This is a genomic window from Pseudomonas sp. NFPP12, from assembly GCF_900103205.1.
Classification (GTDB): Bacteria; Pseudomonadota; Gammaproteobacteria; order Pseudomonadales; family Pseudomonadaceae; genus Aquipseudomonas; species Aquipseudomonas protegens.
In genome coordinates this window covers 844370-900582 of the sequence record NZ_FMWW01000003.1, presented here as the reverse complement: position 1 = coordinate 900582, position 56213 = coordinate 844370, and the positions used below count along the sequence as shown (strand labels likewise).

General features: G+C 59.2%; 52 protein-coding genes and 1 other RNA gene (2 of these 53 running past the window's edge). 17 read left to right on the top strand and 36 right to left on the bottom strand.

Annotated elements, in window-relative coordinates:
• Window positions 1–384 carry the 3' portion of a lipopolysaccharide core heptose(II)-phosphate phosphatase PmrG gene (locus tag BLS75_RS16910; RefSeq protein ID WP_072451337.1) on the top strand. Its footprint begins 294 nt before the window's first position, so only the last 384 of its 678 coding nucleotides appear in the window; the start codon falls outside the window, past its left edge; its stop codon occupies window positions 382–384.
• Between the two features lie 50 nt (window positions 385–434).
• Here BLS75_RS16910 and BLS75_RS16905 read toward each other — a convergent pair whose 3' ends face one another.
• The 3 genes from BLS75_RS16905 to BLS75_RS16895 all read right to left on the bottom strand — a co-directional run bounded on the left by BLS75_RS16905 (window position 435) and on the right by BLS75_RS16895 (window position 2222).
• Window positions 435–1016: a DUF2589 domain-containing protein gene (locus BLS75_RS16905; RefSeq protein ID WP_053148965.1), complete on the bottom strand. Its 582-nt coding sequence runs from the start codon at window positions 1014–1016 to the stop codon at window positions 435–437.
• A gap of 80 nt (window positions 1017–1096) precedes the next feature.
• The gene (locus BLS75_RS16900) at window positions 1097–1756 is read right to left on the bottom strand and encodes a DUF2589 domain-containing protein (protein WP_072451336.1); all 660 of its coding nucleotides are present in this window, start codon (window positions 1754–1756) and stop codon (window positions 1097–1099) included.
• An 82-nt stretch (window positions 1757–1838) separates the two neighbouring features.
• Window positions 1839–2222 (bottom strand): hypothetical protein, encoded by a 384-nt coding sequence (locus BLS75_RS16895; RefSeq protein ID WP_011059146.1) that lies wholly within the window; start codon window positions 2220–2222, stop codon window positions 1839–1841.
• Between the two features lie 168 nt (window positions 2223–2390).
• Here BLS75_RS16895 and BLS75_RS16890 point away from each other — a divergent pair, with 168 nt between their 5' ends.
• Window positions 2391–2948, top strand: coding sequence for a pesticin C-terminus-like muramidase (locus BLS75_RS16890; protein WP_011059147.1), 558 nt, complete (start codon window positions 2391–2393; stop codon window positions 2946–2948).
• Between the two features lie 42 nt (window positions 2949–2990).
• Here the strand turns inward: BLS75_RS16890 and BLS75_RS16885 are convergent, their stop codons facing one another.
• From BLS75_RS16885 to BLS75_RS16865, 5 genes are all read right to left on the bottom strand, one after another.
• Window positions 2991–3449: a hypothetical protein gene (locus BLS75_RS16885; RefSeq protein ID WP_019092808.1), complete on the bottom strand. Its 459-nt coding sequence runs from the start codon at window positions 3447–3449 to the stop codon at window positions 2991–2993.
• Between the two features lie 85 nt (window positions 3450–3534).
• Complete coding sequence (locus tag BLS75_RS16880; protein ID WP_072451335.1) at window positions 3535–3732, bottom strand: hypothetical protein; 198 nt, start codon at window positions 3730–3732, stop codon at window positions 3535–3537.
• Between the two features lie 149 nt (window positions 3733–3881).
• A complete protein-coding gene (locus BLS75_RS16875; RefSeq protein WP_072451334.1) occupies window positions 3882–5348 on the bottom strand; it encodes an ArnT family glycosyltransferase in 1467 nt (488 codons plus the stop codon).
• A gap of 133 nt (window positions 5349–5481) precedes the next feature.
• Window positions 5482–5847: a hypothetical protein gene (locus tag BLS75_RS16870; protein ID WP_176876752.1), complete on the bottom strand. Its 366-nt coding sequence runs from the start codon at window positions 5845–5847 to the stop codon at window positions 5482–5484.
• A 19-nt stretch (window positions 5848–5866) separates the two neighbouring features.
• The gene (locus tag BLS75_RS16865) at window positions 5867–6220 is read right to left on the bottom strand and encodes a winged helix-turn-helix transcriptional regulator (RefSeq protein WP_072451333.1); all 354 of its coding nucleotides are present in this window, start codon (window positions 6218–6220) and stop codon (window positions 5867–5869) included.
• A gap of 106 nt (window positions 6221–6326) precedes the next feature.
• Between BLS75_RS16865 and BLS75_RS16860 the strand changes: the two genes are divergently transcribed.
• Window positions 6327–7361: a zinc-binding alcohol dehydrogenase family protein gene (locus tag BLS75_RS16860; RefSeq protein ID WP_072451332.1), complete on the top strand. Its 1035-nt coding sequence runs from the start codon at window positions 6327–6329 to the stop codon at window positions 7359–7361.
• Window positions 7362–7461: 100 nt separating this feature from the next.
• Here BLS75_RS16860 and BLS75_RS16855 read toward each other — a convergent pair whose 3' ends face one another.
• Together BLS75_RS16855 and BLS75_RS16850 are read right to left on the bottom strand one after the other, a co-directional pair.
• The gene (locus BLS75_RS16855) at window positions 7462–7980 is read right to left on the bottom strand and encodes a hypothetical protein (protein WP_072451331.1); all 519 of its coding nucleotides are present in this window, start codon (window positions 7978–7980) and stop codon (window positions 7462–7464) included.
• An 85-nt stretch (window positions 7981–8065) separates the two neighbouring features.
• Window positions 8066–8536, bottom strand: a complete 471-nt coding sequence (locus BLS75_RS16850; protein WP_072451330.1) for a hypothetical protein — start codon at window positions 8534–8536, stop codon at window positions 8066–8068.
• A gap of 365 nt (window positions 8537–8901) precedes the next feature.
• On the opposite strand from BLS75_RS16850, the gene BLS75_RS16845 reads away from it, so the two are divergent.
• Window positions 8902–9219, top strand: coding sequence for a hypothetical protein (locus BLS75_RS16845; RefSeq protein ID WP_011059155.1), 318 nt, complete (start codon window positions 8902–8904; stop codon window positions 9217–9219).
• A gap of 26 nt (window positions 9220–9245) precedes the next feature.
• Here BLS75_RS16845 and BLS75_RS16840 read toward each other — a convergent pair whose 3' ends face one another.
• On the bottom strand, window positions 9246–10028 hold the full coding sequence (locus BLS75_RS16840) for an AraC family transcriptional regulator (RefSeq protein ID WP_019092815.1): 783 nt from the start codon (window positions 10026–10028) through the stop codon (window positions 9246–9248).
• Between the two features lie 115 nt (window positions 10029–10143).
• Between BLS75_RS16840 and BLS75_RS16835 the strand changes: the two genes are divergently transcribed.
• The 3 genes from BLS75_RS16835 to BLS75_RS16825 all read left to right on the top strand — a co-directional run bounded on the left by BLS75_RS16835 (window position 10144) and on the right by BLS75_RS16825 (window position 13476).
• Entirely contained in the window at window positions 10144–11028 is an 885-nt protein-coding gene (locus BLS75_RS16835) for an EamA family transporter (protein ID WP_072451329.1), read from the top strand.
• 258 nt (window positions 11029–11286) lie between these two features.
• Window positions 11287–12927, top strand: coding sequence for an ArnT family glycosyltransferase (locus tag BLS75_RS16830; protein WP_072451328.1), 1641 nt, complete (start codon window positions 11287–11289; stop codon window positions 12925–12927).
• A 69-nt stretch (window positions 12928–12996) separates the two neighbouring features.
• Window positions 12997–13476 carry a GNAT family N-acetyltransferase gene (locus BLS75_RS16825; RefSeq protein WP_053148985.1) on the top strand — a complete coding sequence of 160 codons (480 nt, stop codon included), beginning with the start codon at window positions 12997–12999 and terminating at the stop codon, window positions 13474–13476.
• Between the two features lies 1 nt (window position 13477).
• Here BLS75_RS16825 and BLS75_RS16820 read toward each other — a convergent pair whose 3' ends face one another.
• From BLS75_RS16820 to BLS75_RS16795, 6 genes are all read right to left on the bottom strand, one after another.
• Entirely contained in the window at window positions 13478–13837 is a 360-nt protein-coding gene (locus BLS75_RS16820; protein WP_176876751.1) for a RidA family protein, read from the bottom strand.
• A gap of 43 nt (window positions 13838–13880) precedes the next feature.
• The gene (locus BLS75_RS16815) at window positions 13881–14534 is read right to left on the bottom strand and encodes a DUF3726 domain-containing protein (RefSeq protein ID WP_072451326.1); all 654 of its coding nucleotides are present in this window, start codon (window positions 14532–14534) and stop codon (window positions 13881–13883) included.
• On the bottom strand, window positions 14515–16209 hold the full coding sequence (locus BLS75_RS16810) for a hypothetical protein (protein ID WP_072451325.1): 1695 nt from the start codon (window positions 16207–16209) through the stop codon (window positions 14515–14517). The genes BLS75_RS16815 and BLS75_RS16810 overlap by 20 nt, the downstream gene beginning before the upstream one ends.
• Entirely contained in the window at window positions 16210–17769 is a 1560-nt protein-coding gene (locus BLS75_RS16805) for a BCCT family transporter (RefSeq protein WP_019092820.1), read from the bottom strand.
• Window positions 17770–17891: 122 nt separating this feature from the next.
• Window positions 17892–18941, bottom strand: a complete 1050-nt coding sequence (locus tag BLS75_RS16800; protein ID WP_019092821.1) for a membrane dipeptidase — start codon at window positions 18939–18941, stop codon at window positions 17892–17894.
• A complete protein-coding gene (locus BLS75_RS16795; RefSeq protein ID WP_072451324.1) occupies window positions 18938–20389 on the bottom strand; it encodes an aldehyde dehydrogenase family protein in 1452 nt (483 codons plus the stop codon). Before BLS75_RS16795 ends, BLS75_RS16800 begins: the two co-directional genes overlap by 4 nt.
• A 151-nt stretch (window positions 20390–20540) precedes the next feature.
• On the opposite strand from BLS75_RS16795, the gene BLS75_RS16790 reads away from it, so the two are divergent.
• Window positions 20541–21416 carry a LysR family transcriptional regulator gene (locus tag BLS75_RS16790; RefSeq protein WP_011059166.1) on the top strand — a complete coding sequence of 292 codons (876 nt, stop codon included), beginning with the start codon at window positions 20541–20543 and terminating at the stop codon, window positions 21414–21416.
• Window positions 21417–21494: 78 nt separating this feature from the next.
• Here BLS75_RS16790 and BLS75_RS16785 read toward each other — a convergent pair whose 3' ends face one another.
• The 3 genes from BLS75_RS16785 to BLS75_RS16775 all read right to left on the bottom strand — a co-directional run bounded on the left by BLS75_RS16785 (window position 21495) and on the right by BLS75_RS16775 (window position 24193).
• Complete coding sequence (locus BLS75_RS16785) at window positions 21495–22550, bottom strand: YkvI family membrane protein (protein WP_019092824.1); 1056 nt, start codon at window positions 22548–22550, stop codon at window positions 21495–21497.
• A 102-nt stretch (window positions 22551–22652) separates the two neighbouring features.
• Window positions 22653–23030, bottom strand: coding sequence for a RidA family protein (locus BLS75_RS16780; protein WP_015634090.1), 378 nt, complete (start codon window positions 23028–23030; stop codon window positions 22653–22655).
• A 26-nt stretch (window positions 23031–23056) separates the two neighbouring features.
• Entirely contained in the window at window positions 23057–24193 is a 1137-nt protein-coding gene (locus BLS75_RS16775) for an NAD(P)/FAD-dependent oxidoreductase (RefSeq protein WP_072451323.1), read from the bottom strand.
• Window positions 24194–24358: 165 nt separating this feature from the next.
• Between BLS75_RS16775 and BLS75_RS16770 the strand changes: the two genes are divergently transcribed.
• On the top strand, window positions 24359–24988 hold the full coding sequence (locus BLS75_RS16770) for a helix-turn-helix domain-containing protein (RefSeq protein ID WP_072451322.1): 630 nt from the start codon (window positions 24359–24361) through the stop codon (window positions 24986–24988).
• A gap of 169 nt (window positions 24989–25157) precedes the next feature.
• Here BLS75_RS16770 and BLS75_RS16765 read toward each other — a convergent pair whose 3' ends face one another.
• Both BLS75_RS16765 and BLS75_RS16760 read right to left on the bottom strand, forming a co-directional pair.
• Entirely contained in the window at window positions 25158–25595 is a 438-nt protein-coding gene (locus BLS75_RS16765) for a GNAT family N-acetyltransferase (protein ID WP_065364642.1), read from the bottom strand.
• A gap of 293 nt (window positions 25596–25888) precedes the next feature.
• The gene (locus tag BLS75_RS16760) at window positions 25889–26437 is read right to left on the bottom strand and encodes a GNAT family N-acetyltransferase (protein WP_011059171.1); all 549 of its coding nucleotides are present in this window, start codon (window positions 26435–26437) and stop codon (window positions 25889–25891) included.
• Window positions 26438–26593: 156 nt separating this feature from the next.
• Here BLS75_RS16760 and BLS75_RS16755 point away from each other — a divergent pair, with 156 nt between their 5' ends.
• Window positions 26594–27448 carry a helix-turn-helix domain-containing protein gene (locus tag BLS75_RS16755; RefSeq protein WP_072451321.1) on the top strand — a complete coding sequence of 285 codons (855 nt, stop codon included), beginning with the start codon at window positions 26594–26596 and terminating at the stop codon, window positions 27446–27448.
• A 1246-nt stretch (window positions 27449–28694) separates the two neighbouring features.
• On the opposite strand, the gene BLS75_RS16750 is transcribed toward BLS75_RS16755, so the two are convergent.
• Window positions 28695–29000, bottom strand: a complete 306-nt coding sequence (locus BLS75_RS16750; RefSeq protein ID WP_030128116.1) for a hypothetical protein — start codon at window positions 28998–29000, stop codon at window positions 28695–28697.
• Between the two features lie 1065 nt (window positions 29001–30065).
• Between BLS75_RS16750 and BLS75_RS16745 the strand changes: the two genes are divergently transcribed.
• Together BLS75_RS16745 and BLS75_RS16740 are read left to right on the top strand one after the other, a co-directional pair.
• Window positions 30066–31331 carry a DNA-methyltransferase gene (locus BLS75_RS16745; protein WP_072451320.1) on the top strand — a complete coding sequence of 422 codons (1266 nt, stop codon included), beginning with the start codon at window positions 30066–30068 and terminating at the stop codon, window positions 31329–31331.
• A 42-nt stretch (window positions 31332–31373) separates the two neighbouring features.
• Window positions 31374–33095 (top strand): DGQHR domain-containing protein, encoded by a 1722-nt coding sequence (locus BLS75_RS16740; RefSeq protein WP_143031432.1) that lies wholly within the window; start codon window positions 31374–31376, stop codon window positions 33093–33095.
• Between the two features lie 59 nt (window positions 33096–33154).
• On the opposite strand, the gene BLS75_RS16735 is transcribed toward BLS75_RS16740, so the two are convergent.
• The 5 genes from BLS75_RS16735 to BLS75_RS16715 all read right to left on the bottom strand — a co-directional run bounded on the left by BLS75_RS16735 (window position 33155) and on the right by BLS75_RS16715 (window position 40518).
• A complete protein-coding gene (locus BLS75_RS16735; RefSeq protein ID WP_072451318.1) occupies window positions 33155–33457 on the bottom strand; it encodes a hypothetical protein in 303 nt (100 codons plus the stop codon).
• 602 nt (window positions 33458–34059) lie between these two features.
• Window positions 34060–35961, bottom strand: a complete 1902-nt coding sequence (locus BLS75_RS16730; RefSeq protein ID WP_072451317.1) for a DEAD/DEAH box helicase — start codon at window positions 35959–35961, stop codon at window positions 34060–34062.
• A complete protein-coding gene (locus BLS75_RS16725; RefSeq protein ID WP_014719972.1) occupies window positions 35958–37307 on the bottom strand; it encodes a hypothetical protein in 1350 nt (449 codons plus the stop codon). The genes BLS75_RS16730 and BLS75_RS16725 overlap by 4 nt, the downstream gene beginning before the upstream one ends.
• Before the next feature lie 67 nt (window positions 37308–37374).
• Window positions 37375–39021: an acetate and sugar kinases/Hsc70/actin family protein gene (locus tag BLS75_RS16720; protein WP_083533715.1), complete on the bottom strand. Its 1647-nt coding sequence runs from the start codon at window positions 39019–39021 to the stop codon at window positions 37375–37377.
• 21 nt (window positions 39022–39042) lie between these two features.
• Entirely contained in the window at window positions 39043–40518 is a 1476-nt protein-coding gene (locus BLS75_RS16715) for a hypothetical protein (protein WP_072451316.1), read from the bottom strand.
• A 198-nt stretch (window positions 40519–40716) separates the two neighbouring features.
• On the opposite strand from BLS75_RS16715, the gene BLS75_RS16710 reads away from it, so the two are divergent.
• The 5 genes from BLS75_RS16710 (at window position 40717) to BLS75_RS32625 (ending at window position 46551) form a co-directional block, all read left to right on the top strand.
• Window positions 40717–42105 carry a hypothetical protein gene (locus BLS75_RS16710; RefSeq protein WP_176876750.1) on the top strand — a complete coding sequence of 463 codons (1389 nt, stop codon included), beginning with the start codon at window positions 40717–40719 and terminating at the stop codon, window positions 42103–42105.
• A gap of 1469 nt (window positions 42106–43574) precedes the next feature.
• A complete protein-coding gene (locus BLS75_RS16700; RefSeq protein ID WP_072451315.1) occupies window positions 43575–44975 on the top strand; it encodes a YfjI family protein in 1401 nt (466 codons plus the stop codon).
• Window positions 44968–45321: a hypothetical protein gene (locus tag BLS75_RS16695; RefSeq protein WP_072451314.1), complete on the top strand. Its 354-nt coding sequence runs from the start codon at window positions 44968–44970 to the stop codon at window positions 45319–45321. Before BLS75_RS16700 ends, BLS75_RS16695 begins: the two co-directional genes overlap by 8 nt.
• Entirely contained in the window at window positions 45305–46285 is a 981-nt protein-coding gene (locus BLS75_RS16690) for an integrase domain-containing protein (RefSeq protein ID WP_072451313.1), read from the top strand. The genes BLS75_RS16695 and BLS75_RS16690 overlap by 17 nt, the downstream gene beginning before the upstream one ends.
• A complete protein-coding gene (locus BLS75_RS32625; protein WP_072451312.1) occupies window positions 46282–46551 on the top strand; it encodes a hypothetical protein in 270 nt (89 codons plus the stop codon). Before BLS75_RS16690 ends, BLS75_RS32625 begins: the two co-directional genes overlap by 4 nt.
• 145 nt (window positions 46552–46696) lie before the next feature.
• Here the strand turns inward: BLS75_RS32625 and BLS75_RS16680 are convergent, their stop codons facing one another.
• From BLS75_RS16680 to BLS75_RS16645, 8 genes are all read right to left on the bottom strand, one after another.
• Window positions 46697–47953 (bottom strand): integrase domain-containing protein, encoded by a 1257-nt coding sequence (locus BLS75_RS16680; protein ID WP_072451311.1) that lies wholly within the window; start codon window positions 47951–47953, stop codon window positions 46697–46699.
• Window positions 47954–48140: 187 nt separating this feature from the next.
• Window positions 48141–48534, bottom strand: a transfer-messenger RNA (tmRNA) gene (gene ssrA / locus BLS75_RS16675).
• Between the two features lie 88 nt (window positions 48535–48622).
• Window positions 48623–48910, bottom strand: coding sequence for a hypothetical protein (locus BLS75_RS16670; RefSeq protein ID WP_015634102.1), 288 nt, complete (start codon window positions 48908–48910; stop codon window positions 48623–48625).
• A 210-nt stretch (window positions 48911–49120) separates the two neighbouring features.
• Window positions 49121–51931, bottom strand: coding sequence for an FAD-binding and (Fe-S)-binding domain-containing protein (locus tag BLS75_RS16665; RefSeq protein ID WP_072451310.1), 2811 nt, complete (start codon window positions 51929–51931; stop codon window positions 49121–49123).
• On the bottom strand, window positions 51928–52599 hold the full coding sequence (locus tag BLS75_RS16660; RefSeq protein WP_072451309.1) for a LutC/YkgG family protein: 672 nt from the start codon (window positions 52597–52599) through the stop codon (window positions 51928–51930). The genes BLS75_RS16665 and BLS75_RS16660 overlap by 4 nt, the downstream gene beginning before the upstream one ends.
• On the bottom strand, window positions 52599–54053 hold the full coding sequence (locus BLS75_RS16655) for a LutB/LldF family L-lactate oxidation iron-sulfur protein (protein WP_072451308.1): 1455 nt from the start codon (window positions 54051–54053) through the stop codon (window positions 52599–52601). Before BLS75_RS16655 ends, BLS75_RS16660 begins: the two co-directional genes overlap by 1 nt.
• The gene (locus BLS75_RS16650) at window positions 54050–54874 is read right to left on the bottom strand and encodes a (Fe-S)-binding protein (RefSeq protein ID WP_015634106.1); all 825 of its coding nucleotides are present in this window, start codon (window positions 54872–54874) and stop codon (window positions 54050–54052) included. Before BLS75_RS16650 ends, BLS75_RS16655 begins: the two co-directional genes overlap by 4 nt.
• A gap of 142 nt (window positions 54875–55016) precedes the next feature.
• A protein-coding gene (locus BLS75_RS16645; protein ID WP_072451307.1) for a lactate permease LctP family transporter crosses the window boundary here: on the bottom strand, window positions 55017–56213 show its 3' portion. Its footprint extends 498 nt past the window's final position; 1197 of the gene's 1695 nt are visible here — the last part of the coding sequence; its start codon lies off the right edge, out of view — the gene reads right to left on this strand; it ends in the stop codon at window positions 55017–55019.

The window sequence follows — 56213 nt, the reverse complement described above, 5'->3', positions numbered from 1 at the left end:
GCCCGAGAGGTGGCGGTGGGGCTCGGCGCGCAGTTCGAGCACCTGGGCCTGGAGCGTACCGATATCTACAACAGCCCGTTGACGCGTACCGCGCAGACCGCGAGCTACATGTTCAGCAAGGTCAGCAGTGGCGATGGCTGGCTGTTCAACTGCAAGAACTCCATGTTGCGCGATGTCATGGCGCACAAGGTCGCCGGGCGCAACCTGGTGCTGGTGACCCACAGCGAATGCATGGCGCAGATGGAACAGGACCTGAAACGGGCGACCCCGACCCTGGGGTACGGCGCTTCCCTGTTCGTCTCCACCGATACCCTCAATGGCGCGCCGAAGATGCTCGGCCTGATCGAGGCCAGTGACTGGCGCTCGGTGAACCTCAAGCCCTGACCGCAGGCGGCCGCTCCGTGTGGCTGGCCTTCAGGGGCATAGGAAGCGGCTCAAGGTGCCAGCAGGTCCGGCTCGGCCGGTGGTGTGCCAGCCGCTGGCGGGGTGGCTGCCGGGCCGTCGTTGATGCGCTGCGGGCTGATCAGGTTGGTGAACTCCTCGATCAGGCGCTGGATCGCTTCCGGCGGCTGGCAGTCGCGAAACTCCATGCTGATCTGTACCTCGTCCGGGTCGCGCTCCTGGCCGTCACGCTTGCCGCTGCCGAAGGTGACGAAAAACTTCTCGCTCTGCAGCTCGCCGTTCTCCAGGTCGTGGCTGGCCTTCTGCAGCTCGGTGGCCTGCATGCGCACCGACAGGTCGACAGTCATCTTGTGCAGGGCCAGGCCCTTGGGCGAGACCAGGGCAATCAGCGGCACATTGATGATGTGGTCTTCGTTGAGCGCCACCTCGACCATCTTGGCCTTCATCGGCGTGCCCAGGTCGTCGACGTTGTAGTCGAAGAACTGGTCGAACAACTTGATGTACTGCTGGGCGATCAGGTTGTGGGTGGCGGCTGCAGCCTGATGCATGCCGCGGGTGATATGGCTCAGGTCGCTGGCGGACATGGGCTCCTTGCTGCGAGAAAAAAACGCCATGGATCACGCTCCTTGTTCGGTGGCTGAAGTGCCCCGCCATGAAGGCGGGGCGGGTTACTGGGGCGAAGGCGCGATGTGGATCAACCGCCGGTGCCGGTTTTCTTCTCGTCCGCGGCATCGGGCATTTTCAGCGCGTTGGCGGTCGGCAGCTTGTCGGTGTCGGTCGGTTGAGTGCTAGGCAGCCGCACAGGCTTGGTGGCTGCGTCGGTGAGGAAGTCGATGACCCGCATCAGGGCTTCCGGTGGGTCCTGGCGGACGATCTTGGTGCTGATGGTGTAGCGGGCGCGGGTGTCGGTCTTGCGGGTCTGGGTCGATTTGTGGCTCGCCGCGCCCTTGACCGAAACACTGAACGGGCCCCAGCCCATCTTCGCCTCGAAACTGCCGGAGGCTTCGGTGCTGCTGGTGTCCTCGGCCATCTGGCTGATGGTCAGCTCGAACTCGATGGAGCCTTCCTCGATGGTGATGTTGGGGTGACTGATGGCCGCCAGCAACGGGATGCGCATCGACTTCTTCACGGTGCCCTTGTACACCCCCTGCTCATCCACCAGGGTTTCGTCATAGTCGAACTGCACCGAAACCGCCTGGCCGTTCTGAATGCACACGCCCATCAGGAAGTCCGCATAGGCTTTGCTCGCGGCGACCTGCGCCTGGATCATCGCCATCAGTGGACCGGTGATCATCTTGTCCAGGGGCAGGGCGGCGATCACGCCGCCAATCAGGCCCTTATCGATATCTGCCATGGTCTAGCTCCTTGTTCTTTGTTGCGCGAAATGCGCCCTTGCAGGTTAAGAAAGCCGTGAAGGCCGATTCAGCAGGAATCGATTACCGGTGAGTGTTGGCATCCAGGCGGCGGATGTTGCCGATCTGCCGCAGGCTCAGGCCGTACTTGTCCGCCAGCACACTGCGGGAAATACCGCCCAGGCTTTCCAGTTGAATGTGCTGGTTGCGGATCTGCCGGCAGAAGTGGTCGGCCTTGGGGATCTCCAGGGCCAGGCCGGCGAAACGCTCGATCAGCGCGTTGAGGGCGTCGGGCGGCAGGATCAAAGCCAGGGAGGTACGTTCGGCGTGCTTGGGGATGTACTTGGGGCGGCCGCCGTATTCACGGGTCAGGCGGTAGGCATTTTCCAGTCCGATGCAGTCGATGAGGGCCTGGAGCGAGTGAGGGAGCTGGCGAACATCGATGAGTACGAGGTCTTTCACGTCCATTTGGTACCTCCTTGGAATTATGGATAAGGCTGGTTTGATCCTAAGGAGGTGTCTCGTCCTCTGTTCAGTGGGAAATTTCCCCCCTATTAAGGGGAACTATTACATTCTGATGTTGTATCGGTCGCTGGTGGTGCACTGGATTTTCCTAAACTGGATGAGGAAAAATCCATGTCACGCTACGCGATTGATTTCAGCTTTATCGCCGCTCTGGAGGGAGCTGCCATTACCCGCGGTTATGTGCCCGATCCGGACAAGAGCAAGAGTGGCGTCACGGTGGGCACAGGCTTCGATCTGGGGCAACGGAACGTAGAGGACCTGCAGGCGCTCAATCTGCCGGCGGACCTGATCCGGCGACTGACCCCCTACCTGGGGTTGAAGGGGCTCAAGGCCAAGGCGTTTCTCGACGGCCAGCCCTTGAACATCAGCAGTGACGAGGCGCTTTTGGTGGACGAGGCATTCAAGGCGCCCTTCGTCGATCTTCTGGCAGCGAACTACACCCAGGCCAGCGGAGTGGACTTCGCCCAACTGCCGGCACCGATGCAGACCGTTATCGCCTCGGTGGCCTTTCAGTACGGCAACCTGGCCAGTCGCACACCGAACTTCTGGGCCCAGGTGGTGGCCCGCGACTGGAAGAGTGCCCTGGCCAACCTGCGCAACTTTGGCGACAGCTACGGCACTCGCCGGCGCAAGGAGGCTGATCTGCTGGGCTCGCAGCTAACCTCGTAAGTGCTCGCCGCCCAGGCTCAAGGCCTGGGCGGCTTGCCGGTTTCAAGGGCAGGGGTAGGTTTGCAGCAGGCTGGCGTTGCCCATGTGGCTGGTGTCGTCGGGTTGTGTGCCGCTGGGCAGCGAGCGCCAGTCCACCAACAGGCACATGGCCTTGAGGGAAATGCCCTTGGCTTGGCCGATGGGGTTGGAAAACTCATAGCGGTACAGCGCCTGGGTGGTGTTCTGCGGGGTTACGCTGCTGGCATTGATCAAGGTGCTGCGAGCCATGTCCGGCAGTTTGTCCTGGGTGATGGTGAAGCGCGGTTGTTCACCCTGTTGGGTGAATGCGCCCTGGTCCCGAGAGCGTTTCCACAGCTGCTGCCACTGGCTGTTGCCGGCGGCGGTGCTCAGGGTGGCGGCGTAGGCCTTGAGGGTGGCGGGTGGGAGATTGGTGGTTTCCAGGGCTTGGGCAGCGCTGGCCAGCAGGCTCAGGCCGAGGATCAGTGAACGCAGAATCAACATGGGAATATCTCCTTTTCCAGGCCGTAACGGCCCGACACGATCATAGGGAAGATCCCGGCAACTAGGGTATCGCCGGGGGCAAGGCTCAGCGGGCGTCGAGGTAGTCCCGACGCAGGCCTTCCTTGCTGCTCTTGGCGATCAGTTCCTTGGCCACGGTGTTCCCGATGGCGTTGTCGTTGATGTTTTCCACCCCAAGGATGTTTTGCGCCGCCAGTTGCTGGCGCAACCCGGCCTTCTGGGCAACGGCCCGGCTCAGGGGGCTACTGATAACGGTGATGCTCATGTCTGACTCCTTTTCGGGGAAAGCCCGTCGTTGGGCAGGAGTCATGGTTTCAAGGGCGGCGGGCGGGTATCAGCGGGAAAGGGTTCAAGGGGCATGGGGCGGCAGGGATGGGCAAACGGCACCTGATTCAGGTGCCGTTTTTTTTGCGTTCAGCCGGCCGGCGCCAGGTTGACGAAGTAGTAGGCCTGGCGGCCCACCATGAGGGTCTGCTGGATCTGCAGCGGCGGCTTGGGCGCCTCGGCGCCACCCAGTACCGCCATGTGCTGCGGCGACTCGCGCAAGAAGGCCAGCAGTTGCGCATCGTTCTGCAGGTCCTTGAGCAGGCTCTGGGTGTAGAACACGCTGGCGCCGGCGATGCGTTCGTTGGCCTGGTACAGCGCCAGCTGGTGCCCGCTATCCTGCAACGCCATGATCCGGTCGGTCACTGGAACGAACGACAGTTCGCGGTCGGCCCTGGGCGCGGCCCATTGGGCGTTGACCAGATAGCCGCCGATCACCAGGGCCATGAGCGCTATCAGCCACCCCCTGCGCTGGCGCCCCACGGCACTCCAGAAACCCGTGCCCGGGGCCCGCTTGGCCAGGCGCTGGTAGAGTACTGCGCCATATTCCGCCGCCAGCACCGCCGCGGCCGGGGTCAGGGACATCAGGTACACCGTGCGCTTGCTCGAAGCCAGGCACAGCAAGGCGAACTGCGCCAGCAGCCAGAGGCTGAAAAACAGCAGGTAGCGGTTCTGCACCAGGGTTTTACGGAAATGCCACAGGCCCAGGTAAACCAGGATGTTCCACGGCAGGAAGGCCTGGGGCAGCTTGGCCAGGTAGTAGTAGAAGGGCTCGTAGTGTCCGGCCTCCTCGAAGGAGCCGTCGAAGCGCCCGACGCTGTTGGTCCACAGCACTTCCCCCAGGGCCTGCAGGCCGCCGCGCTGGTAGAGCATGTACAGCCAGATCATCAGCGGCACGAGCCCCAGCAGGGTCAGCAGGCCCGGGCGCAGCCAGTGGCTGAAGGTGAAGCGCTTGTCGATCAGGCTGTCGGCCAGCAGGTAGGCGAAGATCACCACCCCGGGCATGGCCAGGCCGAGCACGCCCTTGCTCAGGGTGGCGATGGCGATCCCGCCGGCGAACGCCAGCCAGGAGAGCAGCGCCGGCTGCTGCGCGGCCTGGCGTCGATGGGCCTGGAAAAACGCCAGCAGGGCCAGGGTTACCCCGAGGCTGAGCAGGGCATCCTCGCCCACGCCGCGCACGTTGCTCCAGTAACTGGCCATGGTCGCCAGCATCAGCCCGGCCATGGCCGCCAGGGCTGCCGGCCGGCCAAAGCGGCGCAGCATGGCGTACAGCAGCATCACGCTGAACAGCCCGGCGAAGGCCGAGGCCAGGCGCACCGCCAGGGGCGTGCCGCCGAAGGCGCGGATGGCCCCGGCATCGAGCCACAGGCTCAGCGGCGGTTTTTCCAGGAATGGCGTGCCGAACAGGCGCGGTGTGACCCAGTCATCGTCCAGGTGCATTTCCATGGCGATCCCGGCCACCCGGGCTTCGGTGGAACCTTGCAACTGGTGGTTGCCCAGGGCGAAGAAGAACAGCAGGCAGGCCAGCAGAAACAGCAGCGGAGCGGGTCGTGACATGAGTTGTGCGCCGGCAGGTCGAGGGGCGCAGCCGGAAGGCCGCAGGCAAGCCCGAAAGTATACGTAGGCAAGTCTTAACGAATTGTGAACAAGTAGGGGGAAAGCGTGCGGATGTTCGCCGGCTGTGCGCGGGTCAGCCCATGGACTGCTGGTAGGCGGCCACGGCTTGCGGGAACAGCTGTTCGTAGAGGGGGTAGGCGATGCCCAGCACGGTGATCTCGATGGCATCGGCGCCACATTCGGCGGAGTAGTCCTGAATGCTCACGCCCAGGGCCGGCACGGGTTGGTCGAGGTGGTGCACCACCAGGTGCAGCCCGCTCTGGCTCGCTCCTGCCAGTGCGCGTACCTGCTGCTGGAGGCCGGCATAGGCCGGGGCGGCGATGAATTGGCCGAAGGCCACGCCCATGGGCGGGTCGGCCGACTCCAGGGCCGACCAGCCGAGCAGGGTCGAGCCCTGGTAAACCTTGAACCTTGCTGGAGCATCCGGGTGGGTGGGCATGGGGGGCTCTGGTGAGGGATCAGGTGAGGGCGCTTTCCTGCTGTTGCCGGCTGATTCGCCCGCGGCCCCAGGCCGACAGCGCCTCGATCACCGGCTGCAGCGATTGCCCCTCGTCGGTCAGGCGGTATTCCACCCGCGGCGGCACCTCGGCGTACACCGTGCGCGACACCAGGCCGGCGGCCTCCAGGTCCCGCAACTGCTTGGTCAAAAGACGTTGGGAGATCCCCGGCAGGCGCCGTTGCAGTTCGTTGAAACGCAGGAAGTCGTTGGCCAGCAACTGGTGCAGGACCACGCCTTTCCAGCGGCCGTCGATCAGGTCCAGGGTGACCTCCACCGGGCAGCCTGGAATGTCCTGATAGTGTTTGTTTTTCATTGCCTGACGACCCTTTTGCGTAGCTGGTACGCAAAAGTACCCTACTTGTGCGGGCAGGGCATGAGGGATTTAAGTGTGCGCTTTCAACCGCCAAGGAAGCTCTGCAATGAAGGCCATCGCCTACCTCAAAGGCTCGCACCTGTCTGACCCCCACGCGTTCTGCGAGGTGCAACTGGACCCGCCGCCACTGGAACCTCATGACCTGCTGGTGGCGGTCGAGGCGGTGTCGGTCAACCCTTTGGACACTAAGGTCCGCGCCGGCCAGGTGGCGGTGCCCGACGAGGTGCGCACCCTGGGCTGGGACGCCAGTGGCGTGGTCCGCGCGGTGGGTAGCGCGGTGACCCTGTTCGCCCCTGGGGATGCGGTGTTCTATGCCGGCACCTTCACCCGCGATGGCGCCAATGCCGAGCTGCACCGGGTGGACGAGCGCCTGGTGGGGCACAAGCCGGCCAGCCTGTCCTTCGCCCAGGCGGCCGCCATGCCGCTGACCTCGCTGACCGCCTGGCAATTGCTCTTCGAGCGCCTGGGCCGGGTGCCCGGCGACCTCGCTGAACAGGGCACGCTGCTGATTGTCGGCGGTGCCGGTGGCGTTGGCTCGGTGCTGATCCAACTGGCGCGCCGGCTGACCGCAATGACCGTCATCGCCACGGCTTCGCGGCCGGACAGCCGCCAGTGGTGCCTGGACCTGGGGGCCCATCAGGTGCTGGACCATTCCCGTTCGCTGGTGGAGCAACTGGTGGCCCTGGACCTGCCACCCGTGACCCATATTGCCGCCCTGACCCATACCCAGCGGCACTATGCCGAGCTGGCCCGGATCATCGTGCCCCATGGCCATATCGCGCTGATCGACGATCACGACTTCTTCGATGCGGTGCCGCTCAAGGCCAAGAGCGTGTCCCTGCACTGGGAGATGGTGTTCACCCGCGCCCTGTTTAAGACCCCGGACATGATCGAGCAGCACCACATCCTCAACCGGCTGGCGCAGTTGCTGGACCAGGGATTGATCCGCTGCACCCTGAATGAAGTCTTCAGCCCGTTCAACGCCGACAGCCTGCGCCGGGCCCATGAACGCGTGGAGCAGGGCGGCCTGCCGGGCAAAGTGGTAGTGGCCCGCGACGCCCAGGCCATCGCCTCCTTGTAGGCGCTGGCTGGGTGGGCGCTGATTGGGTGCTGGCTTGCCAGCGAAGGCGTCATCACCTCTGGCGCAGGGCCGCAGGGCCTCTTCGCCGGCGAGCCGGCTCCTATGGAAGTGGAGTGTCGGGGAGGGCTGATCGGCGCAGGTGGCGCCCGCTGCGCCACCAGAAGATGCCGCCGAGGAAGGCCCCAGAACAGCCGAACAGCGGCGCCACCGGCAGGTAGCGCGCCAGCCCTTCGGGCTCGGGTTCTTCATCCGGCGAGTCGGTGTAGAAGCTCGACGGGGCCAGGCTCATCACCAGCGGAATGGTCGGCATCGCCGCCAGTGCACCGCAGAACAGATAGATCAGCACATTGCGCCAGGCAAAGCGCTGGGCCAGCCAGAAGAACAGCACACAGGGCAGGACCGTGAAAATGCCGATCAGCACACCGCTCAACACCAGGGTCAGCAGGCCCACGAACAGCGTCTGGAGAATGATGTCCGTGTTCAACGCGCCGGCACTGGCCAGCATCCCCAGCATCAGCATCACGGCCACGAGCGTGGCCAGGGCCGTGACGCCGATGAAGTAGGCGGCGAACCAGTCTTCAGGCTGCACGGTACGAAGGGTTGGCGTTTTTGTGGGCATGGGAGCTATCGCTTCTTGAGGTGAGTGACAAGGCCGGGGCCGTGGGAGCTTTCTTTGCCGGCATGCCGGCTCCTGCAGGAAGTAGTCAGCGCAGATGACGCCCGCTGCGCCACCAGGACATCGCTCCCAGAAAGGCCCCGCAAGCGCCGAACAAGTGTGCCAACGGCGCATAGCGCTCAAGGATGTTGACGCCGTGCGGGAGGTTGAAAAAGCCGGGAGACAGGCTCACCACCATGGGAATGGCGGGCATCGCCGCCAGGGCTCCGCCCAACAGGTAGATCCACAGGTGGCGCCAGGTGAAACGCTGGGCCAGCCAGAAGAACAGGATGCAGGGCAGGGCGGCGACGGCGCCTATCACCGCCACGCTCACCAGCAGTGCCACCACGCTGAAAGACAGGACGTCGAGCAGATTGCTCCACGGGTCCCGGCTGCTGAACTGCACGACCAGGTTGACCAGCAATGTCAGGACCAGGGCCAGCGTCGCGACGCTGATGAAATAGGTAGCAACCCAATCAGAGGGCTCAACGGTGCGAAGGGATGTGGACGGCTGGGGCATGGTGGCAGTGGCTTCAGGCTGAGAATGACCGGAGCAAGGCTATCGGCAGCGAGGCTGTCTGTTTGTGGAGTTTGCGTGGTTTTTTCGCGGTCGACGCGCTCTGGTGGATGACGCCGGGGCAGAAAATCCCTTATACAGGCAGCGGCCCGTCGGTCGTGCACGGGCTCGGTTTGTACCCCCACCCAGAAGGAGATGGACATGTTCAAGTTCCTGGATATTACCGAGTTGCCTCGTACCCCTGCGCATCGAGATACAGGCTCCGTCAGCGGAGCGATCAATGCCTGGAAGCTGAAAAATCGGGCTCTCAATACGAAGGGGTTTGTTACATGTCCAAAGAATTACTCGGAGTTTCTGCTGTAGGGCTGATGGTGCTGGGCGAGTTCTGCGCCATCTACAGTGAAGTGGTGGTGGCGCGGCTGGCCCATTCCGGCAACACCTCCGGTGCCGAACTGGCGTTGCCGGTGCTGATCATGTGCCTGGGCGGTATCTGCCTGCTGGCGGCCTACTGGCTGGGTTACGTGGCGGTGGGCGACATCTGGATCATCACCGTGGTCTCGGTAACGTCGCTGCTGCTCCTGGAACCGCTGGTGATCTGGGCCCTGTTCCAGCAGGCGCCCGGGCGCGGTGCCTTGATCGGCTTCTGCCTCGGCGCGCTGGGGATGTTGTCCGCCGTGTTCCTCTAGCACGGCCTCGCTCCGGCTCGGGTCCTTCAGGCCCGGGCCCGGGCAAAGTAGCGGCTGGGCGTCTCGCCCAATACCTTGCGAAACACACCGCTGAACGCACTCGGGCTGCTGTAGCCCAGGTCGCTGGCGACCCGGGTCACGGCTTCGCCCTGGCCCAGGCGCACCACGGCCGCCAGCAGGCAGGCCTGCTGGCGCCACTCGACGAAGCTGATGCCGGTGTGCTGGCGGAACAGCCGGGTGAAGGTGCGGCGGCTCATGCCGGCGCGCTCGGCCATTTCATCGATCCCCAACTCCAGCGAAGGCTGCTCCAGCGCCTCGCGGCAGGCCCTGGCCAGCCGTGGCTCGCGGGGAAGCGGAGCATTGAGGGCAAGGGCCGGCATGGCCGCGACTTCATGCAGCAGCAGGTTCATCACCTGGCCCTGCACGCTGCCCACGGCGTAGCGCGGGGGAATGGCCGTGGCCCGCAGCAGCAACTGGCGCAGCAGCTCGGACACCTCCCGCACCTGGCATTGTTCCGGCAGGCCCAGGCGCTTGGCTGCCCGGGGCCGTACATAGGTGTTGAGCATGGTCACCGGCCCGCTCATGTGCATGGCGTGGGGCACGCCGGCCGGCACCCAGATGGCCCGCTGCGGCGGCACCACCCAGTTGCCCTGGTCGCTGAAGACGCTGATCACCCCCGTGGCCGCATAGGCGAACTGCCCGCGCCGGTGCTGGTGCTCGGCGAAGTACAGGCCGTCGGGGTAGTCGATGGCGGTGACCACCACATCCCGCGGGGTATTTTCGTAAGGATCGATATCGATGGGTTGCATGGCCCGAATCTACTGATAGTTGACCTGATACTGCAAGCGGGCCATGGCGCGCGGGGGCGATAGTTCGGCCCCGGCCGGGGAATGACCCGCGGCCGCCTGTCCTGGACCGCGCGACATGCAGAAAAAACACCTGTTCCTGGCCCTGCTGGTGACGGCCTTGTGGGGCCTGAACTTTCCCATCACCAAACTGGGCCTGGCCAGTATCGATCCGTTGCTGCTCACCGCCCTGCGTTTCACCCTGGCGGCGCTGCCCTGGGTGTTCCTGGTGCCGCGCCCGCCGGTGGCATTCGCCTGGCTGGCGGCCTACGGGCTGATTTTCGGCGTCGCCATGTGGGCGCTGATCAACCTGGGGATCGATCACGGCGTGGCGCCGGGCACGGCTGCACTGTTGATCCAGTTCAGTGCCTTTTTCTCCCTGGGCTGGGGCGTGCTGCTGTTCGGCGAGCGCCTGCGCCTGCAACAGGTGCTGGCCACGGCCATTGCCCTGTGGGGGCTGCTGCGGATCATTGGCGACAGCCCCGGGCATGCCACCAGCCTGGGTTATGCCCTGCTGCTGGTGAGTGCATTCAGCTGGAGCGTGGGCAACGTCATCATCAAGCGCTGCGGGGTGCGTGAGGTGTTCGCTTTCGTGGTCTGGGCCAGCCTGTTTGCGCCATTGCCGCTGCTGGCATTGACCTGGATAAGCCATGGTGCGGCGCCGTTTCTGCAACTGGCCGGGCAGGTGTCCGCCAGCGCGGCCTTGTCGCTGATGTTTCAGGTCTATGCTGCAACGCACTTTTGTTACTGGGGCTGGAACCTGTTGCTGCACGAGTATCCGGTCTCCCGGGTGGCGCCCTTGTCGCTGCTGATCCCGGTGTTCGGCATGGCCGGTTCGGTGTTGCTCCTGGGGCAGCGGCTCGGGGCCGAGGAGGGCATTTCCATGGGCCTGATCCTGCTGGCGCTGGCGGTGGGGCAATTTGACTGGCGCCGGTTTTTCACCCTGGGTCGCCGTTCCCTGTAGCCGCTGCCGCAGGCTGCGAACGCTTTGGGGGCACTGTCGCAGGAAGCGCAGGGACCCTGAGGCCATCAGCGGTTTGCCAGGAGATCGCCAGGCAAGGCCCTGCGGGCCTTTTCGCAGCCTCGCGGGCTCGGCAGCGGCTACAGTCGGCTGTGCGGAGCGGGTTTTTTATCCTTGTTCAGGCACCGTTCAGGGGCTGCGCGAGCAACATGTCCGGCCTTATGCCTCGCTTTGGGTGCGGCGCTTTCTGGTGGGGCGAAGATGGTTCGAGAAACGCGTTTGAGTAGTGAGGCCTGGGGTATTTACCTGGTGGCCCTGCTGCTGTTCACCTTTGGCATCTGGGACCAGCAGCCCCAGGGTTTCGACGGCCGTTGGGCGCTGTTCCTGCAGGAAATGTTCCGCCACGGCGCCAGCCTGTTCCCCACCACCTACGGCCAGCCATACCCGGACTACCCGGGCACTGCGACCTTCTTCAGCTACCTGTTCGCCCGGGCTTTCGACGCCCCCAACCACCTGGCCAATATCCTGCCCACCGCGCTGGCCTCTGCCGGGGTGCTGGCGCTGCTGTATCGCTTGCTGGCGCCTTCGGGGCGCACTTGGGCACTGCTCGCGGTGCTGCTCACGGCGCTGACCAGCCAGCTGTTGGACAAGTCCCGCTCGGTGTGCCTGGACCAGATGGTTTCCCTGCTGTGCCTGGGCACCTTCTACCTGCTGCACAGCGGCGAGCAACTGGGCTCCCGGCTGCGGTTGTGGGCGGTGCTGCCGCTGCTGGTGCTGGCCTTTGCCATTCGCGGGCCCCTGGGGCTGGTGGAAGTCTGCGGGGTGGCCTGCACCTACTGGCTGCTGGGGGACAGCCGCACCCGCGAGGCGCGCCTGACGCTGATCAAACGGGTGCTCGCCTATGGCGTCAGTGGCCTCCTGTTGCTGGCCGGCTGCTGGTGGCTGCTGATGCAACTGGCCTATCTCGCTGGTGGCGAAGATTTCGTCCGTCAGGTCTACAACATGCAGGTGGTCGGGCGCCTGGATGAAAGCGGCGAGCCGTTCTACTTCTACTTCCAGCTGGCGCTGTACCGTTACTTCCCGGTGGTGCCCCTGGCCCTGGCGACGCTCTGGGTATTGCGCCGGCAATGGTCGCAGCGCCATGTGAACCCGCAGCTGCGCCTGGTCCTGCGGCTGGGGGCCTGTGGCCTGATGATCCTGCTGGGCCTGTCGGTGCCGCACTTCAAGCGCGCCTATTACATTCTGCCCATGGTGCCGATGTTCGCTGCGGTGGCGGCCTACGGCCTGCTCACGGCCCGGGGCTGGCTGGGCAAGGTGCGCAGCGGCTACCTGTGGCTGGTGGGGCTGCTGCCGGGGCTGTGCATCCTGGTGCTGTTCGTCTTGCGCCACAGCTGGCACAAGCACGGTTACTGGCCGCCGGTGTCCCTGCCGCTGCTGATCGCGATCTTCGTCGTGTTGCAGCTGCTGGCGCTGTACGGCTGGCGCAGGACCCTGGGCAGTTTCGGGCGGCGCCTGGTGCTGCTCAGCGCCCTGGCGCTGGCGGCGCAATGGACGTTGCTGGTGGCGGTGGTGGACCCGGCCAAGGACCTGCAGTTCGACACCAGGACCTTCGTTTCCCAGGTGGAGCAGTTGCGCCAGTCCAGCCCCGGGCCGCTGGTGTTCTTCAACCTGGGCCAGGACACCTGGGCGGTGCGCTACATGATGAACCTGGCCCACGACGAACAGCCGCTGTTCGTCAGCGGCGACGACCCCGGGCACCTGGACTCGCTGCCCCATGACTCCTGGGTGATCATCGCGCGCAAGGACCGGGGGCTGCTGGATAACACCTCCCTGGAGAATCAGTTGCCGGTGTTCGAGGGGCGGCTCAACGACAACCCCTGCCTGGTGTTCCAGTTGCAATAAGTGCTTGGCAGGGCCTGGGACGGGCCGTATTTTGGCCACTGGCATCCGCGGGATAACCAGGGAGTGGTCATGCAATATCAGGTTCGTCCGGCCGTACCGGCCGATGCTCCACAGGTCAGCCAGGTGATCCTGGCGGCCTTGCTCGCCAGCAATGCCCAGGACTACCCCGCCAGTGTGATCGAGCGGGTCCAGGCCAGCTTCACCCCCGATGCAGTGCGCCAACTGATGCAGCGCCGGCAGATGTTTGTCGCCCTGGTGCACGGGGAATTGCGGGGCACCGCCAGCCTCGACGGGCGTGCGGTGCGTTCGGTGTTTGTCGACCCGGCCTACCACGGCCAGGGCCTGGGGCGGCAACTGATGGCCGCGGTCGAGCAGGCGGCGCTGGATTCGGGCCAGACCTCGCTGGTGGTGCCCTCGTCGGTCACCGCTGAAGGCTTTTATGCCCGCCTGGGCTTTGTCCGGGTACGCGAGCATTACGAGGGCGAGGAGCTGACGCTGATCATGGAGCGGGCCCTGGTGGCCACTGAGACCGGGCCAGGGCTGGGCTGATTCAGGCCGGTTGCGCAGCAATCACCAACACTTCGATGCGGTAGTGCGGCTTGGCCATGGGCGCCTGCACGCAAGCCCGCACCGGTGCCTGGACACCTTCGAGCCAGGCATCCCAGAGCAGGTTCATGGCCGGGTAGTCAGCCATGTCCTTGAGCCAGATCTGCGCGCTGAGCAGGTGGCCCTTGTCGGTGCCGGCCCTGGCCAGCAGGGCGTCGATCTGTTGCTGCACATCCTGCGTCTGGGCGCGGATGTCCCCTTCGGTCAATTGCGAAACCTGGCCTGCCAGGTACACGGTCCGGTTGTGGATCACGGCCTGGCTGAAGCGCGCGGTGGTGCCGATTCGCTGGATGGATGAGGTCATGTCGAGGTCCATTGGTTCGTCCATTGGTTCAAGGGTGGAAAGGTCAGTTGTTGTCGCTCAGGCCGGCCCCGGCGCCCAGCAGGCGCGAGGCTTCGGAGGCCGGCACGTAGGTGCGGGCGGCCAGGTGATCGAGCTCGTGCTGGGGGCTGTCGCCCAGGTCCGGAATGCTGCCCGCCAGAGGCTTGCCGAGGGTGCCGGCAGGATCGGTGCAAGTGCAGCGCACCTGGGCGGCTGTGGCGGCGCCCAGGTTCTGCGCACGTACCAGCCAGGCTTCGCCCGAGGGGGAAAACTTCAGGCAGCAGCCGTTCCAGGACAGCTCCAGCCACAGGCCGAGCTGGCGCGCGGTGGCGCTGGCAAAGGGCAGCAGCAGTTGCGGGTGCGCCACCTGCCGGAGCTCGATGCGGCCGTTGCTGCGCAGCAGGTAGGCGTGGTCGCTCAGGGTCGCCCCGGCAATCAGCGGGCACAGGGCATGCCCGGGCACCTGCCAGGGCTCGGCGCTGACATCCGGGGCCAGTTGCTGGTAGGCACAGCCGTCATTCTGTCGCAGTTGCGTGGCCAGCACGCCGGGCCCGTCGAGGCCGTGGGCGGAGAGCCAGCGCGCGGCCTTGCCGGCTTCCTCCGCCAGGCCCCAGGACAGCCCGGCACCGCGGGCGGCTTTCTTGCACAGGCTTTCGATTTCATTCAACGAGGCATGCACGGCGCTGCTCCTGGCTGTCGAGGTTGGGGTAGGACCAGTCGTCCGCGGCCATCTGCCCCAGCTCATGGGGGAAGGGCGCGTTCTGGTAGAGGGTGATGCGTACCCAACGATCCGAGCGCGGGTCGAAGTGGGTGGCGCCGAAGAACGACAGCTTGCAGCGCAGCAGGTCGATGGGCAGCAGCGCCTGGTCGATCAGGTTGTCCTGGATGTCGGCGTAGGGGAACGCTGGCGCCAGTTGCACCCGGCGCAGGCTGTGGCGATATTCCGGGTGCCGCAGCAGGAAGCTGGCGACGCTTTGCGCGTCGCTCCAGCCGGGCAGGGCGGCTTGCAACTGGGCGATGTCCCGGGCCACTGCCAGGGGCTGCTCCAGGTCTTGCCCGGGCTCGGCAAAGCGCTGGCCGATCCGCGGTTCGAGTTTTTCCTCGGAGACGTACCAGAACAGCGCGCGGCTGGCTTGGCTGGAAAAGTCGATGGCCGCGACCCAGGAATAATGCTCGTCGAGTATCTGCCGCAGGCGGCCGATGCTCATGCTGCCGTCGACGCTGAAGCTGGCCTGCTCATCGGCCTGCATACCGGCGCCCAGCTCATCCACCAGGTGGCCGTAGGGCTCCAGCAGCAGCGACACCAGGCATTCCTGCGCCTCCAGCGACAGAGCGCCTTCGGCCCAGCGATAGAGTTCGTCCCAGGGGGAATCCTGCTCCAGGATGCCGCTGGCGAGATGGTGCTCCAGGCGCTGCAGGTCACCTTGCAGTTGCAGGATGCGGCCGTGTTGCAGTTCGTGCTCGGAGTGCCAGTGGCCGATGCCGGCCTGGGCCCGGGTGAGAAACTCGACGAACCGCTGGCGCTCCGCAGCCGATGGCTGGCGCACGGCGCGCACCCGTTGCAGGGCGGTTTCACGGGCCTGTACCCAGTTGTTCAAGAGCACCGGATGGTTCAGCAGGAACGGCGCCATGCCCAGCCCCGTGGAGTTGCCGATGCCCAGGCGCCGGCGCAGTTGCGGCTCCAGGGGCACCGCCTGCCGGGGCGCCCGGGCCTGGGCCAGGTGCTCCACCAGGTCCAGGGTGAAGGCGCGGATCAGGAACACGGTGAGCATTTCCGCCTGGAACGGTGCCGCCAGCTCCGGCCGCTGGGCGATGCTTTCACGGTCGGCCGCGCCGAACTTGCCGCTGCCGTAGACCGCGGTGGTGCGCATCAGGTAGCCGACTTCATCGATGAACTCGCGCTGCGGCTGGCGGCCGGCAGCCAGGGCCTCGATCACATGGTCGAACAGCCGCACCGATCGGTTGGCCCGGGCCATGCACAGCTCGCGGGAGGAAATGCGCCCGGCTTCCTGCTTCGGCACATTGGCCTCCAGGCGGTCCAGGTCGGCGGCATCGGGGACGCCGTCGAACAGGGCGAAGGTGGCATCCCAGGCGGTGGCGATGACCCGGTCCGAGCGCAGTGCCGGGTCCAGGTCATGGGCGAAGGCCACCAGGCTGTAGCTGCGCTGCGGGCCGGTGGCGGTGTACACCGCGCGGCCCACGCCCTGGCTGTCGAGGGTCCACAGCGGGCGCTGGAACTGCCAGTTTTCAGCCTTGAGGCGGCGCAGTAACTGGCGCATGAACGACAGCCGGGACTGGTGGAAGGCCCCCAGGCGCGCCGCCTTCATGACGCTGGCGGGTGGTCGCAGGTTCATTCAGAGCACCCCCTGTTCACGGGCCATTTGCCGGGCAATGCGGATCGCGTCCCAGACCGCCGGGAGGATCAGCAGCGACACCGGCACCGCAGTGATCACGATGAACGACTGCAAGGCACTGATGCCGCCCTCACCGAGGGTGATCAGGGTCGCCCCCACCAGGCCCATGCCGGCGCCCCAGAACACCCGCAGCCAGGCCGGGGATTCGGCGTGGTTGCTGCTGATGGCCATGGCCACGGTATAGGACATGGAGCCGGCGCTGGTGACCACCGAGAAGAAACTGAGGAACAGGAACAGCGCCGAAATCAGGTTGGGCAGCGGCATCGACTGGGCCACCCCGAGCAGCAGCGCCTCAGGTTGCACGCCGTGGCTGATCACGCGGCCCGGCGACTGCAGTTCGATACCGATCCCGGTGCCACCCACCAGGGTGAACCAGAGCATGGTGATCAGCGGGGCGGCCACCGACATCAGGGTGATCACCTCACGGATGCTGCGCCCGCGGGAGACCTTGGCCACGTAGATACCCATCATCGGCGCGTAGCCGATGAACCAGCCCCAGTAGAATAGGGTCCAGCTGTTGAGCCAGGCGTTGTCATCGCGGTACAGGGCGGTCTGGAAGAAGCTGGTGACGTGCACCGCCAGGCTCTGGGCCAGGGTTTCGCTGAGGAACAGGGTGGGGCCGAAGATGAACAGGAACGCCGCCAGGCCCAGCATCAGCCACACGTGGACCTTGCTCACCAGCCGTAGGCCGCCCAGGCCCACCACACAGGACAGGGTGTAGATCACCGTCACCGAGAGAATCACCATGGCCTGGACCATGATGGTGTTCGGCACGCCCCACACCGAGTGCAGGACGAAGGCGATCTGCAGGCCGAGAAAACCCACCGGGCCGATGGTGCCGGCCACCACCGCGATGATCGCCGAGGCATCGGCGAACACGGCGATCGGGCCCTTCAGGGCACGCTCGCCCAGCAGCGGATAGAGCAGGGTGCGCGGCATCAGCGGCAGGTTCTTTTCGTGGTGCAGGTACATGTAGACCACGGTCAGCAGGCTGCCGAGCACCGCCCAGGCCATGAAGCCCCAGTGCAGGAACGACTGGGACAGTGCGGCCACGCCGGCGGCGTCGCTCTTGGCCACGGCGCCGAAGTACGGCGGTGGGGCGATGAAATGCATCATGGGTTCGGCAGCGGCCCAGAAGGCGCCGCCCCCGGCCAGCAGGGCACACATGATCATCGATACCCAGTTGAAGGTGCTGATGCTGGGCTTGTGCCCGACGCCGCCCAGGCGCACCCGGCCCAGGCGGGTGAAGCCGATGTACAGGCTGGCGCCGAAGGTCGCCAGCATCAGCACCTGCCAGTACAGGCCGAAGTAGTGGGTGCTCCAGGTGAAGGCGTGGCCGATCAGGCTGGAAAGGGTGTTCAGGTCTATCAGGGCAATGACCAGGAACAGCAGGAAGAAACCTCCGCTGATCCAGAAAATCGACCAGTCGAGGGTTCCAGCGGCGCGGCTGTGCAGCGAGCGGGTGTCGATCCCCGCTTTGATTTCGCCTGGAATTTCCATGGTGCCTCCGTGTTGCGTTGTCGATCGCTAATAATTGTTATGGGCGCATTTGTTGTTGTTAGTGCTTGGCGATGACCCTGTTCAGGCCGGACGTCAGGACAATCGGGAAACAGTCGGGGGCCTCAGACCGCGATCTCGTGAGGGTGGGCGGCGGCACCTGCCTGGGCCTTGGCCGGAACAAAATTGTTCTCGAAGAAGCGCAGCCAGTTGCCGCCCATGATCGCGGCGACCTCCTGGGCGCTGAAACCCACGCCGTGCAGGCCCGCCTCGATGTTGGGGAAGTCGCGGTTGTCGCGGAACCAGGCCGGCTGGTCGGGGAAGCCCGGTTGCGCCTTGGAGCCTTCGCCGTAGTCGACATCCAGGGTCCAGCGGCCGACGCGCATCCAGTCCACCACGCTGTTGGGCTGGTCCTGGCACAGGTCGGAACCCAGGCCCAGGTGCTCGACGCCCATCAGCTCGGCGGTGCGCGCGATCATTTCGCAGAAGCTCTGCACGCTGCAGGCGCTCTTGTCCTTGAGGTGGTGCGGGTACAGCGAGAAACCGAACATGCCACCGCTCTGGCCCAGGGCCTTGAGCACCGTGTCGGACTTGTTGCGCAGCGCCGCGTGCCAGAACGCCGGGTTGGCGTGGGTGATGGCGATCGGGCGCTCGGAGTGCTCGATGGCTTGCAGGGTCGAGCGTTCGGCGGAGTGGGACATGTCCACCACCAGGCCGACCCGGTTCATCTCCCGTACCACCTGCTTGCCCATGCGGGTCAGCCCCGGGTCTTCCTGTTCATAGCAACCGGTGGCCAGCAGCGACTGGTTGTTGTAGGTCAGCTGCATGAAGCGTGCGCCGAGGCTGTGCACCACTTCCACCAGGCCGATGTCGTCCTCGATGGGCGAGGGGTTCTGGAAACCGAAGAAGATCGCCGTGCGCCCGGTCTGCCGTGCCAGGGCGATGTCGCTGGCCCACTTGCCGTGCAGGATCAGGTGCGAGTAGCGCTGGAACCTGCGGTTCCAGGCTTCGATATTGGCCACCATTTCGCGGAAGGTCTCGTGGTAGGCGATGGTCACGTGGACCGCATCGACGCCGCCTTCGCGCATCTGCTGGAAGATCTTTTCCGACCAGTTGTCGTACTGCATGGCATCGATGCGCGGGCCGCGGCTGGCGAAGGTCTGGGGCAGGCTCATAGTGGCGCCCCCGCGGCGATGTAGCCGGTCTTCACGTGGGTGTAGAACTCCACCGCCGAGCGCCCCTGCTCGCGCGGGCCGTAGCTGGACTCGCCACGGCCGCCGAAAGGCACGTGGTAGTCGGTGCCGGCGGTGGGCAGGTTGACCATCACGCAGCCGACCCGGGCATTGCGGCGAAAGTGGCTGGCGCGGGCCAGGGAGCGGGTCATGATGCCGGCGGTGAGGCCGAAGCGGGTGTCGTTGACCAGGCTCAGGGCCTCTTCGTAGCTGCCGGCCTTGATCACGCAGGCGATGGGCGCGAACAGCTCTTCGCGGTTGATGCGCATGGCATTGCTGCCGCCAATGAACAGCGCCGGTGCCTGGTAGTAACCGGGGCTTTCCAGCTCCAGGCGCTGGCCGCCGGTGAGCAGTTCGGCGCCTTCTTGCTGACCCAGTTGCAGGTTCGCCAGGTTGGCCTCCAGCTGTGCGGCGCTGGCCACCGGGCCGATCTGGGTGCCGGCTTCCAGGGCGTGGCCGACCTTGAGCGCCTGGGTTGCCGCCAGCAGTTTTTCCACGAAGGCATCGTGGATGCCTTCATGCACGATCAACCGCGAGGAGGCGGTGCACTTCTGCCCGGTACCGCCAAAGGCGCCATTCACCGCGCAGCTCACCGCCAGGTCGAGGTCGGCGTCATCCATCACTGCCAGGGCATTTTTCGAGCCCATTTCCAGTTGCACCTTGGTCAGGTTGGCGGCGGCCGAGGCGGCGATGCCCTTGCCCACGTCCACCGAGCCGGTGAAGGAAATGGCGCTGATGCCCGGGTGCTCGATCAGCGCCTGGCCGATCTCGGAACCGGCGCCCATCACCAGGTTGAACAGGCCCGCGGGCAAGTCCTGGCGGGCGATGATCTCGCTGAGAATCACCGCGCTGGCCGGGGTCAGGTTGGCCGGCTTCCACACCACGGCGTTGCCGAAGGCCAGGGCCGGGGCGATCTTCCAGCAGGCGGTGGCCATGGGGAAATTCCATGGCGAAATGATCGCCACCACGCCGATGGGTTCACGGCGGATATCGATCTCGATGCCGTCGCGCACCGAGTCGGCGGTCTGGCCCAACTGGCGCAGGGTTTCCGCAGCGTAGTAGGTGAAGAACTGCCCGGCGCGGTACACCTCGCCAGCACCTTCGGCCATGGGCTTGCCTTCTTCCCGGGACAGGGTCCTGCCGATTTCCGCAGAACGCTGCATCAGCTCCTGACCGATGGCCATCAGCACCTTGTAGCGTTGCTCGAGGCCGCTGCGGGCCCAGATTCGCTGGGCCTCGCTGGCGGCGGCAATGGCACTGTCCAACTGCGCCCGCGAGGCCTGGGCGTAGAGGCCGATCAGGTCGCGGGTGTCGGACGGGTTGCGGTTCTCGATCTCGCTGGCGCCCTTGAGCCATTGGCCGGCGATGTAGTTGTGATGGTTGTCGCTCATGAAATCCTCCAGGGCGGCACGCCAGGCGGGGCGTTGCCTTTGTGCGGTTCTGGGAGGATTATGAGTCTGCCTTTTATTAAGTAAATCTAATAAATTTTAAGGTTGTTTAAGTAAAATTTAAGCTATGCCTTTGCCAGCAGGACGCGCCGCCATGAGCATCAAGATCTCCAATTTGCAGTTTTTCGTCGCGGTGGCCACCAGCCAGAGCCTGACCCAGGCTGCCCAGCGCCTGCACCGCACACCGGCAGCGGTGTCGCTCTCGCTCAAGCAACTGGAAGAGGAACTGGGCGGCGCCTTGTTCGAAGGCGAGCGCAAGAACCAGCTCAGCCCCCTGGGGCGTTTCGTGCTGCTGGAAGCCCAGCGCGAACTGGCGCATTTCGACCGCACCATCAGCACCATCAAGACCTACGCCAAGGCCGAGACCGGCCTGGTGCGGGTGGCGGCGGTGCCGTCCTTCGCCATCACCCTGCTGCCGCCGCTGCTCAAGCAATTCCATGAACAGCACCCGCAGTTCCACCTGGATATCCGCGACATGGATTCCGAGCGAGTGGTGCAGGCGGTGCTCAGCGGCGACGTGGACATCGGCATCGGCACCGTACCGGCGAGCATCCCCAACATCGACCAGGACTTCCTGTTCTCCGACGCCTTCTGCGTGGTCTGCGCCAGCGACAACCCCCTCAATCGCCTGGCGCGCCCACTGCGCTGGAGCGACCTGGACGGGCAGAACTTCATCAACAGCGGCCTGGGCGCCGAGATCAACGCCGCCGAGTTCCGGCACATCCGCGACCACTCGACCCTCAGCGTCAGAAACACCACCTCCTTGCTGGCACTGGTGGCCCAGGGCATGGGCGTGACCTTGCTACCGGAATTGCTCAGCCGTTCGGCAGCGGGTGACCAGCTGAATTTCCTGCGCCTGGAAGACCAGCGCATCGTGCGCTCGGTGAGCGTGATCACCGCCCCGCGAGAGACGTTGAACCATGCGTCCTATACCTTTTTGAAGGCGCTCAAAGGGAGCCGGTTTGCTTGAGCGGGCCGCTCCTACGGCACCGGGCTTGAGTCAAGGCACCTGGGATAACTCCCGGGTGCCTGCCCCATCGAGCGACGCCTACGCCACCACCACCCGCCGTGGTCGCAGCCAGCCGATCACCACCGCGGCAATCAGCAGGAACCCCAGGTAGCCGAAGAACGGATAGACCTGCCCCACCAAACTGATAAAACCCACCAGGCTGCCGACAAACGCCAGGGCACCGGCGGCTATCGAACCGAGGCGGAACTGTCGGGTGCCCGCTGGAAACAGCCGCGCAGAAAAGGAGTACAGGGTGCCCACGGCGGTGTTGAGGATCATGCAGAAGATGATCAGCGCCATCAGCAGCCCCAGGGCCGGGGAGACTTCGCTGGCGATCGACAGCATGGGCATCGGCAGGTCCGCCACGCTGTCCAGGCGCGACAGCAGGCCCAGGCTCATCACCAGCATCAGCAGGCCCAGCAGCGCACCACCGAAAATGCCGCCCCACATCGCCTGTTTTTCGCCCTTGGCCGCGCCGCCCATGATCGCCAGGATCGGCACCCCGGCCACGATGTTGTAGGAGACGTAGAGCAAGGCGCCCAGCAGCCAGTGGCTGGCGCCGGCTTCTTGTTTGGCCGCCAGTTGATTGAGCTCGCCGAAGCTCAGGTCGCGGGTCGCGGCGCCATACAGGGCCACGCCCACCGCGGTGATGATCAGGAAGGGCGTCACCGCGCCGATCATGCCGATGACCTTGTGCACGTCCAGGCACACGATGGCGACCACGATCAGGGTCACCAGCACGCTGCCGGCAATGGCGGGAATGCCGAATTGCTGTTCCAGCAGGGCACCGCCGCCGGCCAGCATCACCACGGTCACGGCGAACATGAAGAAGGTGATCATCAGGTCCACCAGGGCCCCCAGGTGCTTGCCGCACAGGGCTTGCACCACGTCCTTGTGCGACGCCGCTCGCAGGCGGCTGCCCATGCTGGCCAGGGCCATGCCGAGGAAGGTGAACAGCGCCGCGCTGACCACCGCACCCGCCAGGCCCCAGGCGCCGAAGTCGACGAACATCAACAGCAGTTCACGACCGGAGGCGAACCCCGCGCCGACAATCACACCGACGAAGGCGCCGGCGATCTTCAGACTTTCTTTCATGACGATTAGCCTCGATTTTTTGTTGTTATGTGGGGTGGACCACCCCGGCATTCATGGCCGTGGTGGTCCTGGGCATCGCACTTGAGGGCTGGGGCGGGTGACTCAGTTTTCGCCGACCCAGGCCTGGACTTCGATCTCGACATCGACCCCCAGCGCCAGTTGGGCGCTGACGGTGGAACGCACCGGGAAACCGTTCTTGAAGTGGCGCTGGTAGACCTCGTTGAAGCCGGCGAAGTGCTGCATGTCGGTGAGCCAGACAGTGCTCTTCACCACCTGGTCGAAGCTGGCACCGCATTCGGCCAGGGTCTCGCCGATGCGCGCCAGGGCGGCCTCGGTCTGCACGCGGATGTCGCCGTGCACCACTTCGCCTTCGGCGCTCATGGGCACCTGGCCGGAGAGGAACAGAAAGCCGCCGACCCGGATCGCCCGGGAAAAGGGGTAGGGCAGGTGGCTGGGATAACGCTGGATGTCATTGGACATGGCAAGGGCCTCGTGGGCTGGGTGGGTTAACGCAAGCGAGCGGGGGCCAGGGCCTGGGCATCGACGCCCTGGCTTAGCAGTTCTTCGGGGACCGGTTGCCCCAGCAGCAGGGCGCAGGCCAGTTGCGAGACGCCGGCCGCCGACTGGATGCCGTAGCCGCCCTGGGCGGCGAGCCAGAAAAAGCCTTCGCAGCTGTCGTCCCAGCCCACCACCAGATCGCCGTCGGCGACGAAGGAGCGCAGGCCGGCCCAGCTGTGGCGCGGGCGGCGGATGCTCAGGGAGGTGACGTTCTCGATGTGGTAGATGCCGGTGGCGATGTCCAGCTCTTCGGGCATCACGTCCTGGGGCGGCACCGGGTCGGCATTGGCCGGGGAGCCGAGCAACTGGCCGGCGTCGGGCTTGAAGTAGAAGCTTTCGTCGATGCCGATCACCGCCGGCCAGCGGCTGAAGTCTTCATCCGGTGGGCCGTCGAAGGTGAAGGCGCTGCGCCGGCAGGGTTGCAGGCCGATGGGGGCCACGCCGCACAGCTGGGCCACGTCATCGACCCAGGCGCCGGCAGCGTTCACCAGATTGCGCGCCTGCAGTACGCGGCCATCACTGAGTTTGAGGTTCCAGTGGCGGTCTTCGCGGCTGGCCTCGACGATCTGTATGTCGCACTCCAGCAGCCCACCGGCCCGGCGCATGGCCCGCAGGAAGCCCTGGTGCAGGGCGTGCACGTCCAGGTCCTGGGCGGCGGTTTCCAGCATCGCCCCGGCGACGGCCTCGGGGCGCAGGCAGGGCACCAGGGCCCGGGCCTGCTCGGCCGTGATCAGGCGCACATTGGCGGAGCGGGCGCGGGTTTCATCGTAGGTTTGCTGCAATTGGTCCAGCTGTTCCTCGCTGGCCACGTACAGACAGCCACGGGGTTCCATCAACGGGTGTTCGCAGAAACCTTGCGGCGGCCGCTGGTAGAAAGCCCGGCTGGCGCGGGTCAGGGCCTGGATCTGCGGGGTGCCGTAGGCCTCCATGAACATCGCCGCCGAGCGCCCGGTGGAGTGGTAGCCCGGCTGCGATTCACGTTCCAGCACCAGCACGCTGGCCTGCCCGGCCAGGCGATAGGCCAGGGATGCACCGGCAATACCGGCGCCGATGATGACGAAGTCGAAGCATTGGTTCGCGTGCATGCCGGGGTTCCTGGATCGCTGGGAAATGACAGGGGTCAAAATTCTCACATACGAGAAATGTAAGATATGAGAATTTTCCAGTCAACCCGGGGTCATGGGTTAATATTTCGCCACGTGCCCCGGCCAGCGTCGCGGTTGCCCTTATTTGCCAGACAGAGAGCCTCAATGAGTTCCGACCGAGCCCAGCCCGCCTCGAGCTCCCATGCCCATCCACTGATCGACCGAACCCAGGTCGGCGCCCGCCTGCGGACCATTCGCAAAAACCAGAAGCTGACCCTCAAACAGCTCTCGGAACGCTCCGGCGTGGCGCTGTCGACCCTGTCGAAAATGGAGCTGGCCCAGGTCTCGGTCAGCTACGAAAAACTCGCCGCGGCGGCCCGCGCCCTGGGCGTCGACATTGCCCAGCTGTTCACCCCCGCGCCGAACCTGATCCAGACCGGCGGCGCCCAGGTGCAACCGACCGTGGTCAGCACCACCATTGCCGACGCCCCCGGCTACAGCACCGGCAACTACGACTACCACCCCATGGCCGGGGACTTTCCCGGGCGCAGCATGACCCCCATGTACGCGCGGATCTTTGCCCGCGAGCTGCAGCAGTTCGAGGATTACATCCGCCACCCCGGGCAGGAATTTGCCCTGGTGCTGTCGGGGCGTGTGCGAATTCAGTTCGAGACCGGGGAGGCCGTGAGCATCGGCCCGCAGGAGACTGCCTACTTCAACAGCAGCATTGGCCATATCTACCTGGCGGAAGGGGATGAGGATGCGGAAGTGATGGTGGTGATGTCGGAGCGTTGAGGCCCCTCACCATCGAGCAAGGCATCCACAATTCCCAGTACAAGTGGTTAGATTCAACCTGGACGTTTCGCACAATAGAAACAGACTCTGCACCCTCTTGAGCCATAAGCGGTTGGAGTTGAAGGTAATTAGAACTGTTGTGCAAAGCTCGAATTGTATTTGGCGCAGTTCAAATCCTGATCCTCGCCAGCATATCTTCGCCGTCTGCATCCATACCAACCTCGACAAACCCGAAACTGGAGTAGAACCCTTTGGCTACGATGTTGTTGGGGTTGTAGCAGATTTCAATTTCTTCCAAATCCGCGATCTGTTTTATTTCATGTAGGGCGAGGCCCAGCGCTACTCTACCGATGGATTTCTGCTGATGTTCTTTGTCCACCATAAAGCGCCAGATAGAAACTTTACCTTTTGACTCTTGCACCCACATAAAGAAGCCTACGGGCTCTCCATCCGCGATGATGGCGCGTGTGAAGTAACCTGGGTTGTACGCAGCCTCAACGAGCGACCAGGTATTACTTGCCACGTAGTCTTCCTGCTCTTCAGTAACCTCCAGTTCACAAATCGCTTCATAGTTTTTTTGCGTTACTTGGGTAAGTGAGATTTTCATAAGTCTCCTGAACTGGGGTGTGGATAAGGCTCAATTAACTTTCACGGGCATTCAGTTCCTCCTGCGCCTTCGCCAGCAGCGCCACGAACAGTTCGGCGCTGTCCTGCGGCAGGCTTCGCACTCTAGCTGTTGCAGTTCACGGCAGTGCTGGGGCGGCGGGGGATTCCGCTTAGCTCTCCATGCAGCTCCAAGTAAGGTTTGAACTCCTCTGCGGCGTTCGTGCGGTATACGTCGTCACCAGGCTGCGTCCGTCGGTCGTGGTCGCCGTACACCGGGATCTTCGGTTTGTGCCCTTACTCTTTCGTATGGTCCAGCCATTCTTGGTAGGTGATACGGCTAATGTGTTCTGTCCGATAGTCTTGGAGGAACTGGTTGTATTTGTTTTCTTCCGTGTGATGAAAGCGAAAGCCACACTTGGATTGAGCAGCATAGGACTGGATGTTGTTGGCGAAGTAACCACACCAAAGTGCTTTGAGATTCAGGTTTTCAAAGGCGTGTCGCATCACTTCACGCACGGCTTCCGGAATCAGGCCTTTGCCCCAGTACGGCACACCGATCCAGTAGGCGATTTCCCCTTCCTGCTCACTGATTTCAAAATTGCTGTTGCTGCCTATGAGAATGCCCACACAACCAACAGCGCGGCGATTTTCCTTCAGTTCGACCGCGTACACCTCGGGGTGATTGAAGACCGTACGGATGATGTCGGCACTGTTCTCCACACTGGTATGGGGGGGCCAGCCAGCGATAGGGCCGACTCGGGCGTCTTTGGCATATTCGTATAGATCGGCGGCGTCTGTGGCCTGCCAGGGGCGAAGCAAGAGTCGTTCTGTTTCAAGTGTCATGTCCTGTACCCGAATGGATTGGTTCGTTCGGGACAGAGTATTGGGAGACAGATCATCGGTACACGCCAGTACCTCGGCTTTTTCGGTACTTTTCGAAACAGCTGCGCCAAGCGGTGATAGGATTTTGGCTCTTGTTTGTTGTAGCGCTGGGGCACTATGCATCACATTCCGAAACTTTCCGCTCCTGACGACTCGATGCGGATGGGAGAAACCACGCTAGCGGAAGGGCTCGGTTTACCGCTCTCCTTCGGCCACGCTTACTTGACGCTGCTGGTATGCCTCTGCGGTAGTGCCCACTTCACTCTTAACTTCAAAGAGCATGCGGTTAGGCGCGGTGGTGTGATGCTGCTGGCTGAGGACACTATTGCCTTGCTCAAACGTCGCTCGCGCCGCTTCAAGGTGTTTTTCTGCCTTATGCCGAAAAGTTTTGCCGCAGAGGTTGCCTACCCTCTGCCAAATACCTTGTTCGTATTTCTGCATGACCATCCTCATTGCATTCCATCCAAGGACGACATGCCGCTGATAGAGGGCTGGGTGACGCAGATGCGGAACATTGCGCAGACCTGTCCCACCTACCAACGCATCATGTTGCGCAATCAGCTGCAGAACCTCTTTTTGAAAATAGCCGAGCAACTTCCAGCCAACCAGATAGAAAACAGGGGATTCAGCCGGAAGGAAATGCTCAGTTGGCGCTTCTGGGAATTGATAGGCAAACATTGTGTGCGCCACAGAGATGTGAAGTTCTACGCCGACGCACTGAATATCACGCCGTTCTACCTGTCGCAGTTGACCAAAGCGTTTTTCAATGACACTCCCAAGGGCCTGATCGATCGGCAGGTAACCTTGGAGATCAAGGCTCTTCTTTCATACAGTGACTTGGCTATTGGCCGTGTGGCCGACGAATTGAACTTCGTCGACGCGTCTTACTTGTGTCGCTACTTCAAGCGCCAAACGGGAATTTCGCTCTCCCGTTATCGTAAGCACAAGAGAGAGGAGGAGGAGCAGGACTGACCTGCGGTCGAAATGGAGGAGGGAAGGCGCACTACATTTTGATTACATATATAGCGTTAACTTTAGGTCGGCTGCCGCATTTCACAGCAAGCAGCATTCGGCAGATTCAGTTGAGAGTCGGGCTGCCTAAACGGATTAAATAATGGTTGGTTAAAACGCCTTTTTTGCAAACGACTAACTGAAATCTGAGTTCGGAAGCCTTTGCCGACGTAAAGAATTCAACTTCGGGCGCATTACTTTCTTCTGCAGAAACCATGGGCGACTTTTTCAACGGAGTCAGCCAAATGCAGTCACTCGAATGCGTCTACTAAACCAGGGCGGTTTAGTATTCCATGACATCATTCGGTATTCCAAAAATTACCCCTGAAGGGCTTGGAACACCCTGTCGAAAACAAGCACGTGTGGATTTTGTCGGACGTCTGCGGGCACTAATAGAGGCCAAGGCCCTGCATTTTCTGAATTCCAGGCACAAAAAAAGACGTCCATGGACGTCTTTTCTTGTTGAGTTGGTGGGCCGGGGTAATCTGAACTGGTCTTTTATCTCTTTGATAATTATAAGTAATACTAATTTCTTATCTTGATTGGAATACCATTTGGAATACCGCATGAAATAGCGCTCCGTTGATCCGCCGCTTGTATTCAATGTGAAAACCTTGCTTTGCTCATTCGCTTCCTGTCCAAGATGAGGTGGGCCCCTCGATCTGAGTAACGAGCATCTGGTCGACTATTTTGAACGAGGTCGGGCCTGAAAAACGTAGTATCACCTTGTTAGACGAGATGATCAGCCGACCTATGGCCGGATCAATCGGCCCGATCACTGCTCGAAGTTTTATGAAAGCGCTGAAGGTTATTTTAAATTAGATCTAGGGATCTGTTGCGCTATGTGCAGGCCATGCAGATTTCGGGACAGTAGCTCGCTGACGCTCGATCGTTCAGACGTTATGAAAGACGCCAATGTGAGTTGATGAACTCTTTTTTCCGTCAGAGTGTGTCCACAGCTCCCAGCGCGTTGTCGGCGATCTCAGTACCGACTGGATGGTAAACTCAATAGTTGCCGCTTAAATATCGAGCAGGTTTTCATTGATGGTGGACTGCAGAGAGGGGAGCAGGTGAGATAATGCTATTTGGAGTGAAAAGCTTAACACTCGTTACCTAACGCAGGATTGAGATCGTGCGGCAGGAAGCCGGGGAATGGGTTTGGAGTAAGGTTCGAATGGCCATGTTCGCGCCCATGACCACCCTAGCTTTACATCCTTGTTAAAACAAAAGCAGCGATAAGCCCTAGTCCAACAGCGAGTACCGGGGCGGCGCCGTAGGTGCAAAGCACCCCGACGAAGCTGCCTAACGCCGTGAGGCGAAGGTGTAGAGCTGCTGAACCAGCTTGTTCAGAAATGCCCATGGCAATCCTCCCTTGCTGTTCTCCCAGTCTCATAAAGCAGCTGGCAGGGAGGTTCAGACTATTTCTGCCCATTTCCTTTTTCCGCTCTCGCGGGATTTCCAGGAGGATGGCGGCAGATACCCAACTGGCCGGTTGCAGCACGATGAGTTGCATCGTGTGGCTTATGCTCGGAGAGTGGCCGCATGATATCACGCAGAACGATGCCCGGCAAAATAATGGTCGATCGACCGAATGAGGCTTTGTAGAATATGTGATAAAAAATTCCGTTATTGCAGGCTTGCGAGCCTCCTCAACGTTTCGATCTCACGCGCACGAATGTAGTCCGTTCCGGCGTTGGTGTTCCGCTCAAGCAAACCTTTTCCGCCATTGAGAGCAGCTCGTCGGCGGATGTCTCCATGTGATATCCATAGTTAGTTGATCCAGATCTTCCACGGACGTCCGCACTTACACCACTTTTGACCGGCGCAATAGTGCCGAGCGCATCTGATTCGGCCACGGATAGGAGTTGGTTCCTCTGTCTATCGATGTCCCTGTCATCTTCATTTTGAGTAGTAATCGAACTGTGGCCAAGCGCGCGGCTGAATGGTGAAAGCGTTGACGACAAGTGCCAAAACTTGCCTCAGTTTCAAGATAGAAAACAGTCATTGCCTCTTCGGGTAGTATTAGAAAACGTATCTCCGGGAGACGGGTTGCAGATACTTATTTTTTATTTAAAGATGCTGGTCAGCGTAGTCCCCAATAGTGCGATAACTATGGATACGCTTTGATAGCGTACAGTTTAGTCGTTTAACTCACCTTCTTATAGCTGCCCGCAGTAATTGAAAACTGATCCAGTCGGGCTGTGGTTGCAGACGGAAATGAGTGATCATGCCGTAAATCTGCGGCTGGTTCCGGTACTATAGCAAAGTTAGCGGCAGCGGAGCTTTCTAATCCATATTTGCATGCCTCTTCAAGATATAGGGGTTGGGTTTTAATTTCTTCTAATTTTAAAGCTGAAGGGTAGATATCGGGCTCGTGTTTTTAGCGCTGCGTGAGCAGACAAAATAGCGGAATGTATTTTCAATATTGTTTAAGCCGAGCTTTTAAAATGTTCGTTAATTTTTCCGCTGTATCTGGTTTTTAATGAATATATTTCTGTTAGGTTGTGCTGGAAAATTGCAAAGGAGGAGTATATAATGAAAATATTTACCGAATGGCGGTAGCGCCAGAGAATAAAAGATGTCCGAAGTTTTTTTAGATGACGCGCGAAACTTAAGAAAAAGAGTAAAGAAGAACTCTGTTGACGTTACGGTTACATCGCCACCATATTTTGATATGAAGGATTATGGCCATTCTGGGCAAATTGGATTTGGTCAGACGTATGATAATTATCTGGCGGATCTAAGGAAGATATTCAAGGATGTCTATCACGTTACTAAAGAGACAGGTTCTCTTTGGGTGGTCATCGACTCCTTTAAACGTGATGGTGCAGTCGTTACTCTCCCGTTCGATTTCGCTAGAGAGATCAGTTCGGTAGGCTGGAAGCTTCAAGACGTTATTATTTGGAAAAAAGATAAGACTGTCCCGTGGAGTAAAAAGGGCGCCACTAGAAAAATATTTGAATATGTACTCTTCTTCTCTAAGGGGCAAGACTTTAAGTATTACTCTGAACGAGCAAGAGAAATAAAAGACTTGAAGGAATGGTGGGTGCGTTATCCTGAGCGCTATAGCCCACATGGGAAAGCTCTTGAGGAAATATGGGAGTTTAGTATTCCCACTCAGGGGGCTTGGGGGGAGGGATATATTAAACATTTCTGTCCTCTTCCGGAGGATCTCGTCAAGAGGATTTTGACACTCACGACTGATGAGGGGGATACTGTTTTCGACCCATTTTCAGGGTCGGGTACCGTACCTGCGCAAGCCGCGTTCATGGCAAGAAAATACTTTGGGTTTGAATTGAATCCTGATTATCTGGATATGTTTAAATCGTATCTTTCCGATAATATAGAGCAGCGTTCAGCCGCATACTTGGCCTCGAAGGTATCCATAGACGCTGATGTCTTTAGAGAAACCATTATTCAGTTGAGAGTTCTAAAGTTTGCAAGGTTGCTTGCCAGAAAGTTAAAGTCTGTGGGGATCATTGTCGATAAAATTTGGGTTGAACCCCTCAGTCGTCCTGTTCGTGGTAAATATGACATTGTTTCAGCAAAGTATATCTTTTTAACTGATAAGGCCGTATCAGAGGATTGGTTTTTAAGTTCGGTTAAAGAAATTATTTCACACCCACCTTTATCAAAGTTTGGTATTTGTGCTGACTTTGAACAATTAGTTGATTTGAAAGACTTTGTTGATATTCTGCCGACGTCCGAAATGTACACTTATACCGCAAGCAATACACATCAATACAAAAAAACCGATGTGAAGAGCCAAATTCGCAAGGATGAATTTATATTCAGTTCGATTGCATTGAATATTAATGAAGAAATTTATAGGAGTGTTCGATGAAAGTGGCCAAGCCAGGAGCGACAAAAAAAAGTACGCAAAAAATTGACTGCGGCGGAAAAGATTGTAGTTCGGGCATTGGCTAAGAAAAAAAGAGATGAGTCAAAGTTTCGTAATTCAGCTAAAGAGATATTTACTAAGTCAGGATTTGAATTCATTTCTTCTGAAAATAAAGAATTTGTTTTGCATACCTCAGTAGGATCAAGGACTACCGAGTTAGATGGGGTCTTTGTGTATGAAAATGTCTTGGTGGTTATTGAGGATACATGTATTGCAACGCCAGGGCCCCATATAGCAAAAAAACAAATAGTGTTCGATTTAGCCCTGAAAAATAAAGTAGATTTTGTAGAGTGTCTTAAGCAAAATCTTCCTGATTTTGACAAGTATTTTACGTCTCAGCCTTATGAGCCAGTTGACTATGAACTTAGAATTGTATACTTCAGTATGCATTCAGTTGAGTCCGAGTACGTTGAAAGTGCGGCGCGTATAGGTGTTCAAGTCGTGGAGAGAGCGCTGACGAATTATTTCCATGCTCTTGTCAAAAATGTTTCTGTTTCCGCGAAATATGAAATCCTAAAATTTCTCAAAGTTGATTACAAAGATCTGGGTGCTGCTAAGTTATCAGGTGGCAGCTCTGGTGCGCTAAGTTCTTTTCAGGGTTTTTTACTGCCTGAAGCTAACAGTAGTTATCCGGATGGATACAAAGTTGTTTCATTCTATGCGGATCCTGCGTCACTTTTGAAAAAAAGCTTTGTGTTGCGCAAAAATGGTTGGGTTGAACCTAATTTGTCCTATCAGCGAATTTTAGATATGCCAAAAATAAGATCTATGAGGCAGTATCTTTCAGAAAATCGAAGAGTTTATTTGGGTAATATAATCGCCACTTTGCCCTCGTCGACCAAAATAAATGATATTAAAACAGCCAATCAGCTAGCGTCTAATGATCAGCTGAATGTGAAGCCTGTAAGCATATCATTGCCGGATGAATATAACGTTGTAGGTCTGATTGATGGCCAGCATAGAATTTACTCCTATCATGAGGGTGTCGACAGCTATGAGCCTCAAATTGGGCGTCTGAGAGTTAAACAGAATTTATTAGTTACCGGCATTATTTATCCGGCGAGTGTATCAGAGGAAGATAAAACGCTTTTTGAAGCTAAGCTATTTCTAGAGATAAATAGTCGGCAAACTAAAGTTAAGTCTGCTTTAACTCAAGAAATTGAGCTTATAGTTAATCCGTTCTCAGGTACAGCTGTTGCTAAAGCAATACTAATCAAGCTCGCGCGGAAAGGGGCATTGAAGGACAAGTTGGAGGAGCATGTCTTTGATGATGCGAAAAAGCTGAAGATCTCGTCCATTGTTAGTTATGGGTTGAAACCTCTGGTGAAATGGGAAGGTGGGGATTCACTGTTTACTGCTTGGCCTGAGGCTGCTAAAAAGTCAGAAATTTTGGCGAAAAAAAGTAGGTTGTCATTAGAAGCGTATATTGATTATTGCGTGGCACAAATTAATGACCTTCTAAATGCAGTGAAAGCTTCATATCCTGATGGCTGGCAAATAGGTCACGAGAGCAAGATTCTTACCCCGACTGCTATTAACGGATTTATAAAGTGCCTTCGGATTATTTTGGAAGAAGGTGATGCGCAAGGATTCGATCAGTATAGACGTAAGTTGACTGGCGTTAAGAACTTTGACTTTTCTCCTTACAGGTCTAGCCATTGGAATCAGTTGGGAACTGATTTGTACGAAAAGTTTTTTTCTAATTGACTTTTAATTACTGGATTCAGGCGTAATGGTTACCAGTCCGGATGTATTTACGCCTTCTCCTACAACCAATGCGGGGGTATTGCTAATTCATAGTTTTTCGAAATTATGCTGAGTGCTTCTATGATTTCTTTGTGTTTTCTCTGTTGGGTTTCACCCCAAGTGTTTCTCTCTTGTAAAAGATTTTGAAGTTCTTCAAGATTGTACATTTTTAAAGCATGAAAATTCTTCCATGAGGGTATGCCAAATAAGTTATAAATGGTGCTAGTGTCGTCTCGCTCGCTTGCTAATCGCTTTTGCCCCCTCAGCAGACCTTCGGCGTGTTTTGCGTCATCATGGTCTTCATAAGTATTTAATAGTTTCATTAAGCTGAGCTCATGGTGTTTTGAATGATGGGTGCAATTTATTGTATATTGGTGTCCGTATGTAGTCAAATGCACTCTTGTGTGTTGCTCTGTGAATTTTCTGTACGGATTATAGTTTTCGGAGGGTCTACATTGTTATTTTCTTTATTTTATTTTAGTCGGTATCGGATTTATTAAAATTATGGTTGAGCTCTTTCTGGGTTTATATTTTCCGTCAAGTAGTATTGCGTAGATGGTTCTTCTTTGTCTGGCAGAGTGATCTCAATTAAATATACAGATCTTTTTCCGCTCGTTATTTATAAGTTTGACCGCGAGTAAGGAATTAATTGTTAACACAAGGTTAAGACCGCGCGTTATAAGTTAGAGCAAGTAATGGGCGAAATGCGTCAGGTTTTTATCGCTGGATGTTTTACTGTGTTGGCGCTGATACTGAGGTGATCAAGCCGGATGAGCGTTCAGCCTTCACCAGGCGCCCTGATCTTTGGCCTGAGCGACAAAGCCGCGTTTGATGGTTCAACGAGGCAGGTACAAAGAATCGGGGGGCCATGAGCCACCCCTGTCTTTTTAGCATTCGCAGGAACGCCGCTACCAAACTTGCCTGGTCAATCTGTTTGCTCATTTGGAGCAGATGTCATCGGTCTTTCGATCTCTTCGATCAACTCTATGATGTCCCTGCGATCAATGGAGTTTTCTACCGAGGTTGCTTCTTCCTCATCAAGAGTGAGTTCCTGGAGATCGGGATCATCCAGCAACTCCTGCATGTTTCCAATTTTCGTCATCAGCCGACGGGCCACCGCTCGATCGATTGAGCCGACATCTCTAGGAAGTGCGTTTTGCATGATGTAGATCGTAGTGACAGCGTCTGGCTTCAAGCCAAGTCGATGAATCCTGTCGATGGATTGAAGATAGTGCGTTGCGTTATAACTGCGATCTACGTAGATCGCATCGTGGCAGTGCGTATGTAGGCTGATGCCTTCAGATGCCGCCGCAGGGTTTGCGATCATCACGTGGCAATTTGGGTCATCCTTGAAGCGTTTAAGCTGGCCTTGCCTGGATGCAGTGTCGGAAACATCGCCCAGTAAAACGGCACCGTGAATAGTGGCCGGGTTGTAGCCGGCTAGCGCGTGTGCAAGCTGGTGAAGGGTTTCTGTGAAAATAGTCCAGATAAGGACTTTTTTGCCCGCTGCTATGAGTTCCTGCGCGAGCGCTACCGTCTTATGTATCCTTGCTGAAGGCCCTTCTGATTTAACGGCCTCCAAGATTGCCGCGTTCTCACCTGTTTCGTGGTGCTGCTGCAGGTGAGGTATCACAAGAAGGGGGTTTGTGGCTGCTTGCAGTATGCGCATAACGCATTTACGAGCGTTGATCAGTGCCACACCGCCTTTACCGCTTCGAAGCTCACTGGAGCGGGCGGTCAAATCGCTTTTCAATATGCTGTAAAGCGCCAGATGCGCATCGGTCAATGTGACGGGTACGGTCTTTATGGTGCGCTTGGGTAGTTGTAAGTCTTTCTTTGTGGTGCGGACGTAGATGTCACCAATCAGGTCGCGTGGCTCATGGCCTGCAGAAATTTTTGATCCGTAACCATGGCCAGGCCATAAAAAATCGAGTTGTGAGGCGATGTCCTGCCGACCCTGAGGCATCGGGGTACCTGACAAGATGTCACGCCTTACAGCGAGGTAACCCATGCGAAGCAGGACTGAGCCTCGCTGGCTGGAGTGACCAGATTTCATGCGATGTGATTCATCCAGGATCAGATGCACCTTGTTCGTCGCCATGAAATTGCTGATGTGTTGATCAACCCGAACGAGTTGCTCATAAGAGATTATGAAGCGGCGTGAACCCGACGCCAGGAGCGATGCAATCTTGTTTTCTCCTCCAGTCAGGGGAACAAAATCAGCGCGTAGGTCCTGAGAGGCAGAAGAGTAGAGGCACTCATCTACCACACCTTCCCAAGCTGGAAAGGCATTATTCGGCGCAACGACAATGAGCGCGTCGATCTTTTCGCGTGAAAGTAGATGTAGTGCAAAGGTGACAGTAGTTTTGCCAGCCCCGGGAACTGAGAAGTTGGCTCCATTTGCCAGTGACAGGAGGTGCCGCAAGTTTGTCAGCTGGTAGTCCTTCAACTGATGGCTATCCATTTGCCAGCCAGCAGCTTCCAAGCGCGTAAGGATATCCGTTTCTGGCATCTGCAAAGCGATCGAGCCTGAAACGCTACTTACGCTCGCAAACTGTTCCATAAAACGTTGAATCCGCTCGGCCGAGCTTTCGTCAACGTCGAATATGAAATTGTGTTTGTGCTGTAGTGACGAAGACTCGCGCAGCACATTCAAAGCCGCCGGCCAAGTAAGTTCAAGTCGGTGAGAGGAAATGCGTGGCGCGGATTCTGCGTCTTGAGCGTACTGCTTCATACGAATCCAGATGTTATCGCTGACGCCAGCTCCTCGCGTGAAAACTCCAGCAGACGAACGTTCTTCGTATGAAAGAACGATGGTTGGGGTCATTTGCTTCTTCCTTGAGCTTGGCGATCAGACAGCTCCGTCAACAGCATTTCGCTGCGGCTGATGCAGCGCTCCAGGCAGCTTCTTAGGTCTTCGTGCGTGGCTGGCCCAGCCGTTTGTATATCTACAGCAGCAAGCTTTTTCTCTGCCTGAATCGCGAAGTCGAGTGCGGCTGCCTCTTTCTTTTTGCCCTGCTCTGCTGCAATCAAGCTCACTTGTTGGATCGTGGCAGTCAGTTTTTTCACAGCCTCAACGCTTTCTCTTTGAGCGTGCAGATAATCCACGAGCGGCTCATAGCTTTTTGCAGCTGGTCCAGACGGTTCAAACGAAATCTTGATTTGGGAAGGCTTTCTTGGCTCAGCCGCCGGCAACTCAATCTCGAGAGCATTGGCCAGGTTCTCTAGAAAGAGTTCAGCATTCTGCTCGATTGCGTTTATAAAAACGTACGCCCGGTCCGTGAGGTCTTTACGTTGCTCAATCAGCAAGAAGTCGAATTGCCGGGTGATATCCCGAACGCCGGAGTCATCTCCTTTGACGTTGTTTTTTAATGCGATTTGTTTGAATGCCTGTTCGGTTTCTCCTAATTGGTCGTAACTCTGAGGCCTGGAAAGCCACTCGTCCAAGTACAGGTCGGCGTTGTCGATCATCTTTGCTGCTCGGACGATGTCGGATCTGTCGCGATTCATCAGGTTTGCGATTTCATCGTCGGGTATCAGTGATTCTCGCAAATCCCGTACGGCTCGACCTAAAGCCGTCCATTCGTAAGGTAGCTTTGTTTCGGGTTGCATTTGCAGCCCGATTTCCAGCTTGAGGATTTCTGTTGGGCTGGCAGACGTCGGGAGAACCGAACATTTTATTTCTTGAAACGTCGCGAATTTCGCAGGATCGCTGGTCCATAGTTCGCGCATAGCGCTGAGGCGCCTGTTGCCATTAACCACGATGCCGTCAGATGAAATAATGAGATCTTCAGTTTGAATTCCGACTCGCCCCAACTCTGAGTGAATCGGGGTTACGGATTCGCCGCTTCCGGTTTGCGCTTGCTGGTAGAGGATCCGATGCTGCCTTGCTTGGACTGATGGGTCTTCCCGTCTTGCAGGTTCGAAAAATCCTACTTCCTGCTCACCGGCAGCGATCAAGCTCAACTGGGTATCGCGAGTACGATAGTTCTCCAGGCGGTAAATCAGAAAGTCTTCAGGCAATGATATGACTGGTAAATCTTCGTTGCCGTTTCTGAATTTGTACTCTTTTCGCACGTTATTGCGAACAAGCGCTTCTGTGATTCGTTGCGCTATCGCCAAGCGCCGCTCTTCCAGAGCTGTGACATGCAACGTGTATTGAGTCGTTTCCATGTGATTTCCTGATACCGCCTTTCAATTGATTGCTTCGTTGAAGCTACTCAGTGCTGCCCGGGTTCAATCAGAATCTATCGAGCACCGGAGCACTGAGGACATCACCAGCGGTGACTTGCGCCAGTTGATGATGAATTAGCGATTCACGGCCTCCTCCGAGAGAGACGGCAATTCGAGGGAAGTCATCCTCTAGAGCGGGATATTCTCTTCTCAGCCAATCCGGAAAGGCGGCGGTTGGCAGCAGGCGAATGGTCCTTCCTTTGACCTCAAGTTGGCCGGAGGTGAGCTCCTGAACCATTGCCAGTTTCGATCCCCCACCAGTGAGAATGACGGCTAAGCCTTCTCTGCTGGCAACACCGACCCAGCTCTCATCGACTGTTTCGAGCGTGTCCACCAGGCATTGTCTTAGTTCATTTCGGAATGTTTGGACTGCTGCCAGCTCAATGAGCTCATTGATTTCGATATCAACGACCTGACCATCCAGTAATCTGACGGTGAGGGTTTCACCGATGAACAGCGCCTCTTTGTAGTCGCGGATATTCAGCGCTAGGTTGCTGCGTATATTTACGTTCCGCGGATTGTCTGAACCCACGCCTGCCTTTCTAAGGATCAGCTCAGTAAGGGCTCGATCAAGATGGTTGCCTGCCAGCGGAATTCCCCTGGCAGCGCCTTTGGCTTCCAAGGCCTGGCGTACTCCGCTGTCAGAGTCCACATGCAACCGATACAGACTCACGTCGCTCGTGCCAGCTCCGACGTCAACGATAAGGGTAAGGCGTCGGGTATTGCTGTCGGTGCTCAATATCGCGTTCGCAACGCCCAAGGGTTCAGTGAGGGCTTCGGTTACGAAGTCGTACTGGCGAGATACCGAGCGAAGCTGTTTCGTAGCCTCCTCGAAGTCTTCTACGCGAAGCCCCTGATGCAGCGAATCCCCGAAGGTGTCGGCCAGAACCTGAGCCTGTCCCAGCAGTGTTCGAAGCGTCCCCTCAACCTCTCGACTTTGTTCAGCGCTGAAACAAGGCATCGCGAAGCGGCGTTTGATGTTTCTGGGAGCACCATATTTTGCAGCGTCCGAGTTGGCAGCCCAGGTCATGAACATCAGATATGCCAGTAATAGGTCTCCCATCTTCAGTTGTGTCTGAGTGGGGTTGTAGATTGCAGATACATCCGTCTGCATTGCGCGCTCAGACAAAAATCGTTTCACGTTGTCGATGCGCATTCTTTCGCCGTTACCACCTTCAACTAACGAGCGATCCAGTGCTTTCTTCCCAAACCAGATCAGTCCGCTGTTATCAATGTACAAAGAGGATATGAGCATGGTGTCGCTGACTTCGCGCTGGTCTCCAGGTTTCCCCAGCTCAAGAACATGAATTTCCTCGACGTCATCTTCGTCTATGCCGCTCAAGACAAGGGCTGCCTTGGACATGGCCGTGCCGAAATCGAGGCAAAGACGCTCTTTGAGGGAGGGTTGTGGGAGTTCGAAGATACTGAGGTTGAGGACGATGGAAGGCGGTGAGGAAACAGTAGCAGCAGGCGGAGGAGTTGCCGTAAGTTTTAAAGTAGGAGAAGTTGCCCCTCCAAGAACTGCCAGTGCTAGATTGAGGGCGTCGAGTTCGCCGGTCGTTAAAACTCCAGGTAATTCATACTGCTCAGCATCTATCTGTTTGATGCGCTTTAATAGATTGTTGATGAGAATCTTAGCTTCGATCCGGTCCATCGATGTTCCCCTTCCTGTTGATTAGGCCAATGGCTCGACCCTGGGCTTTACTAGCGTTTTGATGCTTCCACCAAAATCTTTCTGCACGCCGTCACGAACCACGCGCACTTCTCTTACCCCTTGGCTGGTGTCGCTGAGGAGCTCATGCTGCAAAGGATTGAATTCGACAACCATTCCCTTCAATTCAGTCTTTTTTAGCTTTCGCATGCGCGCCAATAGCAACGCCGTTTGCGCGATTTCGGCGTAGCCGGCGGCGGCGCTGATGACATTGGAAGCAGTAACTGGGTCAGAGATTTCCAACATGGGCGCAACAGTGCGCCTCAATGCGTGCATTGAAGGTTCAGTGTTTAAGACTTCAATGAGCAGTTCACCAATCATCTGGTCTTCGGTATTGCCGACCTTGTGAACTGTCCGGCGACTGCTACTGACCGAGCCACCGGTGATCCACCATTGGCGTACATCCGGGTCCAGCTCTAAGGCTTCTCCAAAGTGGTTGGTTAGCTCTTTGAGCATTTGAGCTTTCGACTGGTACATCGTGTGGATCAGATCCAAAAGCGTACTGTCGGTTTTACCTTGGCCGGCGAGGACCAGAGCAGCTTCTCGCAAGCACATGTTCAATGCCGGGCGCATCCTGGATGAGGACAGGTAGTGGATCCAGCGCGCGCGGCCCAGCAATGCTTTTGCACGCGGCAGTAGTTGGTAGGTATCAGCTAGCATGGCGTGAGAAAAGCGCAGCTCGATAATTCTGAGCAGGATGTCTACGCCGTCATCGACGATGTTGAACAGCAGTGACTCTTCGACTTCTCTCAGGTCACCGATAAGAAGGGCACTTATCCATTTGGCTAATGCTTCACCGGGCTGGTCGCCCAGTTCGAAGCTTCTGCTACGCATCACCTCAACCCAGCCGGAACTGATCCTTCGGGCTTTGCGAAGTCTCGACTCCGAGTTTGCAATTTCCATAAGGCTATCGAGTGCGGTGGTGTGTGCCGTTAGAGCTTTTGCTGCTGTTGAATGGCTGTTGAGCACCAGTTCGATGAGCTGCTTGCGTGCCTTTTCAGCAGTCTCCAGGGCAACGGATTCGGCCAGTACATAGTCTGCCCGATCAGAGGTGCGAAGTTGCGCGAGGCTGTGTGCTGCGTAGAACTTGCCATCGCCGTCCAGGGTGGATGACTCAAGGGCAGGAAGTGTGGCTGCATGGATGGTGCTTGCCAGCATCTTGAAGATACTGCTCTCGCGGCCGCGGGCAACAGCTGAAAGTCTGCCGAGTAACGCCAGAACAAGGAGACCGGATTCCGGGCTTTCATCTTCAGTTTTAGCGAGCTGTTCAACTTTCTGCAGAATGAGGTCCAGCCCTCCCTCTTTGATCATGGCCTGTATCTGTTGCCGCGCCATGCTCTGGGTTAAGACGTTGTCCAGTTCGATTAGGGATCGCGCGGTGCCGATCTCATTCAACCGCACATTCGTTTGGCTCTTGGTGTTCTTTTCCTCACGATCCATCGCGACCTCATTGCCATGTCAATAACAAGCTTTCGGGAGTCAGCAGTAGTGCTAGCTTCTAATTGGTGTACCGCATGTTCTGGACCGGGCACGGGTGATGCTCGTCTGAGCATACAAAGGTCAGAGGCAATGCGCCATTACAGAGATCGAATATTGCAGTTTTGTGCGGTAGGGTAGGGAAGGCTGCGTCGCGCAATCATGGAAGACGCTCTGCTCCGTATGAGTCCAACTGCTAATGGTTTCTCAATGACACGAAAAAATACCGGATTGCTGGTTCGCTTCGATGAGTCGCGTCGGGCGGATGTAATCAAATGGAAAATCGGAGAAGGCTTTGAATCATTCTCCGATGCGCTGAGTGTGACTGACTGGGACGTTGGCCAATTCAGCACCGCGCTGCTTTCGTTTTCGGAAGCCACCATTGATTACATATGTCTGGCCAAAAAGGGTAATCAGGTTGTCACCTCGAAAAGTCGTGTGGAGTTTTCATCGGTACTGGATCTTGAGTCGATAAGAATTTCAGAGATCGAAGCTGTTTTACCCACGGTCGTACATCGATATTTCATTAAGGCTTCCCAAGGCATCGGTGGGGCGATACCGCCCAAAACGTGGGGGGCAGCAATCGACGTCGTGAAAGAGCTACGGCCTCACCTTGTACCAGAAATAGAGCGAATCCTTTCCCTGCAACGGTTTTCGGGTATGCGTTTTCATGGCAGCGTCGCCGAGATCCAGATTCAGGAGCGAGAGGCGCTGGGTATATCGTTGGATATCTTCTCGGGTAGCAACAAGCTTCGAAATCGCGTACTCAGCGAGTGGGCCCCGCCTGCCGAGGCGGTGTCTGATCTTGACGAGGAAAACCAGTCGGCAATTTTGTTGGCATTGCCCACGTCTAGTCCGTCGTTCCTCAGTGGAATTTCGACCCGGTATATTCAGGAAGAATCTGCGATCCAGCACGATCTTTTCACATGGCCAGGCGATGCGCCTGTTCATGCCGGAGGTATCTCGGTCTTTGAGCAAGGAGGCCGAAAGCTTTCCGTTATTTACGCTAATCGGAATGCGCTCGAGCATACGCTAGGTGTTGACCTGATTTATTACAACGAGCTGTTTGACCTATTCGTACTCGTTCAATACAAGATCATGAAGGACGAAGGCGGCGTGATGGTCTACCGACCCGATGGGCAACTTTCGGAAGAGTTGGCACGAATGGATACGTTCAGGGATGTGGCCAAAAATACGGCCCCGTTGGCGTCTCATGAAGCCCATAGACTAAGCGACGACGGTTTCATGGTGAAGATGGTGCCCAACACGGGACTGATGCCAGCTTCTGGCGAGCTTATAAAGGGGATGTATCTCTCACGAGAGTACATGAACTTCTTGATCAGCACTGCCGGCCCCAAAGGTCCTCGAGGGGGAAGCCAGATCACCTTCGAGAATGCCCCAAGGTACCTGACCAACACTGAGTTTTCCTCGTTGGTTCATGCGGGGTGGATTGGGACTCAGGGGACTGGTACGTCCATGATCAAGAGCTTAATAGAAAGCTTTTACACAACTGGTCGTGCCCTGCTCATCGCCCACGAAACAAAAAAGTAAGTGAATCGTTCCTGGTTTCGTAGACAGTTATCAGCCTCAGTCTTTTGGCCGGTTGGCGTCGTAGGTCGAGCTTCAGCTAATGGCCGAATTCTGTCCGTCGCCACCGAGGTCTGCAGCCGATCACTGAGTACTATGCAGTGCCTTCCGCTAAAGGTTGTCCGGGTATGTGAACGCCCTGGGGCAACGAGTTTGGCCCAATGATTGCGGACGGCGTTCATTGTGCTGAGGTTTAGCTCGATGCTCGTCACTACCGTTATGGTGAGCCCTGGCGCAGAACCGATAACGTCATCGCCCGGAGGATCCCCAAGAAGCGTTCGAGGCCGGTTTTTTACTGCGGCTGCAGCAGACGCTGATCATGCTGCGTGAGGCTTCTTCTTCCCAATCAACCGGCATTGATACTTGAGGCACTATTGAAGTTTAGGATTTTGCTTTTCCCGCCAAACCCTCCGATCAAGCGATCTTTGATCGCGCTGATCGGAGGGTTCAACTGATTTGCTCAGGGCCACCGCGTTCCACGTTCTCATCCCATGTCTAATTAGCGCCGCGCCTTCAGTTCCCGTCAGCAATTGTCCTCTATCTCTAGTAATCGAAGTGCTGCTCAAATGTCAGAGCTGATCTTCTCGTGCGGCTATGGCTATAGGGGTGGCGACACCGGCGACAACGGCGACAACGCACGTAGAGCGCGGACTGGAGCATGGCGACAAAAGTGGCGACAGTCGCCACTTTCTGAGCGCATTGGCCGTGACGCTTGACCGCCTTTTCGAGTAGGTATAAAAATTGGCGCACGGATCGCTGTCGTTGACAGCACCAGCCCAGGTAGCCAGAACCTTGAAGGCTACGCCACTCGCGTGGTGGTTCTTCCCCAAGTGCGATTAGCGTCCGGCGGCTCGCACGGTCACTCCCCAAGAGTGATGGATGCCTACTCGACCAATCTGCCCACTGCGGCAGACGATGGACCTACGTCGCTGCATTGCAGCAACCTCACCTCTTGGCACACTTCGCTGCGCCAGACCTCGCCCGTCTCTTTCTCCAGGAAAGAGACGGGCGCTCATACCACTGCTGCAAGCCACGACGTACAAGGCGTTGCCGCAACTCTCCGCGTGACAATCGGCCTGACAAATCCGATTCGTCGCCATCCACAACAACACAGGCACCGGTGCCGCAGCCTATGGAAAGGCTGCACCTGACTGACAGTCAGGCATGCCCCAGGTGTCGATGTTGTTGCCTTCTCTCACCCAGGATATCCAGGTGCCGAACTCGTCAGTCGGCACAGCCTCCACCCGCCCGCATCTTCGGATGCGTTTAGGAGGCCAGATTCATGGGTTTATGCCCTTGCTCTCGGTCGTAATGAGCCGTTCGTTCCGCGTCAGTGAACACCTCACAGGCCGCAGGGGCCTTGATCCCTGATAACACTCAACAGCCGTGGCGGGACTACGTGAGGACAACCAGCAATGACGAGGAGACGGCCCATGCAGCAGTTAGATCCGAAGCTTGAGCTACCACAACTACCTCGACCGCTGATTGAGTCGAATCCCGTGGCCCAGCCTTATCCGGTGCAGGCACTGGGTGGGATTCTTGGGCCTGCAGTCGAACGCATGGCTGAGGTCATCGGGGTGCCCCAGGCATTGGCTGCACAATCGGTGCTGGCTGCTTCGGCGCTGGCCACTCAAGGTCATGCGGGCTTACAGCTCGATGGGAGAAATTATCCGCTGTCGCTGTACCTGATCACCGTGGCCGCATCCGGCGATCGCAAAACGGCGGCAGATCGATTTGCATTGCTGCCCGCACGGCAATGGGAGCGTGAGCAGTGGCAGCGCTATCGCGAACAACTCGCCCGGTACCGTGTCGCGCAGCGACAGGCGCAGCGTATCAACCCTGGCGATCCCAACCCCACAAACGGCGTACCGCTTGAAGCGGAGCCCTCAGCACCTAGGCTGATCACCACGGATCCGACTATCGAGGCCCTGATCAAGGGACTCTGCCATGACTTGCCGAGCATGGGCCTGTTCTGTGACGAGGGGGGACAATTCCTCGGTAGCAGCACCATGAGTCGGGATAACCGTTTGAAAGCGGTTACGACCTTGTCGTCACTCTGGGACGGCAGTCCGATAGATCGCGCGCGGTCCATGGTGGGTGAAAGCTTGCGAGCTTACGATCGACGCTTAAGCCTGCACCTGATGCTGCAACCGTATCTAGCCATGCAGTTACTCAGTGACCCGTTGCTGCAGGGGCAAGGCATTCTCGGTCGCTGCCTCATGACCTGGCCCACCAGCCTGGCCGGACAACGCAGTTACCAGGCTGTCGACTTGTCAAAAGACCCCGCTCTAAAGCGATATCACCACCGTCTTTCGGCCCTGTTTCATCAGCCTTGGTCGCTTTCCGCTGACGGTGCCTTGCGGCTGTCACCGCTGAGCCTCAGTCCATTGGCTCGTCGTCGCTGGATTGATCTGCATGATGCCATCGAGGCCCAGTTGGGTGAGTTTGGCGAGTTGGCAAGCGTACGGCCTAGCGGATCGAAGGCCGCCGACAACCTGCTGCGCGTCGCCGGCAATCTGGCAGTAGTGGAGGAGAGCAGCGTCGTGGAGGTCGATCATATCCAACGGGCCTCGGCCTTAGTCGGCTACTACCTCACCGAGATCCAGCGCCTGACCGAGCAGGAACCGATGTGCAGGGTAAAAGAGGAGGCAGACAGGCTGCTGCGCTGGCTGCAGGTCAAAGATTGGAAGCGCTTTAGTATTCGAGACCTGAACCGCAACGGCCCCCGCTTTGCCCGTAAAAGCAGTCGCCATGCCACCAAGCTGTTAGTCGAGTTGCTTGATCATCAGTGGCTGATCACCGACGGCCACACCTTCGAGGTGCGCCATGTTTAATCTTGATGAAGCACTGCGCAACCACTTAGCTCAACGTCACAATGAGCCGAAAGTGCGGTTTGTCGCCGCGAGTGTCGCCACTTTGTCGCCACGCTCAAAACCAGGTAGGACAAGGGTTGTCGCCGCTGTCGCCGATGTCGCCACCGATCGTAAAACTATCACCTCGACGACAGCCATTATCCAGTGGTTAGAAAAGGAGGGGGCGCATCTCTACGTCGTCGACAACACGCTGTGTTTTCGCCCTACTGATTGGGCCCAGTTCGCCATCGTAGGCGCACACTGGCGAGCGCTTCAACATGAGCTCGCTGCAGTCGATCAGGATCAGAAAAATGGCTCGCGTCGGTAAGCGAGCGGGGCGCAATTTCGGCTTCGGTCGCCAGCTCAGCTATGCCGGACCGCAAGCCTTGAAAGATCTATTTGGCGACGGCCATTTTGCTACCGTCAAAGCCCATAGCGATCGCTGGCAAGCATTCGTGCATTGGTGTCGATTCGAGGAAGGGCCGAGGCTAAATGACGCGCGACAGATCGACCGCGAGATCCTCATGCGGTACGCCGCCTATATGCGGGAGCAAGTGGACCAGGGCAACGTTGGCATCGCCACCGCGCAGAACCGACTGTCCAGTGTGAACCGAACGATGGCTGCGCTGCGCGGTGATCAGTACGTCAAAATCCCCAGTCCGAGCAAGGCGCTGGGTTTGCAGCGCTCAAGCGTGCGCGGGGAGTCCCCGCAAGGCCAAGATCGTGCTCAGATTGAGTTGATCGCACGCGCACTGTCAGAGCGGGGTCAGCAACGAGTGGCCGCAATTGTGCACCTGGCCCGGGAGACTGGTATGCGTCTGCGTGAAGCGATCTTGGCGGACCTGCCCCGACTGCAACGTGAGGCCGAGCAACTGGGCAAGATCAACATCCAGGACGGCACCAAAGGCGGTCGATCAGGCGCGTCAGCGCCGCGTTGGATCGCGGTCACTGATCAAATCCGTGGCGCCTTGGATAGGGCCTGGGAGGCTTCACCCAGTCGCAGTCGGAACCTGTTGACCCCCAATGAGAGCTACAAAGAGTTTATGCAGTCAGTTGTGCGACCGGCACGGGACATCTTGCACGAGCATGGATTGAAAGGCTTTCATGAGCTGCGGGCGGCTTACGCCTGTGAGCGCTATGAGCAACTGACTGGCTTGAATACACCCATCAATGGCGGTCGTGTTCATCGAGACGATCGAGAGCTTGATCAGCATGCACGACAGCAGATCAGCCACGAGCTGGGACATAACCGCATCGATGTAGTGAGTGCCTACATCGGAGGTCGGCGATGACGTCCGAGTTCGACATAGCGTTGTTTCTGAGCCCTGTGCTCAAAGGTGCGCATGCCACGCGGCAGCGGCACATCAGGCAAGCAGAAAGGATGCACGAGGTGATTCGTGAACGCTGGGGTTGCGCGACGCCCTGGTCCTGGAGAGAAAAGCACGTGAGATGGTTTCTGGAGCACTATTTGCGGCGCTCAGCTCCAGCTACCATCTACTACTACGAGTTAACAGCAGGGTTGATCCGTCGTAGAAAGGCAAAAGTCGTGGTTGCCTGATAGATCTTTAAGCGTGAGCCCCTGAGTATGGGAATGCGGAGCCTTCCCATACTCAGGGGCTACCAGAGATCTGGCAACTGTCGTCACTCTTCTCGCCCTACTACACGACACGGATCGTAGCCGGTGGCGCACCCCTTTTGGATATTCAGCGAATCGGTACGACGTTGCGATCTCTAGTTTGATTGATGGCCGATGCCGACAGGCTGCCGGTGGCCGCCTTCTGGATATGTTCACTCCACCAAGCCATCATCGGACGCCGGCGTTCGATGTAATCCGTCCGGTTGTAGGCGCTACGCACTTCGTCCTTGTCGACATGCGCCAGTGCGACCTCGATCAGCTCCGGATCCCAGCCATGCTCATTCAGGATGGTGCTCGCCATCGAGCGCAAGCCGTGGCTGACTAGACGGTCCTGAAAGCCCATGCGCTTCAACGCCATGTTGGCGGTCTGGCTATTGGCATGGGTGCGGGGGTTTCTATCTGAGGGGAACACGTACTCTCTGTTACCGCTGAGTTGCTTGAGCGTCTCCAGTAACGAAAGTGCCTGATCGGTAAGAGGGATTGTGTGCGGCCGACGCTTTTTCATGCGCTCTGGCGGAATGGTCCAAATGCGCTTGTCGAAGTCGATATCTGCCCATCGTGTGGTGGCTGCTTCGGCAGGGCGGGTCATCGTGTGCAACTGCCATTCGATCAGGCAGCGGGTCGTGCGCTTGATGCTGGCGTTCGCGATTTCCATCATGAGCTCGGGAAGCTCCTCAGGTGGTAGCGCAGCCATGTTCTCTTTCTTGGGTTTCTTGAACACCGCCCGAATGCCATTGAGAGGGTTCGCAAATATCAGCCCGGAGTTGACCCCGTAGGTCATGATCTCGTTGAGTCGTTGGCTCAATCGTTTCACGGTTTCGAGGCTCCCTTTGGCCTCGATTGGGCGAAGGATCTTGATAACCATCGGAGCAGTGATTTGAGAGAGCGGCGTTGTTTTCATGCTTGGGAAAACATGAAGCGTCAGCGATCTCCAAATGTCTTCGGCGTAGGCTTTGGTTACGGAGTCTTTCTTCAGCTCGAACCAGGCAGTGGCCACCTTCTCGAAAGTGTGTTCAGTCTCAGCAAGTTTGGCTTGCCTTACCTCATCACGCTGGGTTTTGGGATCAGTGCCCAAAGCGAGCAACTCACGCGCCTCTGCGGCTTTCTTCCGAGCGTTGGCTAGCGAGAGGTCGGGGTATGGACCAAGCGCCATGTTGATACGGCTTCTGCTCAACGGCTCGCGGTAATTGAAATTCCACATCATCGAGCCGCTGGCGCGTACTCGAAGCTGTAAGCCATCGCCGTCGCTGAGGACGAAGTCTTTACCAGTTGCCTTGACTGCCTTGAGCTGGCGATCGGAGAGGCGGGTTGCGTTAGTAGGCATGGGGGGCTACCTCCAGCACCGTTTTGGTATCCTGAAAATAGCATTTGACAGTCCGGGATACCACCTGGGATACCAAAGCGCCTGGAACTTAGAAACCCTGCAAAGCCCCCATAAGCGCTGAAACCCCTTTATTCACTGGATTTCAGGCACAAAAAAAGACGTCCGTGGACGTCTTTAGATGATGAAGTGGTGGAGCCGGGGGGATTTGAACCCCCGTCCGCCAGTACTCTGCTGTCGGTACTACATGCTTAGCCGTGTCTATTGAGTTAACCCTCAGCGACCCGACGGGCAGGGTGCTTTGGGCGAGTTGTGTAAGTTTTAGCCGCTTCGTCCACAACGTACTGCACGGCGATTCTGTTCTATATGACAATCATTTTGGGTTTACAGACATCCCCTGATGATTGCTGGACCCGAAGGTACCAGGGGGGAAGGGCTAAGGCTGCTTACGCAGCGAGAGCGTAATCCCCGTAGGTTTCGTCATTGGCAACTATAGGAAGTTGCAACAGTGGATTTACGAGTTCTGTTACCAACTCGGCATGCACCTAAAGTTTCGCAACCGGCGTCGAATCCTAAACGGCCCCGAACCTGTTGTGCATTACCAACAGGTGGGCGGAGTTTACGCTAACCGAGGCCAGAAGGCCAACCCGAAGGTTGGCCCAATGCATCGGCCTACTGATCGCCCTTGGTGTTGTTCTGCAATTGCTGGATCGCCTGGGTGGTCAGGGAGATGCAGTTCTTGGTGCCTTCCTCGGTGCCTTTGGCGTGTTCGGCGGTGGCTTGCTGGACCTTGGCGTCGATGTCGCTGCTCAGGTCCGAGCTCATGGCCTCGGTGCTGACCTTGGCATCCTTGATTTTTTGCAGGTTGATCTGGCACAGGTCCTCTTGCCCGGCGGCAAACACCGGGGAGGCGAGCATCGCGGCGGTAATGAACAGTCCAGCCAGTGCGGAACGCTTCATGGTTATCTCCTTGATCGCAGGGGCTCGGTGTTGCCGGTCAACAGGGCCGGCTGCCGAGTGGGCTAAGCCCTTTTTTGCGGGCCTAGAAAATGGACTGTAGCCGCGCGCTGGGGTTCTGTTTTTTTTTCGAAGAAATGAAAAAGCCAGGGGCGTTTTCCGCCAGGCACAAAAAAGGGGCGAAAACGCCCCTTTTTTTCCCGGCTCGATGGCTCAGACCGCCTTGGCCCGGGTGACCCGATCCACCAGGTAGACCAGCCCGTGATAGTCGATCCCGCCATGCTGGCTGAGGCCGATTTCACAGGTGCGGCTGGTGGAGATGCCTTCGCTGCAATACTGCACCGCGTCCTTTAGGCTGCGCAGGGAGTGGGCGTTGAGTTCCGGGGTGGTGAAACCCTTGTCGCCGGCGAAACCACAGCAATGGATGCCTTCGGGGATTACCACGTTGTTGCTGCAACGCCGGGCCAGGTCGATCAAGGCCTGGCTCTCGCCCAAGTGCTGGGTGCTGCAGGTGACGTGCACCGCTATCGGCGCTTCCTGCGGGGTGAAATCCAGGCGCTCCAGCAGGTGGGTGCGGATGAAACGCACCGGGTCGTAGAGGTCCAGGCGCACGTCCCCCAGGTCTTGCACCAGGCGCAGGGTGCAAGGGCTGGTGTCGCAGTAGATCGGGTCGAGGCCGCCCCGGCTGGCGTGGAGCAGGGCGCCGATCAGTTCCTGGCGCTTGTCCTCGGCCTGGGTGGCGTAGCCTTTGGAGGCGAACGGCTGGCCGCAGCAGAGGTTGTCCAGGTTGTCCGGCAGCACTACTTGATAACCGGCCTTTTCCAGCAGACCTCGGGTTTTCTCGTAGAGGGAGCTTTGCTCCTTGTCGCCCGCCGCTGGCCCCATGACCCGGGACACACAGGCTGCCAGGTACACCACCCGCGGACGCGCGTCGCTGACGCTCGGGCTGAAGCGAATGGCCTTTTCCGGCTGAGGCATGGCGCTGCTCCACTGCGGCACCTGGCCTTTGGACAGGCGCGTCAGGCTCGCCGACAGCTTGCTCAGGCGCGGCGCGCCCAGGAGCATGCGCGCGCCGTTGGCCACGTGCAGGGTGAAGCGGGCGCCCTGCAAGGTGGTGGCGAAGTGCGAGCCGAGCCAGTCGGCGGTGCCGTTATGGGTGGCGTGTTCACTGCGCAGTTTCTTCACCAGCTCGCCGGTGTTGATGCCCACCGGGCAGCGCTGGGCGCACAGCCCGGTGGCGGCGCAGGTGTCGATGCCCTGATATTGATAGGCCGCCTCCAGCTCGGACGTATCGATGCCGGCCCGTTTGCGTGCCTGGATATCACGCCAGATGACGATGCGCTGGCGCGGGCTCAGGGTCAGCCCCTTGGACGGGCACACCGGCTCGCAGAAGCCGCACTCGATGCACTTATCCACAATCTCGTCGGCCGCCGGCAGTGGCTTGAGGTGCTTGAGGTGGATCTGCGGGTCTTCGCTGAGCACCACGTCCGGGTTGAGGGTGTTGTTGGGGTCCAGCAGGCGCTTGAGTTGCCACATCAGCTGGTAGGCATCACTGCCCCATTCCAGCTCGACGAAGGGTGCCATGTTGCGCCCGGTGCCGTGCTCGGCCTTCAGCGAACCGCCGAATTCCACCGCCACCAGTTGCGCCACGTCGTCCATGAACGCCTGGTAGCGGTTCACTTCCTCGCTGCTGTTGAAGCCCTGAGTGAAGACGAAGTGCAGGTTGCCCTCCAGGGCGTGGCCGAACAGGATCGCTTCGTCGTAGTGGTGCTTGTCGAACAGCTCGATCAGGCGGTTGACGCCGATGGCCAGCTGTTCCACGGGGAAAGTCACGTCTTCGATGATCACCGTGGTGCCGGTCTTGCGCACCGCGCCCACCGCCGGGAAGGTGTCTTTGCGGATCGCCCAGAGCTTGGCGTTTTCCTGCGGGTCTTCAGTGAAGTCCACCTGCTTTTCCACCGGGAAGGCGGCCAGGGAACTCATGATCTGCGCCAGTTGCTCGTGCAGCAGCGATGAGGATGCGGCGCGGGACTCGATCAGCAGCGCGCAAGCGTTGGCCGAGAGTTGCTGGACGAAGGCCGGCATGCCGGGCTTGTCCTGCACCGAGCGCAGGCTGCGGCGGTCCAGCAGTTCCACAGCAGATACCGGCTGGCTCTTGAGCACGGTCACCGCGTTGCAGCAGGTGTCCACATCGGGAAAGACGATCAGCGCCGACGCCTTGTTCGGGTGGTCGATCACCGTGTCGTAGGTCACTGCGCTGATAAAGCCCAGGGTGCCCTCGGAACCCACCAGCAGGTGGCTGAGGATGTCCAGTGGCTCGTCGAAATCCACCAGGGCATTGAGGGACAGGCCGGTGGTGTTTTTCAGCCGGTATTTGTGGCGGATCTTCGCTGCCAGCTCGCTGTTGGCGCGGGTGCTGCGGCCCAGTTCGGCCAGGCGCTCCAGCAGCGGACCATGGCTGGCGCGGAAGGCGGCGACGCTGGCCTCATCCTCGGTATCCAGACGCGTGCCATCGGCCAGTACCAGGCGAATGCCGGCCAGGGTGTGATAGGTATTCTGCGCGGTACCGCAGCACATGCCGCTGGCATTGTTGGCGACGATGCCACCGATCTTGCAGGCGTTGATCGAGGCCGGATCGGGGCCGATCTTGCGCCCGAAAGGTGCCAGCCAGGCATTGGCCTGGGCGCCGATCACACCAGGCTGCAGACGAATCTGCGTACCCTGATGGCGAATCTCCTTGCCGTTCCAGTTATCCCCCAGAACGATCAGCACCGAGTCGCTGATGGCTTGCCCGGAAAGGCTGGTGCCCGCCGCGCGGAAGGTCACCGGCACCCGTTCGCGCTGGGCCAGCTGGAGCAGGGCCACCACTTCGTCTTCGGATTCGACGCGGATCACCAGCTTGGGGATCAGTCGATAGAAGCTGGCGTCGGTGCCGAAGGCCAGGGTCGAGAGCGGGTCGTCGAAGCGCCGCTCCGGGGGGATCAGTTGCTGGGCATCACGCAGAAAAGCGGCCGGTAGGCTCATTGGTCCTCCAGGATCAGCACCACCAGGTCTTTCGGGCCGTGGGCGCCGTAAGCCAGGACTTGCTCGATATCAGCGGTCTTCGATGGGCCGGACACCAGCAGCGCGTTGGTCGGCATGCCGGCGGCCCAGTTCATCTGTTGCTGCACCTGATAGAAGTTGTCGCGGATCTCGCTGGCCTTGAGCAGGGCAAAATGCACCGGCGGCACCAGGCTCATCAGCCGCGGCTCTTCCCGGGTCGGCCAGAGGATCAGGCTGCCGGTGGCGGCGATGGCGCCCAGGGTGGTGGTGAGGCTGGCCGGGGTGTCGTTGAACAGCTCGGCTTTCCATTCTTCCACCGGGCGGTCGTAGGCCTTGAGCGCCGGCAGTTGCGGCCGCTCGGCCCAGTACTGGGTGACCCGCTGGCCGTGGGGCGTGCCGGGGGCGATCAGCAGGCTGGGCAACTGGCGTTCCTGCAGCAGGCGGGCCAGCAGTTCGGGCCAACCGGCGCCGGTGCTCAGGTGGATTTCGGTGTGCACTGCTTCCATCTGTTTGCGCAGCTGCGGGATGCGTTGTTCCGCGCTGTAGCTGTAAGGCTCGGTGACCAGCGCCTCGTCGAAGTTATCCACAATCGGCGTGGTGCCGCTCAGGCTGTTGCGCAGCTTGGCGAGGATGTTGTGTTTCGCGCTCATCAGCGGTCTCCCTGCTTGTCCAGGTGCTCACGGGCCAGGTCGTGCAGCGACCGGGCGGCGGGTTTTGGCGCACTGTGGTTCTGCGTCCAGGGGCCGACCTTGCTCGGGGCGAGGGCGCGCAGGCGGGTGGCGGCCAGGGTGAACAGGCGATACAGGGTCGGCGAGCTGTTGAGGCGGGCCCAGGCGTTCCAGATGAAACGTTCCTTGCGCGAGTACTTGCTGCCCTGGCCGCGCATCACTTGATGGGGGCTGTCCGGGGCCTTGACGTTTTCTTCCCGCAGGCGTCGCAGCAGCGCCGGGATCGGGATCTTCACCGGGCAGACTTCGCCACAGGCGCCGCACAGCGACGAGGCGCTGGGGTGATCCGGCACCTTGGCCAGACCCACCATGTGCGGGGTGATGATCTTGCCGATCGGCCCCGGGTAGACCTCGCCATAAGTGTGGCCGCCGACCCGGGTGTAGACCGGGCAGTGGTTCATGCAGGCGCCGCAGCGAATGCAGTTCAGGGTCTGGCGCAGTTCGCTGTCGGCAAACGCCTGGCTGCGGCCGTTGTCCAGCAGCACCAGATGCACCTCCTGGGGGCCGTCCAGCTCATGCGCTTTGCGCGGGCCGGAGATCATGTTGACGTAGGTAGTGATGGGCTGGCCCAGGGCCGAGCGGGTCAGCAGCGACAGCAGCGGCACCACGTCCCGCAGGTTCTCGACGACTTTCTCGATCCCGGTGACGGCGATGTGCACCGGCGGCACGGTGGTGGACATGCGCCCGTTGCCTTCGTTTTCCACCAGCAGCAGGGTGCCGGTCTCGGCCACGGCGAAGTTGACGCCGGAGACGCCGATATCGGCTTCGAAGAATTTCTGCCGCAAGACCTTGCGACCGATCTGAATGAGTTGGTCAACGTCCTTGGTGTACTCCACGCCGAGTTTGTCGTGGAACAAGGACGCGACCTGACCGGCATTCTTGTGGATCGCCGGCATAATGATGTGTGAAGGCTTCTCGTGATCGAGCTGGACGATGAACTCGCCCATGTCCGACTCAAGGCATTCAATGCCTTGTTCAGCGAGGACATGGTTCATTTCCATCTCTTCGCTGACCATCGATTTGCCCTTGATCACTTGCCGCGCCTCGTGAGCGCGGATGATCGAGAGGACGATGCCATTGGCTTCGTCCACCGTTTCCGCCCAGTGCACTGTCACACCGTTGCGGGTCAGGTTCTGTTCCAGGCGCTCGAGCAGGTCGGGCAGCTTGGATAACGCCCGGGCGCGAATCGCATTGCCCAGGGCGCGCAGGTGTTCTCTTTCGTGGGCATCGCTGAACGAGGCCGCACGCTTGGCCATGAGTGAATCCATGGCGCTGCGAAAGTTGTTTCGCAGTTGTTGGTCACCTAGGGCCTGGTGGGCCCGGGTGCGAAAATCGTCCGCCACGTCGGTGGTCGGAATCAGCTCTGGGGTGCTCATTGCGCACCTCCAGTACGTTGCCAGAGGAAGCTCGCCAGGTGCTGGCCGCGCAATGCCTCTTGTTGTTTCTCCAGCGCGCCGTTGATGTTCATCAGGCAGCCGCAATCGGCACTCAGTACCTGGTGGGCGCCGGATTCCTTCAGCGCCCGGGTCTTGTCCGCGACCATGGCGCCGGAGATGTCCGGCATTCGGACGCTGAAAGTCCCGCCAAAGCCACAGCATTCGCTTTCGTGGCTGTGTTCTACCCGTTCCACGTTGCTCAGCTGTGACAACAACTCACGGCCGTGCAGGTGGGTGTTCATTTCCCGGCGTGCCGAGCAGGAGGTGTGCAAGGCCACCTTGACCGGAGCGCCACTGTCCTTGAGCTGCACCTTGCACACGTGCAGGAGGAACTCGGCCAGTTCATAGGTGCGGGCGGCCAGGGCCTGCACTTGTTGCAACGTCTCGGGCTCGTCCTTGAACAAGTCCGCGTAATGCTCGCGCAGCATGCCTGCGCAGGAACCCGACGGCACCACCACCGGATAGTCGCCGGCAAACAGCGCCAGTTGCGAGCGGGCCACGGTGCGCGCCTGTTCGGTGTAACCCGAGGTGTAGGCCGGTTGTCCGCAGCAGCTTTGCCCTTGCGGGTACTCCACGCGAATGCCTTCGCGCTCCAGCAGGTGAATCGCGTCCATCCCGGCTTCGGGATAGAACAGGTCGACCACGCAGGTGCCGAACAGGTAGACCCGCGACGGCTTCGCGCTGGGGTACTGCCGGGGTTCGGCCAGCGGCGGCGCGACACGGGTTGCATTGGGCACGGCGTTGTAGAAAAGCTCGCTCATCAGGCGTGTCTCCGGGTGGTCCCGGTTATTCGTCCGTCGCGGCGGCTGAAAGATAAACCAGCAAGCTTTCAGCAGCCTTGCAGACCGGGTGGTGAATGACTGACGCCGCGGGTGAGGGCGGCGTCGGCTCTTTCGGTGTCGCTTAGTGCACCAGCATGCCGGTGAACCAGTAGGCCTGAGCCAGGGTGATCAGACCGACAATAGTGGCAAAGAACAGGCTGTGCTTGAGGGTGAAGCGGAACAGGTCGGATTCCTTGCCCACCAGGCCGGTGGCGGCGCAGGCCACGGCGATCGATTGCGGCGAGATCATCTTGCCGGTCACGCCGCCACTGGTGTTGGCCGCGACCAGCAGGGTGTCGTTGACCCCGATCTGGTGCGCGGTGGTGGCCTGCAGCGAACTGAACAGGGCGTTGGACGAGGTATCGGAACCAGTGAGGAACACCCCGAGCCAGCCCAGGAACGGCGAGAAGAACGGGAACGCCGCGCCGGTGGCAGCCAGGACCAGGGCCATGGTCGAAGACATGCCCGAGTAGTTGGTGACGAAGGCGAACGCCAGCACCATGCCGATGGACAGGATCGGCCAGCGCAGCTCGTAGAAGGTCTCTTTCAAAGTGGTCAGACCAGTTTTGAAATTAATCTTCAGTACCAGCATGGAGATCAGCGCGGAGAAGAAAATCGCCGTGCCGGTGGCGGAGATCGGGTCGAGCTTGAATACCGCCGGGATGGCGGTGGGGGTGGTCACGATCGGCGCCATCTTGATCACCAACTGATCCAGATGCGGGATGGCGAAGTTGAACACCCAGCCGTACATCGAGCCGCCAGCCGCGAACATCGCCTTGAAGGGCTTGAGGGTCCAGATGGTCACCAGCACGGTGAGGATCAGGAACGGCGACCAGGCCTTGAAGATCTTCCCCAGGCTGTAGGGCGAAGCGACGGTGTTGCGTGGCTGGCCGAAGCCGCCGGCGCTGGCGGTCACGGCTGCGCTGGAGGTGGCGCCGGCGATCTGTGCACCGGCGGTGCGCTTGGGCTGCCAGATTTTCAGGAACAGGGTCAGGGAGATCAGGCTGGCCAGGGCCGAGGTGATGTCCGGCAGTTCCGGGCCGATGAAGTTCGAGGTGAAGTACTGGGTGATGGCAAAGCTCAGGCCGGCCACCAGCGCGGCGGGCCAGGTCTCTTTGACGCCACGCATGCCGTCCATCATGAACACCAGCCAGAACGGCACGAACAGCGACAGCAGCGGCAGCTGGCGGCCGGTCATGGCGCCGATCTTGAAGGCGTCGATGCCCGTCACCTGGCCGGCAACGATGATCGGAATCCCCAGGGCGCCGAAGGCCACGGG

Coding starts and splice junctions, on each gene's coding strand:
- BLS75_RS16905 (WP_053148965.1), bottom strand. CDS start 1,016: ATGGCGTTTTTTTCTCGCAGCAAGGAGCCCATGTCCGCCAGCGACCTG.
- BLS75_RS16900 (WP_072451336.1), bottom strand. CDS start 1,756: ATGGCAGATATCGATAAGGGCCTGATTGGCGGCGTGATCGCCGCCCTG.
- BLS75_RS16895 (WP_011059146.1), bottom strand. CDS start 2,222: ATGGACGTGAAAGACCTCGTACTCATCGATGTTCGCCAGCTCCCTCAC.
- BLS75_RS16890 (WP_011059147.1), top strand. CDS start 2,391: ATGTCACGCTACGCGATTGATTTCAGCTTTATCGCCGCTCTGGAGGGA.
- BLS75_RS16885 (WP_019092808.1), bottom strand. CDS start 3,449: ATGTTGATTCTGCGTTCACTGATCCTCGGCCTGAGCCTGCTGGCCAGC.
- BLS75_RS16880 (WP_072451335.1), bottom strand. CDS start 3,732: ATGAGCATCACCGTTATCAGTAGCCCCCTGAGCCGGGCCGTTGCCCAG.
- BLS75_RS16875 (WP_072451334.1), bottom strand. CDS start 5,348: ATGTCACGACCCGCTCCGCTGCTGTTTCTGCTGGCCTGCCTGCTGTTC.
- BLS75_RS16870 (WP_176876752.1), bottom strand. CDS start 5,847: ATGCCCACCCACCCGGATGCTCCAGCAAGGTTCAAGGTTTACCAGGGC.
- BLS75_RS16865 (WP_072451333.1), bottom strand. CDS start 6,220: ATGAAAAACAAACACTATCAGGACATTCCAGGCTGCCCGGTGGAGGTC.
- BLS75_RS16860 (WP_072451332.1), top strand. CDS start 6,327: ATGAAGGCCATCGCCTACCTCAAAGGCTCGCACCTGTCTGACCCCCAC.
- BLS75_RS16855 (WP_072451331.1), bottom strand. CDS start 7,980: ATGCCCACAAAAACGCCAACCCTTCGTACCGTGCAGCCTGAAGACTGG.
- BLS75_RS16850 (WP_072451330.1), bottom strand. CDS start 8,536: ATGCCCCAGCCGTCCACATCCCTTCGCACCGTTGAGCCCTCTGATTGG.
- BLS75_RS16845 (WP_011059155.1), top strand. CDS start 8,902: ATGGTGCTGGGCGAGTTCTGCGCCATCTACAGTGAAGTGGTGGTGGCG.
- BLS75_RS16840 (WP_019092815.1), bottom strand. CDS start 10,028: ATGCAACCCATCGATATCGATCCTTACGAAAATACCCCGCGGGATGTG.
- BLS75_RS16835 (WP_072451329.1), top strand. CDS start 10,144: ATGCAGAAAAAACACCTGTTCCTGGCCCTGCTGGTGACGGCCTTGTGG.
- BLS75_RS16830 (WP_072451328.1), top strand. CDS start 11,287: ATGGTTCGAGAAACGCGTTTGAGTAGTGAGGCCTGGGGTATTTACCTG.
- BLS75_RS16825 (WP_053148985.1), top strand. CDS start 12,997: ATGCAATATCAGGTTCGTCCGGCCGTACCGGCCGATGCTCCACAGGTC.
- BLS75_RS16820 (WP_176876751.1), bottom strand. CDS start 13,837: ATGACCTCATCCATCCAGCGAATCGGCACCACCGCGCGCTTCAGCCAG.
- BLS75_RS16810 (WP_072451325.1), bottom strand. CDS start 16,209: ATGAACCTGCGACCACCCGCCAGCGTCATGAAGGCGGCGCGCCTGGGG.
- BLS75_RS16805 (WP_019092820.1), bottom strand. CDS start 17,769: ATGGAAATTCCAGGCGAAATCAAAGCGGGGATCGACACCCGCTCGCTG.
- BLS75_RS16800 (WP_019092821.1), bottom strand. CDS start 18,941: ATGAGCCTGCCCCAGACCTTCGCCAGCCGCGGCCCGCGCATCGATGCC.
- BLS75_RS16795 (WP_072451324.1), bottom strand. CDS start 20,389: ATGAGCGACAACCATCACAACTACATCGCCGGCCAATGGCTCAAGGGC.
- BLS75_RS16790 (WP_011059166.1), top strand. CDS start 20,541: ATGAGCATCAAGATCTCCAATTTGCAGTTTTTCGTCGCGGTGGCCACC.
- BLS75_RS16785 (WP_019092824.1), bottom strand. CDS start 22,550: ATGAAAGAAAGTCTGAAGATCGCCGGCGCCTTCGTCGGTGTGATTGTC.
- BLS75_RS16780 (WP_015634090.1), bottom strand. CDS start 23,030: ATGTCCAATGACATCCAGCGTTATCCCAGCCACCTGCCCTACCCCTTT.
- BLS75_RS16775 (WP_072451323.1), bottom strand. CDS start 24,193: ATGCACGCGAACCAATGCTTCGACTTCGTCATCATCGGCGCCGGTATT.
- BLS75_RS16770 (WP_072451322.1), top strand. CDS start 24,359: ATGAGTTCCGACCGAGCCCAGCCCGCCTCGAGCTCCCATGCCCATCCA.
- BLS75_RS16765 (WP_065364642.1), bottom strand. CDS start 25,595: ATGAAAATCTCACTTACCCAAGTAACGCAAAAAAACTATGAAGCGATT.
- BLS75_RS16760 (WP_011059171.1), bottom strand. CDS start 26,437: ATGACACTTGAAACAGAACGACTCTTGCTTCGCCCCTGGCAGGCCACA.
- BLS75_RS16755 (WP_072451321.1), top strand. CDS start 26,594: ATGCATCACATTCCGAAACTTTCCGCTCCTGACGACTCGATGCGGATG.
- BLS75_RS16750 (WP_030128116.1), bottom strand. CDS start 29,000: ATGCAACTCATCGTGCTGCAACCGGCCAGTTGGGTATCTGCCGCCATC.
- BLS75_RS16745 (WP_072451320.1), top strand. CDS start 30,066: ATGTCCGAAGTTTTTTTAGATGACGCGCGAAACTTAAGAAAAAGAGTA.
- BLS75_RS16735 (WP_072451318.1), bottom strand. CDS start 33,457: ATGAAACTATTAAATACTTATGAAGACCATGATGACGCAAAACACGCC.
- BLS75_RS16730 (WP_072451317.1), bottom strand. CDS start 35,961: ATGACCCCAACCATCGTTCTTTCATACGAAGAACGTTCGTCTGCTGGA.
- BLS75_RS16725 (WP_014719972.1), bottom strand. CDS start 37,307: ATGGAAACGACTCAATACACGTTGCATGTCACAGCTCTGGAAGAGCGG.
- BLS75_RS16720 (WP_083533715.1), bottom strand. CDS start 39,021: ATGGACCGGATCGAAGCTAAGATTCTCATCAACAATCTATTAAAGCGC.
- BLS75_RS16715 (WP_072451316.1), bottom strand. CDS start 40,518: ATGGATCGTGAGGAAAAGAACACCAAGAGCCAAACGAATGTGCGGTTG.
- BLS75_RS16710 (WP_176876750.1), top strand. CDS start 40,717: ATGGAAGACGCTCTGCTCCGTATGAGTCCAACTGCTAATGGTTTCTCA.
- BLS75_RS16700 (WP_072451315.1), top strand. CDS start 43,575: ATGCAGCAGTTAGATCCGAAGCTTGAGCTACCACAACTACCTCGACCG.
- BLS75_RS16695 (WP_072451314.1), top strand. CDS start 44,968: ATGTTTAATCTTGATGAAGCACTGCGCAACCACTTAGCTCAACGTCAC.
- BLS75_RS16690 (WP_072451313.1), top strand. CDS start 45,305: ATGGCTCGCGTCGGTAAGCGAGCGGGGCGCAATTTCGGCTTCGGTCGC.
- BLS75_RS32625 (WP_072451312.1), top strand. CDS start 46,282: ATGACGTCCGAGTTCGACATAGCGTTGTTTCTGAGCCCTGTGCTCAAA.
- BLS75_RS16680 (WP_072451311.1), bottom strand. CDS start 47,953: ATGCCTACTAACGCAACCCGCCTCTCCGATCGCCAGCTCAAGGCAGTC.
- BLS75_RS16670 (WP_015634102.1), bottom strand. CDS start 48,910: ATGAAGCGTTCCGCACTGGCTGGACTGTTCATTACCGCCGCGATGCTC.
- BLS75_RS16665 (WP_072451310.1), bottom strand. CDS start 51,931: ATGAGCCTACCGGCCGCTTTTCTGCGTGATGCCCAGCAACTGATCCCC.
- BLS75_RS16660 (WP_072451309.1), bottom strand. CDS start 52,599: ATGAGCGCGAAACACAACATCCTCGCCAAGCTGCGCAACAGCCTGAGC.
- BLS75_RS16655 (WP_072451308.1), bottom strand. CDS start 54,053: ATGAGCACCCCAGAGCTGATTCCGACCACCGACGTGGCGGACGATTTT.
- BLS75_RS16650 (WP_015634106.1), bottom strand. CDS start 54,874: ATGAGCGAGCTTTTCTACAACGCCGTGCCCAATGCAACCCGTGTCGCG.